This is a genomic window from Epilithonimonas pallida, assembly GCF_900182975.1.
Lineage (GTDB): Bacteria > Bacteroidota > Bacteroidia > Flavobacteriales > Weeksellaceae > Epilithonimonas > Epilithonimonas pallida.
The window spans coordinates 115,344-173,014 of record NZ_FXUO01000005.1 but is presented as its reverse complement, the minus strand read 5'-3'; the positions used below and the strand labels follow the sequence as shown (position 1 = coordinate 173,014).

Below are 57,671 nucleotides of genomic sequence, written 5' to 3'. Positions count from 1 at the left end.
AGGGATATTGAACAGCCTTAGCATACTCTACATAATAATCAATATTTGTAGTATTACCTTTTTCGATGCTAAGAACAGTATTTTCTGTCATTTCCGTCATATAAGCAATATCATTAATAGAGAAATTAAGTTCAATTCTTTTCTGTTTAAGTTTTTTGCCAATTTGTTCTCTATATTCAGAAGAAACCAATCTTGCTTTTCTGCTAAATTTACTCAATTTATATGTAATTTTATATTTAATTAATTATTATTTGCACATATTATTTATAATACTTACATTTGTCATACAACATACATAAAGTATAAGCGACCATATTAATTTGAGTCTTGTTATCGAAAACGGCTAATTTTTAGATGACGCAAGACCAATGGGGCTGTCGCAACCTCATATTTTGTACATTTGCATTTTATGGGGTGGACACCCTATCGGAAACTTCGTCATAGGTTCTTAGCCGTACCGCGATAAAAGTGGAAGATAGGGTTCCACCCTTTCCTTCATAGACTCGTTCCATACATCGAAACTAAATATTATGAGAACGACATTTTCAACCATTCTGCTTATTTGCCCACCGGAGTAACCCACAGGCATTGCAGCAAAAAATTTACGGTTCTACACCATACTTGCAATAAAATGCAAAATGGTTGTACCTAAAAATAACCGACACACTCCGAAATTCCTTTAAAAGTAAAAGGAAAGCCAGACTACGCTTTAAACTCACACCTTAAAAGTACTCGCTTTCTTTTAATATTCCAAATTATTTTCAGCACGAAAGGAATTTATTACTGAAGACACTTTACGATGAGTTTACTCATTGCGGCTTTATAGCTTTTGCAAGACGTTAATTTTCATTCATATTAATTTGACCTGTAGAGGCGGGGAGTTTTCTGCACTGGTAAGGCTTCCTCCGATACGGTCTTTAAAATCAAAAACTAATAAAAGAAAGCTATTGAAAAACAAAAAAATAGATTTTGAGTCACGCTTCTGGTCTGGCAGTAAAACGAATTCAAGGATAAAACTCATTGAGAAATTCTTTCAGTTCAACGACCTTGTTACCGCCAAAGAATTACTGAACCAGATTATGATTCATTCGGGCAAAAAAAAATCTGTAATTGCGGAAGATTCCTCGGCGATATTTCATTTTCATCAGGCTTTACGGTCTTTAGTTCGAGCCTGCTTTCTCATATTGCAGAAAGAAAAAAGACGGAAAAGCAATGAACCACTGGAGAATTATTCTCCATTATCGCAGGGTTCGCTTTCGGATGGAGAATTTGTTAACCCAATACTGGTATTTCAAAAGGCTTTTGGTGAGTACTCCATCAAAGATTTTGACTACTATATTTCGGTAGCGGTCTATTTTTCATTAGGAACTTACTCTCACGCTGCTGAAAGCAAAATCTTTGTACCATACCTGCATTTATGCAAAATGCTTGATGCATCGTACCTTATCTTAGAAAGAGGAATCCAAAAGAAGAATAACCATTAATCATTAAACAAAGAATGAGCAATACTACTTAAGAATTCCTCCAAACATAATAAAAATGCTCTTTCCGCAAAGTTGACGCTGGTTGGAAAGAGCAAAGTCTAATAAATTAAACCCTATCAAAGGTATGAAAAAAAACTTTTGCAGGCTGGGCCATCTTCAATGGATGGCTTTCAGCAGCCTGCTCGTCTCGGGAATGGCAATAGGACAAATAAGAACCATTTCGGGCACAGTCACACAAAACGGGCTTCCAATAGGCAATGTGTCCATTTTTCAGGAAGGGAAAAATGAAGTTACCATTACGAATTCATCCGGAAAATATCAGATACAAGTCGCAGGTGAAAACCCTGTCCTTATCTTCAGGCATCCTGATTACTCTGAACAAAGATCAAAAGTCGGTGTAGAATCGACTATAAATATTATTCTAAGTAACCGTGAAAAGGAAATCGAAGAAGTCGTTTTAAATGCTGGATATTACAAGGTCAGGGAAAGGGAAAGCACAGGAAGCATTTCCAAAGTTGCAGCGAAAGATATCGAAAACCAGCCTGTTAATAATGTGCTGTCAGCACTACAAGGCAGAATGACGGGCGTAAGTATCACACAAAATTCAGGCGTCGCCGGTGGTGGCTTTGATATTAAGATTCGGGGAAGAAACAGCCTGCGAAGCTATTCAACAACAGGTTATGACGGCAATAAGCCATTATACATTGTCGATGGCGTTCCTCTGCCATTGGTCAATGATTTCAATAGTGGAATGACGGCCAATATACTGCCATATAATGAAACCAACCCGTTGAATTCAATCAATCCCGATGATATTGAGTCGCTTGAGGTCCTTAAAGATGCCGATGCCACTGCCATTTATGGAAGCAAGGGAGCCAACGGCGTTATTTTAATCACCACAAAGAGGGGCAAAAAAGAAAAAACAGAGGTCAACTTAAGAACAAGTTTTGGATTGGGACAGATGACCAACCTGCCAAAAATGATGAATTTAGAACAATACACGGCAATGCGAAAGCTGGCTTTTGCTAATGACGGTGTAGCAGTGCCTTCCAATGCCTACGACATCAACGGCGTTTGGAACCCAACAAAAACAACGGATTGGCAAAAATATTTTGTAGGAAATACAGCGGAGATTTCAGATGTACAGATTGGTGTATCGGGCGGAAGCGGCAATACACAATTCTCGGTTTCCGGCGGTCACAATGAAGAAACAACAGTTTTTCCGGGGAGCTTCCGCTATAAGAGAAATAACCTGGGAGTCAGTATCAACCATACCAGCGCAGATCGAAAATTCAAGATCGGTTTTAATGGCACTGCCGCATTGCAGGATAATGTCCTTCCACCGACTGACTTTAATATTGTTTATCCGGTTTTAGCACCTAATGCCCCGGATCTGTACACTTCCAGCGGAATGATAAACTGGGAAAACAATACGTTTACCAATCCTATGGGACCTGCGACGCAGATTTTTTCAGTACAAACCAAGAGTTTAAATGCAAATATAACATCAAGCTATCAGTTTGGCAGCGGATTCAGTGCTAACCTGAATACAGGTTATAGTACTTACAACAGTTATGAACAGAAGATTTTTCCAAAGACAACCTATAACCCGTCCAGCAATATCGGCAGCAGCAGTTCTTCTCTCAGAAAAGCCCAGAAATTAAATGAGAGCTGGATTCTTGAGCCGCAGCTGAACTATGAGAAACGACTGGAGAAACATCAGTTCTCCGCATTGTTAGGGGCATCATTTCAAGAACAGAAATCCGATAATATCGTTATTCTCGGAAGAAATTTTCCTTCAGATGATCTATTGACCAATATGGCAGCCGCAGCTTCCATTACTATTCCCAGCGCAAGTGAATCATTATACCGCTACCAGGCCGTTTACGCCAGGCTCAATTACGGCTATAACAAAAGGTATTTTTTAAATCTAACAGGCCGCCGTGACGGATCCAGCAGATTTGGTTCAGAAAGAAGGTATGCTAATTTCGGAGCTGTTGGGGCTGCGTGGTTATTTTCAGAAGAGAAACTATTCAAAGAGCGATCGTGGTTAAGTTTCGGAAAACTGAGAACCAGCTATGGTATAGCAGGGAATGACCAGATTGGAGACTATCAGTATTACGATACGTATCAGTCCACCGGCGGATCGTATGGCGGTAATTCCGGCTTAATCCCACAACGGCTTTACAACAAAAACTTCGGATGGGAGCAGACCCGAAAGTTTGAGGCTGCTTTGGAAGTCGGACTATTTAAGGAGCGGCTTGATCTGAACATAGGCTATTATCACAACACCAGCTCCAACCAGCTTGTCGGTATCCCGATGCCTGCAACAGTAGGATTCAGCAGTATTCAGGCAAATCTGGACGCTACGGTAAGGAATCGTGGTCTGGAAGTGTCTTTGGAATCGGTCCCTATTAAAAAAGAACATTGGAAATGGACGACAAGTCTCAATTTTACTTTGCCTGAGAATAAACTCATGAAGTTCCCCAACCTTGACAAGTCGACCTACGCCAACAGATTTGAAATTGGAAAATCCATTTCTTTGGTAAAACTGTATCAATATACGGGCATCGATCCCGTCACAGGTCTATACACATTTTACGACAGCAATCAGGATGGTAAGATTAATACTGCCGACCGTACTGTGAGCAAAGAGATCAAAGAATACTGGTATGGCGGACTACAGAACAGTATTCAATATAAAAACTGGAGTTTCGATCTGCTTTTGCAGTTTATTAGTCAGAGTCAGTATAATGTGAAATCGATGTACGGCAATATCGGTTATATGTCGAATATGCCGGCAATATTCACCGATTACTGGACACCTGAAAACCCCGATGCCGAATTTCAAAAGCCTAGTGCAGGCTACAACACAGCTGCAGCAACATCGAGTTCCCTTTTTATCCTTAGTGATGCTACCGTTTCTGATTCGTTCACCGTAAGAGTAAAAAATGCAACCTTGAGCTACAGCATACCATCAACCGGCAATGGCAAACTGAAAGCTAAGCTTTTTATCAGCGGACAGAATCTCTTTGTTTTTTCCACATACAAAGCAGGCAATCCTGAGTTTATACTGGCAGGATACAGTAGCCCGCTTCGGGTAGTCAGTTTTGGTCTTTCATTAACCTATTAAAGTTTATAATTATGAAAAATACAATATTAAAACATATCATATTATTAAGTTTTTTCATCTTGTTCCTTCTGATCAATAACAGCTGTGACCGCTTTACGGAAGTAGGGTTACCGAAAAATCAGATAACAAGAGAGGTCGTCTTCAAAGATGATCAGTTAGCTAAATCTGCTATGGCAGGCGTTTACCGTTCACTAGACGATCAGGGATTCTTATCAGGGTCTTCGTCAGGTGCCCAGCTTGTGATGGCAGCCTATGTAGATGAGCTACAAGCCTATGGTGCAGCTACAACTGACGCTGCCATCTTTTACCAACTGAGCCATGTGGCTACTACTGATAAGATCAAGAATTTATGGACGATCACCTACACTCAAATTTATAACATCAATGCTGTTATTGAAGGGGTTGAAAATTCTGAAAGCCTTAGTTCAGAAGTTAAAAACCGATTAAAAGGGGAAGGTCTTTTTCTTAGGGCATTACTGCATCTTTACTTAACCCAGACATTCGGCTCAGTCCCTTACGTCACCTCTACAAACTACCAGGTCAACCAGAGCATTGGTAAGATCAGTACCAGTCAGGTCTATGCACAGTGTAAAACAGATCTTGAGACGGCAATACCGCTTTTACCAACAACTTTAGCCGCAGGAAACAGGGTATATCCGACAAAAATGGCAGCCTATACCGTATTGGCAAGAATAGCCTATTATGAAAAAAACTGGGATTCAGCGCTTCAGTATTCGAACAATGTCATTGGAGATGTCCAATATAAGATCGAATCTGATTTAAATAAAGTATTCCTAAAAGACAGCTCAGGAAGTATATGGCACCTGTTACCTTTTGGTGCCACGTACAATGCTTATCAGGGGAATGTATTTATCCTGAATACAGCGCCGCCGACAAATGTTGCGCTACGACAGGATTTTGTAGATGAATTTGAGAATGGTGATCAAAGAAAAACCGCTTGGATAGGGCAAAAAACTGATGCGCAAAATAAAATTTATTATTATCCATATAAATATAAACAGTATTATACCAGTCCGACGTCCTTAGAATATTCGGTCATTCTCAGAGTAGAAGAATTGTATTTAATCAGAGCAGAAGCTTACATTAAGAAAGGCCAATATGACCTGGGAATTGCAGATATTAATAAGATAAGAACCCGAGCGGGCTTAGCACCACTAGCAAACAGCAGTGATCAAAATACATTGATAGCTGCTTTAATCCAAGAAAGAAGGTCAGAATTATTTACTGAGTTTGGACACCGTCTTTATGACTTAAGGCATTATGATCTTGCAGATATCAGAATGCTATCAAAGAAAGGTGGATGGAAACCGCACTTTAAATTACTGCCTCTGCCTGCGACCGAACTGCTGCTAAATCCTAACTTAAATCCGCAAAATGAAGGTTACTAGGTTACATATGCTGGCATTCCTCTTAGTTCATGGACTTTGCTTATCTCAGGATATTGACAGTTTAAACGCGGTTTACAAGCAATATTATGAAACAGCATTGCGTGCGAACAGCCCTAATGGTCGTTTCGTAATTCTAAATCACAGCAACACCTATGGTAAGAATGATTACGAATTGTTGGATGTCAAAAACGACAAAGCTTCAATGCTTGGTAATTTTGATAAATTTCAATTTTTAAATGATAATCTACTGTTGATGCGAAATGATCTTCTTTGTCGATTCACAGATTTAAGAACCGGTCAATTCACGGAAGTTTCAGGAAACTATTTAATTGAACCTGCACAACAATCGGCTCAAGTGATCCTTTTTAATACAAGTTTAAAAGAATTGCTATTAGTTTCCTTAGAGGGAAAAATGTTGTGGAGAAAACAGGATGTAACGGTTTATCAACTTGATACAACCAACAATAACCTAATTTATATATCCGGCAATGACCTGGTTGTCATAAATCTAACAAACCGTCGCTCTAAAACCTTTAAGGTTGAGAGTGGTATCCAATGGATTTCTTCGAGTGGGCAGCGAATTTATGCCGCCAATATCCAATCCAAGCAAATTGAGCTGTACACTATTGATCTACGATCGGAAAATTTAGCCAGGCTGCTGTTAGCGATGCCTGAAGGATTTGAATCAACCACTCGCTTAACCACGTATTTGGAAGTTCGGGAAAATGAACATTTCATATTTCCATTGTATTTGAAAAGCAAGTTGGAGCGTAATGAAAATCCTGAATTGAAAATCACATATTCCAACAAGAACGGAGAGGATAAAATGCCCTATTACCATTTAGGCATTTACAATCTTAACAAAGAACAGTGGGATTATCTCCCTGATATGAATGATGATCTACCTGTTTATAAATTTTTAAACGACAGTGGCGACTTTATTGTGTATGATTTAGCGGATGATGTCGTCGAAGAGCAACAAAATAAAATTCTTGATTTGAAATTATTTTTAGATTATGGTAATCATTCCTATGTATTATCCCAAAAAAGAATAGAAGAAGGCAACTATCTTTGGGATCGAGACACAAAGCAATTTGTCTATTTTAATGATACGACATGGGTATCCCATAATATTAGTACGGGGAAGGAGGTTGATCTTATGCCTGCTAACACAAAGGGTTGGGCCAGCCTGGATCATAGCGGCTTGGCTAAAGCCCCTGCCACTAAACCTGTTAAAATTAAAGACAGATCTGCGATAATGATTTCCAACCAGTTTGATTATTTCATTGTCGACTTGAAAACCAGACAGACAAAACAGGTCACAATGGGGGAAGAAGCAAAATTGAAATATCAGCTCCAGTTATCAAAAGAGAACTACCCAAAATCATCTTGGAATATCAGAATGGGAGAAATAGATCTATCGAGGGGTTTAATATTTAAGACGTTCAATAAGCTCACTTATGATTCAGGTGTTGCCAGGTTGACATATAAAAACAATAAAACAACATTTTTCCGACAAGGTCATTACAGGGAGATAATACCTTATGACAACGGTTTTTTCTTAACATCGAATTTTGCTTTAGAGCCTTTTAAGCTGACAACCTTCGAGAAAGGGAAATATCACACTGTTTATGAATCTCTAAAAAAAGAAAAGAAAGATTTTGAAGGTGCGAGATGTGAAATATTTCAATATAAAACCGATTTCGGGACTTCCAATGCAGCACTCTTATTACCCGTCAACTATGATCCGAATAAGAAATACCCCATGATTGTTAATATTTATGAAGAACTTTCGCACGATGTATTGTTTTTCCTGCAGCCATACGTTAATATTAGGATTGGGTTCAATTATATGCATTATTTGATGAATGGTTATATAGTTCTACTGCCGGATCTCCAGTACGAATTGGCAAATATTAAAAATAGTGTTATAATGTCTTTAGAGAAAAGCATCGATTCCGCAAAGTCGCTGGCATCAATAGATGAAAAAAGTATGGGAGTGATAGGACTGTCATACGGGGGATATGAGACAGGTCTTGCACTGACCAATTCGAACTACTTTAAGACAGGCGTTGCAGGTGTTATGGTTTCGGATTTGGTTTCTAATGCTCTTAGTCAACCGGAATTTATTACAAAGCCTAATTATATGAGGGTTGAAAATCAGCAGATGAGGATGAACAATAATGTCCTGGATCATTGGAATCTTTATTTGGAAAATTCCCCCATTTATCATGTGAAAAATATTGAAGTTCCTGTATTGCTTTGGACTGGGTTGAAAGATAAAAACGTATCACCTGCTCAGGCAAGAATGTTTTTCCAAGGAATTAAAAGACAGAAGAAAAAAGCTGTGCTGCTGGAGTATATCAATGAATCCCACAATGTTTTCAAACCTTTGAACCAGATAGACCTTAATATTAAAATCTGGCAGTGGTTCGATTACTATCTGAAAAATAAAAAGCCAGCAGACTGGATTCGTCCACTAGTGCAATGAAAAACTCCTTTTTGGGAGTTTTTTAGTCCAGCTTATACAATTCAACATTAGCCGTTTCAGGATGATCAATTTCAGGTCCATCAGTCCCGAAAACCTGCTGTCCAGTTGGTAAACCATTAACAGTACAAATTATTCCATCTGTTCCACACATGACACTTCGATTCCATTGATTGGTGGCGTAATTAAAGATATAGCCTTGCCTAGCTGCAGTTCGGATATCACTTTTTTCAGTTTTAGTAATATATACAGTGCCGATTCCTATTAAAATGGGGATTAGAACTAATATGTAATTTTTCATTTTTATAAATTTAGTGTTACGCTATAATTGATTAACATATTTTATTAAAGCTTTTTCTGCTAATTAGAGTAAATACCATTTGGATAACCATCAATGGTATAAGATGATTCAAGTATATAATTAAACTGCAAACGGACAACTCATAAAATGGTTGTGAAATCTGCTAAAATAAGCTCCCTTTCGGGAGCTATATTTAATTGATCTTGTATAATTCGACATTGGCCGTTTCTGGATGATCAACTTCCGGTCCGGTTGTACCAAAAACCTGTTGTCCTGATGGCAGACCATTGACCGTACATGTTGGAGCAATCTCTTCTTGACACATGACACTTCTGTCCCATTGGTTGGTTGAGCTATTGAATATATAGCCCTGTTTAACTGCTAAACTCCCTTTGCTACTTTTTACATTTTGAGTAGCGAAAGCAGTTCCTGTTCCAATCAGAATTAGAACTGCGGGTAAAATGAAATTTTTCATTGTAATAAAATTTGATGTTATGCCTACTCTAAATCAACAGGTTTTCGGCGTTCCCTGTTCTGTTGGCCAACAGATATTATTTAAATGTATATCTGGTAATTGCATCACTTGACAATACATAAAAATAATTTTTCGTTGATAAGATCCCTCTGATCTTATTTCTATTTTGATTCTTAATATAAAAGCTATAGAGGTATTTCTTTGAGTGAACGTTATAAACATCAATGACATAATTATTTCTAAAATCTTTAAAGGATTCATTGATACCTCTCATTCTGGATACATTGAAGAATTTGTCATCGAACACGGCTTGGGTACTGTTAATTACACTCGGAGATCTCAACAATTTGGTCTGCCCGTTTTCAAGGGTCCTGGTTTCTATCTTTGTGTTAGACAGCGAATCAATAGTAGGACTTCTCTGGATGTTCTGGAGATCAAAATCTGTTGTAATGATCTCGTTTCTGTAAAAATGGGTATATATAATTTTTTTATTTTTTCTATCCACGGTAATATCTCCATCTGTGTCAAAAACTCCATCAACTTTTGTTTCTAAGACATTTGGGACGATAACGTATTTTTTAGATGCCGTGTTTAAAATGCCCAGTTCATTCGCTTTTGTTTTTACAAGCATAGTTTTAAAAATGTACCTTTTCGGTTCCAGCATATAAAATCTTGAAAAATACAGGCGATTTATTTCTGTATCATAAGCTGTTAATGAAGGAAGCTTCCCTTCAAAAATAACAGGTACATTGCCATCGGAAACACTAAAATAGGGGTATAATACATCGATCGTGACACTAACAAATTGATAATTATAATTATCCAATTTGATTTTGTCAATTTTTACGGAGTTAAAATCAGGTCGAATAGTTGAAAGTAATAATGGTGTTTTTCTATTTCCCAAAAATAATGTATCACCATAATTTCCTGCAATATAGTAGTTATTCATAGGAAATTCAAGCGTCTTGTATTTTGCGTCAAGAGGTTCAATTATCTTCCGAGTGAAAGTTCCTTGATTATCATAAATATGCGGATAAAATACAGCAGTTAATACTGCTAATGGAAGCAAAATAGCTATTCCCAAGTAACTTATTAATTTTCCTTTGTCTACTGAGGTTCTAATTATAATGGCAATAATCGCTAACAGAACACAAGTTAAATTAAAAAAGAGATGTTGATTCCAATCCATCTTTTCCAGGATTCCTCCACAAGAACAAGGTATAGAATCACTATAGTTAAGTATTATATAGATGTACAGGGTAAATGCAGTCATTATGCTCAAACAAACATAAAGACCGATCGTTCTTGCTCTCGGTATTATTAATAGCAAAACGATAATTACCTCAGATATAATGGTTGCGTACGAAACAGCTCCAGCATACGTGCCGAATAGAGGTGACTGCGCTATCTGAACCTGGAAATTCTCAAAATCTTTCAACTTACTTGCACCAGCATAACAGAATAGCAGGATGAAAAAGTAAGATACAGATATAGGGATAAAGGCATTGATCTTTTTCATGGTTTTTTAAATTATTGTTACAGTAAGACTCTTTTAAAGCTTCGCTGTACGGTCGACTTGCGATCTGTTTGAGGACCTATGGTTGGGAGCTCATTCGCCAGTTGTCCCGGTCTTTTGGCGGGTCCGTTTTTACAAATTCTTCCAACCTGGAGCTGTCGCCTTCTTTTTTGGAAGGGCTTCGCTCAAGTGCGGGCATTGTAGTGTCTTCGGTTAACGATTCATTTTCTCGACAAGAATTTAAAGAGGTAAGAATGATTCCTGTTGCTATAATTACAAAATGCTTTTTCATGATCTAGGGATTAATGAGTTAATAATCCCGGCCGGTATTTTTCTAAGAATTCTTTCGACGAATTTAGAAAAGCAAAGTGTTTTGAAAAAGCTAATGTTGATCCGATTTATAAATTGTATAGGGTACGATTTATAAATCGGATCATCTAATTTATTTTACAATTAACTTATTATCAATTACATATGCGCGAAACTATGCGAACATTGGAATTCCGAATATTTTTTTGCGCTGCGGTCAGATTTCTCTCTCAAACAAGCCAAAAAAGGATTGCCTTAAAACGAAAAAATGATAAATAAAGATATATTGTCTTGCTATCGACTGATATTTTCCAATTTAAATCATTGGAAATTAACAAACACTTGTTTAAATTTATAGCCAAATCGGATATAAAGTTTAAATGATTCCTAAACATTGGGCTTTACGATGATTGAACTAATAAATGATTACTCGTAAAATACTTAAATTAGTACTACCATAATTGCAGAGAATTTGAAAAAAATTTTATTGTTTTTAGCGTTATTCTATATTTTGCTAAATGGCCAGGAATTTACTGACTACAGAGAGCGGTATGACAATTTTGAAGAAAATGATATCAGGGCTTTTAAATTCCTAAATCCGTACATTGGAAAAGCCAAGGAGCAGAAAAATTATGCAGAATTAACTCAAGCTTATAAAGACGCGACAAGTTTTTCACCAGATAATAAATTACAATACGCAGACAGTATGGTCTGGGCTGCAGCCAAAAGCAAAAATCGAGACCTGATAGGAGCTTCTTACTTAACTAAAGGAACGATCTATTATTTTAACTACAAAAAATTCAAACTTGCTTTAGACGAATACCTAAAAGCCTGGACTTATTTGCAAGGATCTGAAGATGAATACCTTCATTATAAAAACCTGTACCATATCGCTGTTGTAAAAAGCTACCTCGGTTATTATCAGGAGGCATTGCATCTTTTTGAAAAATGCAGGATACACTACGGAAATGAAAATAGCCATTCTAATCCCCCCAATTTGTCTTATAACAATAAAAAGGGTTATTTAAATAGTCTGCATCAAAATATTGCCTGCCTTGTTGAAGTTGGCCGTTTGAAAGAAGCTTCGTCATTGCTTAATAAAGGATTTCGGGAAACAGCAGGTGATATAGACTTTTATATCGAAAGAAGTTATTTCTATAAGTTGCAGGGCATTATCGACTATAAAAATAAAAACTATGATCGTGCTATTTTAAATTTCAATAATGCTCTTGCCGGCATTGAGAAAAAGAATGATTTCACGAACGCTTCAACAATCTATTTCTACAAAGGCAAAAGCCTACTGAATAAAAATGAAACTCATAAAGCGGTTTCTTATTTTATGAAGGTTGATTCCATATTTACAAAACATCTGTTCATCCTACCGGAAGTGAGAGAAAACTATGAAATACTAATCAATAACTCCAAAAGAACAGGTGACAAAAAAATGGAACTTTATTACACAAGCCAGCTGCTTAAAGTGGATCATATGCTTTCAACTGATTTTAAATACCTGTCTGAAAAGATTCATAAGGAATATGATACTAAAGATTTACTCGAAGCTAAGAAAAGACTGGAGACTTCCAGCGCAAATGCAAATCGAACAGCGGCGATACTTTTTTGCCTACTGCTCCTTTTCGCTTTGATTTTATATCTCAACTGGCAAAAAGAAAAGCGAATTGAGGTAAAATATAAAGATCTACTGGTTAAGATAAATGATGAAGGTAAGCAAAAGCCAACAGATAAGCCTGACTACAAACCTAAAAGTTCTAAACTCAACGAGGAAAAAGCAAATGATATTTTATCCAAACTTTCACAGTTGGAAGAAGAGCATTTTTTCCTTGAAAAGAGTTTGACACTCAATAAGCTGGCGACAAGATTAAAAACAAATACATCCTATTTATCGGAAATCATTAATGACTATAAAGGCTGTCATTTCAATGCGTACTTAAATCAGTTACGAATAAAATATATTATGCATAAATTGTATCATAACAAATCTTGGCGTGGCTATTCTATAAAAGCACTAAGTGATGAGTGTGGATTCAGTAACAGATCTAAATTTTCCGAAGCATTCTATAAAAGCAGCGGTTTGTCTCCCGTAGAATTTATCAGAAAAAGAAATAAAGAATTAGACGAAGATCACTGATGAGCGTACTATTAAAGTATGCTTATAAAGCTTCTTGGCATATTGGAGATTTATCGCGTTTTAACCTTGGCATTCATACGCTTCTAGCCATTTCTGATAAAAATCCATCGTACCTCTTTACCGCAGTAATCTGGCATTATATCTCCCTTTGAAATATAGATGACAGTACTGATCGTACCTTGAACTTCCCATTCTCCGCTGAAAGTACATTTTCTACCTGTTACTAAAGAAGTTTTCAAATCTGGTTATTGTTTTTAAAATGATTTTAATCTGCTTTTTCAAGATTTATAATGCCGAATTTAGAAAAGCAATCATTAGGTTAATAATATTAGATGATCCGATTTATAAATTGTACAGGGTACGATTTATAAATCGGATCATAGAGACATTCATTATAAACCATTAACTATCAGCGCTTTGATTATAATAATACGACAGAGTAATGATATTCCCAACAATACAACTCGTCATAATAGCGGAGCCGCTTAAATACCATCACAATAACGGCTAAAAGGTCAATTCTTCACGATTATCCGACTTTTATATGTATTTAAAATAATTTATTTATGAATCGACAAGTTTTTAGAAAAAGAATTGATCAATTGTGGAAGAGTTTAACAATGTCAATAGACCAGATTAACCGGAGTGATCTTGATATCATCTCCAGGGCCGAGGAGATCCTGATGGAAACAGATGAAGCGATTACCAGTTTGAAAGCTTTAGTAAGACAATACAGGTTCCAGGACTGGAGTGATGAAATACAATTCTTTAAAATTACCAAACCTCAGTTTGTGGCTCTTTACATTTACTATTCAAAAGTCTTGTCTATAGAAGCCTCAAAACCCTATGCTAATGAAGCTACATTAAAATCCTATTTTGAAAACGAAAGATCTGGTCTGCTTTACTTCTACAATGAACAAAGGGAATTTATCAGTTACTATCGCAGAAGAGCCACCTTTCTCGATAAGAAATATTTTGTTCGTTTTAAATTTGATTTTAAACTGAGACTTAGTCCTGAATTATATAGCTACGACCAGGAGTTCTGTACATCGCACGATCACCTAGTTGCACAAATTATTGCAAATGATCTGTTGGATGAATATTTAGTGCATAGAATTGACCTTAAAGATTCTATTGAAAAACCAATCAGCGCCGTCGGGAAGCTTGAATGGACGGCTCCAAAAGTGGCGCTCATCGAGCTGCTATTTGCGCTGCATCAAACAAAGTGTTTTGATGGCGGCCGGGCTGATCTGGCAGAGGTATTCCGCTGGGCCGAGAATTCGCTGAATATTAATCTGGGTAATTATCATAAGACTTTAAGCGAAATACGTTTACGGAAAAGCGATCAGACCAAGTTTTTGTCGCTGCTTCAGAAGAATTTAAGCCAATTTCTCGAAGATCTGGATATTTAATATATCAAAATTATCCGGATTGTACCTTTTATAACAGCAAAATAACGATTGGACGTTTAAAAACATCTACTTTCTTCTTCCATCCCAAATTCTGTGATTGCATCTTAATGTAAAACCTTTCCATAGCGGTGAATACAAAGGATTCTTTCGGTAGTACCGACAAACTACCGAAAGATTTCTATTTCGATTTCCAAATTTTGTCAAGTGATAAATATTGAACCTATGGAAATATCAATTGTAACCAAAGAGGATCTTCAACAGCTGAAAAATGAACTGCTGGAAGAGATCAAACGTTTACTGGAAAAAGAGAACACAGCCCAGAAAGAATGGCTTCGAAGTTCAGAGGTCAGGAAATTACTGAACATTTCAGCCGGGACCTTGCAGACACTGCGGATCAACGGCTCGCTGTCTTACACGAAGGTTGGAGGAACGCTCTATTACAGCTACAAAGACATTCAGAAACTTCTTAGCGGCGCTAAAAAATGATAATTAATCGAAACAGCAGTCGTATGAAACAGTCTAAAAATATCATCCGCCTTTTTGAAAATGTGGTTTGGGATGAAACCATGCTTCCCTCCCACATCAGTATGTATGTCTCTCTTCTTCAATTGTGGTCAACCAACCAGTTCCGGAAGTCGTTTCGGATTCATCGTGATGAAGTGATGAAGCTGAGCAGGATCAGATCACTGGCCACCTATCACCGATGCATTCGCCAATTGCATAGTGCAGGCTTGATCGACTATGCACCAAGCTATGATCCGTACAAAGGTAGCCTTGTTGAAATTATTGAAGATCGGGATCAGTCGCTTCGAAAGACGAAAACTCCAGCCCCAAATGCACAAAAGTTTGTCATCCCCGATCTTTTTGAAGTCGAGTTATACTTTACTGAACGTGATCTTTCTTCTTCTGAAGCAAAGAAGTTCTTCAACTATTATGAGTTACAAAACTGGAACGTGCACCGCAATAAGCCAATGTCGAGCTGGCAGGCAGCCGCGAGGAACTGGATTTCAAAACAACAAAAACAAGTGCTTACGCACCAATAACAATGCAAAGCTTATCTATGAAAAATATAGACCCGAAAACACCGCTCTGGAAACTGACCGTCGAGGAATACCTTGAATTGATGAGAAGCATTTGCCCCGAGAACAATTATGAGTTTGGACTCAAAGGATTGGCCAATATCCTTGGATGCTCGATCTCGAAAGCCTCCGAAATAAAGTCTTCGGGAATACTGGATGGTGCGATTATCCAGAGGGGAAATATTATCATCATTGACAAGAAAAAAGCACTTAAGCTTTTTGCAACCAAATAGCAATGTATTACCTGGAGCTCATACAGAAGTTTTGGAACTTCAACCAGAAAGCAAAGCTTGACGCAACGGTTATTACAGTATATTTTTACCTGTTGAACCTTGCGAATGACCGCGGTTCATATACGGTCAGCATTTCCGACCGGAATTTCAGCAGAACCTTAGGTCTGTCCAGGAACAGCATAATGGCCGCAAGAAAGAAACTGCAAAGCCTGGGAATAGTTGATTACAACAAAGACACCGTAGGTGTTGCAACCTACCGTGTAGTATTAGACTACGATTTGGCGATATCCATATCCGAAACGGCTCAAATAGATTCTCTATTATCAACTGTTGTTATCCCCACGGACGAAGAACCCATTGCCTCCTCCTCTACTTCCCTGACGTCTCTTGTTTATTATGAAAATCAGGAAAAGATAAATGATAACCTGGGAGCAGGCGATAGCAGTCTGGAACCGGCTGTGAAAGGAACCAAGCAACCGTCGTTGGATATATTCCTGGAATATGCCCAAACGCTTGAGGGCTACGAACCGTCATTGGCCCACAAGATCACAGAAAAATACAATACCTGGCAAAAGAATGACTGGAAAAGTGTTTCAGGACGACCCATCACCGACTGGAAATCGTCGCTCAAAAGCCTGATGCCTTTTATGAAAAATACGGCTGACAAGGATCTCTCTGTAACATCAATTCCCAGGATCAAACGACCTCAATAAGAATAGGCTGAATTGGTCAGAATATAAAACGACACTTTAATATATCCAGTATCTAAATAGCATTACATATGGCAATCCCTGAAAAAGAGGTAAGACTGATACGCAAAAACTTTGAACGCAGAACGGATAAGGTGCAGGACAGAATCCGTATAGGCAACCGGTTTGTCGATGATTTTATCTTTGATGACCATCAGGCTGCCGATATTCCGATCAACGCGCTGCGGGTTATTTTCAACATTATTTCCCAGATCAGCAGCGAACAGTTTCGTCCTGAAGACCGCCCGAAACAGCTTTCATTATTCGATGATGAATTTGAAACGGATAACAATATTTTCGCAGCAATGAAGATCCGGAATAGTAAAATTTCTCCGAGCGGTTCAACAAAACAGGTGATTGAAGCTTATGAGTTTTTGGCTCAATTCAAAATGGGCTGGTACCGGTCAGTTAATGCCAAAGGAAAAGAAATAAGGACATTTGGCGGTTTGATCTCTACGCCAAGTTACGATCAGCGTGGTTATACGAGTTTTCTTATCAGCAGTTACTGGCTTAAAAAATTAATGGTCATCCCGGAATACAATTATGTGCTGTACAACCTTGTCTATAACATCCGGAATAATAAGCACATCATTTTTGCGATCTGGCTGTCTAAACTTCCTGATACCGGAACCGCTTTAAAGCTTGAAACGCTGAACAGCAAATTCGGGCTTCATTACAGATCTGCAAATGACTTTTGCTTTAAATTTCTGAAACCGGCCAAAGCAAGCCTCGACCAGTTCAATACGCTTTCGTTCCGCTACCATTACCGTGGTGATACCATTGATATTCAGCCTGTCCTCTTAAGTGAACGCCCGGATAATAAATCATTGCAACAAAGGGGAAATAATACGAGGATTACGAGGAGGCTCCGGTATTTTAAAAACAGGTACCGTCTTACCGACCGCCAGATGACCCAGCTCTCCTATCAGTACATCCACATTGTTCAGACCCGGGAGCTTATTGAAAAAGCGTTCGAAAGATTCATAAGGGATAACCGGCTTCAAAAAGTCAGGTCAACGGACTATACCGGTCTTAATTTTCTAAACAAATTCCAGGAATACCTTATCCTGGTGTACAGAGAAACCAAAATGGGCGAATTACTACCCAATGGTTATCCTGTCATCATATGATTTCGGAATTGCACTCATCCGTATTTCGGAATTGCGCTCATTCGAATTTCGGAATTGCGCTCATTCGAATTTCGGAATTGCACTCGTAAAAGTTAAAAAAATGTTAAAATTTAGATATTTTAGTTGCTCATTTCGGAATTGCACTCATTCTAGTGTTTGCATAATCGTAAAAATTGTGGATAACTCCCTGAAATTGTGGATAGTCTCAAATATTGACGAAAATCGAAATAATGAATTCGGAATTGCACTCATCCGATAATCGGCTCTTTTCCGGAATTGCACTCATCTCTATTTCGGAATTGCACTCATTCGGAATTCGGAATTGCACTCATCTCGAAAATGGCTGTATCTGCCTGCCATAAGGCGCCAGGGGGAATTACTAAAAGTATATTAAAAGTATTAAAAAGTTCTTTTTTTTATTAAAAGGGAAATGTGAATAAAAATTTGCTTTAAAAAAGAAAAAAAATGAATTGCGAAAAAATCAAACAAAAGGTCGGCATCCGGGCGGTCCTGGAATCTTTCGCGCTATTTCCTGCCAAGGAAAACCGAAGAACCGCTCTTTATTTTGCGCTCGACCGCGAAGAGAAAATCCCCAGTCTTTCCGTGGATTTTATCAAAAATAATGCGTTTGATTTTGGAACGGGAAAAAGTTACGATGTGATCTCCATCGTACAGCAAATCAAAAAATGCTCTGTTTCGGAAGCGTTGAAATACCTTTCAGCACTTGATCTTTCATTTGATCCAGGACAATTACCTGTCGAAATACAGTCAGAGGCTTCTTACAGGATCTTAAAAATCAAAGAGATCAGGCATCCTGCTTTGATTCAGTATTTAAAATCCCGAAAAGTTCTTGAACAGAAACATTTGCTGAAGGAAATTGAGTACGAATTCTACGGCAGGAACTATTTTGGAATCGGGTTCAAAAACAATTCCGGTGGTTTTGAGGTACGGAATAGCTACACTAAACTGTGCCTGGGCCCAAAAGATATTACCTTGGTTCAGGAAAGGTCAGAGCCGACTGCCGAAATTGCTGTTTTTGAAGGCTTCTTTGATTATCTAACTTTCCGGAACCTGGAAAATAGATTCAATTCATCGTGTGATTGTCTGATTTTAAATTCTACGGCAATGCTTTTCAAAGCAGAGCATTTGTTAAAAGAATACCGGAAGATCCTGCTTTTTCTTGACAATGATGAGAATGGAAAATCCGTCGCCTTGAAGATCCGGAATGAATATCACAACGTAGAGGATTGCTCGTTAATTTATCACGGCTATAAAGATTTGAACGAATGGCTAATAAACACGAAAGACCTTTAGTCAATAGTTTTCAGTTTGCATTACGGTTTTCCGTAAGAATAAAAGAAAGATAAAAATTTATCCCAATTATTCTCTGTAACCATAATACTAGTTTCTTGATTTCCAATAAATTGTTGTTTATAAGATGTTTATATATTGGATATTTCTCAATGTTTTTTATCTTTATATCAGCTATCTACTAACAAAAACACAGAGATATACCATTGCATTGAAGCTGCCTGCCGAATTAGAAGACCAGTATATCAAAGAAGTGATCTACAACCGTTCTTTATCAGATTTACAAGGTGAAGAATGGAAAGTCATTGATGGCTTTCCAAATTATGCCATATCAAACCTTGGAAGATTAAAGAGCTTAGAAAGGTGGACTTTTTTGCCTGGCAAAACAAAAGGGAAGAAAGAGCCTGAGATGATTATGAAGCTTATTGTGATCAAGCAATTTAATCAATATCTTCATAAAGACTTTTACCATTTCCACTGCACGTTGTCTTCTGACGGCAAAAAACACCGCAAATCGATGGCGCGGCTGGTTTATTATCATTTTGTCGAAGCGTTTGATTACAACGATCAATATATAAAGATCTCTTTTAAGGACGATAACGGTATGCATCTGCATTATACCAACCTTGAAAAGACGACACCAAGCGAAAGGCGTCTTAAAACCTATCAAAGCAACAGGGCGAGAAACCGAAACGCGATTTATTCCCAACCCGTTTCACAATATGATATTAGTGGCAGATTCATTGCTGATTTTGAAGATATGTACAGTGCCGAGAAGGCCGCCGGTGTCGGCTGCGAAAGCATAATGGATGCCGTACACGGTGTGTTCCTGACAGCCGGTGGTTTCCGGTGGTTTCTAAGCAGCCAGCCCATTACCGAAAAAGATTTTGAGATCGTTCCCAAGTCAAAAAACAATCGCAAGATCTTTAATAAAACGGTTTGGAAAAACCTCGGAAGACCTTTAGTGGATCAAAAGAATCCTCCTGCCTGTATGAATCTGTCTTTACAAGATCTGCCCGGCGAAGAGTGGAGGCCGATACCCGGCTTCGGAAACCGCTTTGTGATTTCAAACCAAGGACGCGTTAAGCGCTTAAGCGGCTGGATCACTGAAGGCCGGAAGGTTTTCCTGAGGGAGCAGATACTCTCACAATATGTTGATTTTTTCAATGGGAAGCCTTATGCGCTGCGCTGTATCCTCCGACATCAGAGGAAAAATGGCTATCTGTCGGTTCCCAAAGCAATGCTCTGCTGTTTCGTCCGTGAATTTGAGATGGAGGACAGGAAATTTGCGTTGGTTAATAACAACGAACCGTTCTGGAAATTTGACCTGTCAAAAATGTTTTTAACCTACGGCGGTTCAGTAATTACAGATTAGTAGATAGCATTCATTTAAAATCGTTAGCATTTAAAGCCATTCCGGAAACCGCATTTCCTACTTTGCCCTCTTTTATTTTCCCGATCAAAACGTTCAGTAACTGATCTCATCCCGAGGTCAGGCTTTTTACTGTTGCAAATGTAGGACAGCATCATTCACTCAAAAAAATCTTTTTGGGTTTCTAAAAAAATTCTCTCCGCTTCACTCCAACAATTTTCCCAGACTCTCCTGAATTCTACGAACAAAAAGATTTCAAGCCCGATCCGTTAGCAGTTTGATTGTAAGCTGAAACGAATCGGGTTTTGTGTGCCTGATCCCGTCCTATCGTCATCGGCAAAGAAAAAGCCGGAACCTCAGTTATACAAATCAATTCAACTTCAGACGTTCTTTGACATCAACGGAAAAATAAAACAGAATTAACGATACATAATGCTTTTCAACATTTGAAAAAGTAAAAAAAAGAAAGCCGAGTGTCCTCGATACCCAATCAGTTCAGTCGGAATTTCCCAACGAAAAACAAAAAGAAATCAAAACAATTAACATTTAAATCGAAATATTATGAACACCATCGTAGGTAGAGTAACCAAAAACGCAGAGATCAACATTGTAAAAGACGACAGACAGGTCGTTAATTTTTCAATCGCCATCAATGACAATTACAAAACAAAACAGGGCGAAATTAAAGAGCAGACCACTTTTTATAATTGCTCGTACTGGATTAACGCCAAAATCGCTCCGTATCTCATCAAAGGGACTTTGGTGGAATTATCGGGAAGAATCAGCAGTAATGCGTGGATAGGAAAAGACGGTGAAATCAAATCGGGTCTTAATTTCCACACCTCAAGAATTAAGCTTCACGGAAAAGCCAACAAAAATAATACTCAGCAACAGCAGAATTCAGAAGCACCTGAAGGCAATCCTTTTACAGAAGATGAAAATGATGATTTACCATTCTAACAGCACTACATTATGGATGCACAGTTTAATTTTTAGCTCAGGTCTGCTAAAGATAAAAAAGATTGGGATCAGATCACCGTCTCTTATCAGACCTACTGCGACAGAACAACGGCCATACGCTATGCCCGAAAGCTTTCACTGATTTTCAAATCAGAAATCAGAATGACAGAGGGTACAGACCCTTTTAAAACCAGTGGAACATACATTAATGAAAACAACAGTTAAACAAATTTTTAATAATAATATGAAAACATCACTTCAACCCACAGAATACCTGCTTATCAAAGCAATGACCGACAGCGAATGGGACGACTGCGGATTTGCCATCATCCGAATTTCAGAAGAATGGAAAATCACCCAAAGGAAAAGGCTCGAAGCCGTTAAAGCCGTGGAACACGACCACGATTTGAAATGGCTGAATTATAGTGATACGGATGTAGAATTTTTCAGATTTTCGGACGAAAAATATCCCGAAGTGGAGCAACTGCTAACCGAAAGCAACCGAATGCTTATCGAACTGGAAACGGATGATCTGAAAAAACTCCTGCAACCCGAAAATAACCTGAACTGCTACCAGATGCAGGTATTCAAAAACGGCAACGCCATTTACAATGCCTTCGGAAAGCATACAGGTGATGAATTTTATACGGAAGAATTTTCATTGTGGGAACTCACCCGATGATTGCTCTAAAATTGAATCTTCATCTTTTTAATCTCATACTACTAATCTCGAAACTACATCAATATGCAAACTAATTTTTTCAGGCAGATCGCCAAAATGAATCTCACGGGAGATTTACAGGTAACGATACGCCCCACACAGGATAACCGCTTTGTCATTTCCGTATTGCTCAATAATGAGCAATGCGGGGACGAAGCAAGAAAGCTGATTCCGCCCCTCAATCTGAGGGGAACGGCAGAAGACCTGGACAATGGTTTTTTTGAAAACGTTGCGACACCAATGCAGACCGCTTCGGGCTTGATGGTGGATATGGATGCCTATATGAAGCAGGTTGAGGAAGCCAAAATGAAATCGGCAATGGAAAAGGAGAAGGCTGACCGCGAGAAAAAGGAAAAGGAAGCCAAAGACAAAAAGTACAATGAAGCATTGCAGAAAGCCGAAGAACTTGAAAAAGAGGGCAAGTACAAAGAGGCGTGGTCTGCCCTTCCGAAAGTTTCGGATTTTCCCGAAAATGCAGAACATATCCGCAAAAAGCAGGACGAATACGAACGGCATTTTGCGCCGAGCCTTTTCTCTGGAACGAATAATGACAATGTTGAATCTTAAAAATTAGCCAATGTTACTTGCAACATTATTAGACCGGGTTTTTATACTCAAAGAAAACGGTCAGGATATAAGACTGCCTGACCCTGAACCAAAGTGGACGGTGGAAACAGTAATGAACTTTTACGCCAACACCTATCCTATTTTGACCACCTCGAAAATTTCTGCCCCTAAAATCAAAGATGATGCGGTAGAATACCGATTTGAAAGCGTGGTCGGAACTAAGGGCTGAAATGAATGAATCGTTTTCGGCTGATAAGAGAAATTATCTACCGTCAGCCGATAGCGGATCGCTTTTGTTACCATTAACTAACAACCGTAAACCAATAACAAAATCAATGAAAAATGCAACGAAAAAGCCTATCGGGTATCATCCGACCGCCCGAAGAAAAAAAACAAAAACAACTGCACCGGCAGTTAAGAGACTTCGCACAATGGATGCATCAGCCCAAAGACAGTTCGGAAATACAGAAAGACCAACGGAAATCAGTACCCGCTTCCCAACTTCCGATGCTTTTCTGAAAACCTGCTTTATGCCTTTGCTAAAGGGAAATGATATCACACCAAAACAGAGCCAACGCAGGATTGCCAAAACGGAAAGGGATTTTTATAAGTCCCTTTCTCAGTTGGCTGAGCATTATGAGATACAACCTATGCGAACAAAGCATTTCGGGTATCCGTATAATATCAGGCTTGCGCTGATGGACGTTCAGAAGAAGTTGAAAGCCAAGACCGAGAATTGGGCGGGTATTCAACTCATCGATAAGGAGAGCAACACCTGTTTTACCGTAGAAGAAAGATGCAACACAGGGGCGACTTTGTTCTATATTCCCGTTGTTCCGCTTTATCGATTGCTCCGTCAAAAGACAAACAGAAAAGCAGGCTGTCTGCTGCTTTCCGTGTGTTCTTATCTGTACAGAAATGCAGGGATTCCTTATTACAGGATAGAAGATTCTTATCTCTATTGGAATTACGAAATGCTAACCGATTGGTTGGAACAGGATGCGGAAATGGAGGATTATTTTCTCTGCAAAAAAGAGCTACAAAGAGCGGAATTGATAGGCGACCTGATGGGACAAAAGATCTCAGACCCAAGGAATCTGCAATTTTTTGAGCAACGTTTGAAAGGGTTCAACCCCAAAGACCAGTTCGACAAAGCGTGCTTTGCACTTGCCAAAGAGGTATTTACCCTTTACAGTCAATATCCCGATGAAAGCATCTTCAGAAATGCGCATCATAACAATGCTATCGACCCTGAAACTATGGCTGAAGATGGCTATAATGATTACAACGAGGAAAATGTGGTGACAATGGACAAGTACATTTCTTTCTTCGCAGAGAGTGAAGGTGTGCTTTACGACAACTTAGTCAGTATGATCAATAATGAATTCAACGAATATGCAGAAGCACAGGAACCGATTATCTTTAAAACTTTTGACGGAAATTCTCTTTTAAATAAAAGTCTGGACTTTGAAAATAATCTATTCAAGCTGCTGAATGAATTGTGCCGATTGCTGAATTAAACAAATTTCTATATCTCAAATACATCCAAAACAGAACGCTATGAAAAATAATACAAATACAAGCGAAACTATCGAAACTGATATTACCCATAATTTCGGTACGCTTTATTATCCAAAATCTGCATTGGTTTTTTATGAAACCGATGATTACAATCCCGACGGCTATGTTGAACATTTTGCTATTGACGGCAACGGACACCCTGTCAATGCACATCCCCTCACCATAAGGGAAGCCAACAGGCTGGCGAAGTCGCTGACGATTCACAGCAGGAAAGAAAAGGATTTTCTAAAACCCAATGGGGTAATGTCTGAAAATGTCCTTTATATTGATTCGGCAGAAAACGGAAAAGTGATCTGGTTGACAAAAGGACAGAAGCGACCAATGTTGTTTACCGAAAAGCTGTCTATTCCCAATGGATCAGCGGAAGTACCGCCTTTGGTATGGTGTGCCAACAGACACGGAATGAAAATATTTGCGTTGGATTCAAACCAACGCCCGAATGAGGAAACACCTCTTTTCCACGCTCCTTTTTTTAATGTGTACGAAAGCGGAAGCGTGTGTATGGGAACTGTTGATATCAGCATTAAAAAGTCGGCATCACTGGAAGCGTTTATGGCCCAATGGGAGCATTACTTTTTTCATTCTTATTTCAGCCATCTGGTCAATAGCCATAATCCCATCAAAGGCAATTGTGTAAACCTCTGGAAGGGTTTAATTGAGAATCAAGGCTCTTTTCCGAAAGAGGTACTGGTCAATTGCAATTTAACATTAAAAAATCTACTCTGATGATGAACAATGAAAAACCAAAAGTCCATTTTACGGACGACAGCCTTATTTATCCGACCAATCCTGTTTCTGTCAATCTTATTGGGGCAGGCGGAACAGGCTCTAAGGTACTCACCGCCCTTATGGAAATGAACCATTCGTTAATTGAACTCGGACACCCGGGATTGCAGGTAAGGCTTTGGGATGATGATACGGTGACCGAAGCCAATATCGGCAGGCAACGTTTCGCAGATTGTGAGGTTGGTCTTCCAAAGGCGGTTGCTCTTATCAATCGGGCGAACCGTTGGTCAGGAACCCACTGGAAAGCCGAAGTCAGCAGATTTGAAAGGGATGCCTTTGGCAGGATTCACGAGCCAATGCAATCCACGCTGTATATCTCCTGCGTTGATAATGTCAAATCACGTTTTGAAATTGCGGAGATTCTTGACGAATTGAAGCAAGACAGAAGATCATACCGAAATAATGTTAAATACTGGCTGGATGCAGGCGTGCGACACGAAAGTCGCATTTAATAAGTGAAGAACTGTAAGAAGTTCTTCCCAGTCAGTGTCCAAGACTGGTTCCCACTTCCCACGTGGGGGTTGAGTAATTGATCTTTGCGAAGCTGGGATGAAAGCCTAAGAAAGACCCTAACCATCAGGGACAATCGGGCAAGGGAAAGACTGGACGGGTGAACGCAAGTGAATCTCCGTAAGCTCCGTCACTAGCCAACATCGGTGGATGGAAATTACGATGTATCGGGTCATAGGGATATTTTATGCCGAGCAAAATATCTAAAGATATGGGAGATTCCATACTTCCATATTAGGACACCAAGACCCCGGGGTATAGGAGGCACCCACACCCAGTCGCATCTTATAAATGCGGAACGTGGAATCCCGATGAGGTCCCAAGCAATTGGGTAGGCAAACCGCAAGGAATGCTGAAATCTTCAGCGGGGACAGGAAATCTCAAGAAGCGAATGCCGTCAGCCGAAAGGCAAAGGGAATACATAACCTGACGGATAGGGCTGTCAAAGACAGAAATACCCAGCCTGAAAGGGTGCAGACGTGAGATTGGTGAATCTCTTGAAGAGCAATGTAATAGTTTTTTAATCAAAGGAAAGTTAGATGCAAGACAACTTAGCAAACGGAACAATGAGCCATACGGATTGGAATTCCATTGACTGGAATCAGGCAAATCGTGTGGTAAGAAACCTGAGACAGCGTATCTTCAAGGCAACTCAAGCTGGCGTCTTTATTAAAGTCCGCCAGTTACAAAAACTTATGTTACGAAACTATTCCAATACGCTTATTAGCGTAAGAAGAGTAACACAGGTGAATGCAGGTAAATATACTCATGGGGTGGATAAGGTGATTGTGAAGACGCCAGAAGCAAGGAGTATCCTTGTGGATGAAATCCAACAATTCCAACCTTGGAAAACACAACCCGCCCGAAGGGTGTATATACCGAAATCGAACGGCAAACAAAGACCTCTTGGCATCCCTACCGTTCTTGACCGTGTGCATCAGGCAAGGGTTAAGAATGCATTGGAACCCGAATGGGAAGCAAAGTTTGAAGGTATAAGCTACGGTTTCCGACCGGGGCGAGGATGTCATGATGCAATAATGGCAATCTACGGCTTCTCACGTCCCAACAAGAAAAAGAAATGGGTAGTTGATGCCGATATCAAAGGAGCATTTGACAATATTGACCACGAATTTCTATTGAATGCTATCGGAAATTTTCCTGCACGTCAACTTATAAAGAAATGGTTGAAATCAGGCTACGTTGATAAAAACGTATTCCATGATACGGAAGCAGGTACTCCACAAGGGGGAATAATCAGTCCCTTGTTAGCAAACATAGCACTTCATGGTATGGAAGATGCTCTGAAAATCAAGCGAGCAAATAGTTCGGGTGTCGTGGTAGGAACAAGAGGAGTCGTAAGATATGCCGATGACTTTGTAGTCTTTTGTGAGACTAAAGAAGATGCAGAAAAATCAATTTGTGAACTACAGACATGGTTAGCAGAACGTGGACTAACACTGTCGGAAGAAAAAACCAAAATCGTCCACCTTACAGAAGGATTTGACTTTCTCGGCTTTAACGTCCGATTATACAATAGACCATCAACCCCGACAGGTTACAAGCTCTTAATCAAACCGAGCAAGAAATCTTTACAGTCATTCAAAGACCGTTTAAAAACGGAATGGATGTCGCTACGGGGTGCTAACGCAACCGCTGTAATCCATAGGCTTAACCCTATCATACGGGGATGGGCAAACTATTACAGGATTGGCAACTCCGTTGATGCGTTTAAACACCTTGATATGTTTATGTTTCTACGAGCCGTCAGGTGGGCAAAAAGACAGCACCCAGGCAGGTCATGGAAATACATCACACAGAAATATTGGAGACAATGGAATAAATAAAGAAAAGATAATTGGGTCTTCGGTGATGAAGAAACAACGTTCCATCTTTGTAAATTCACATGGGTCAACATAAAACGCCATGTGATGGTCAAGGGAAAAGCTTCAATGGATGACCCTTCTCTGAATGGTTATTGGTTAAAAAGAGAGGCTAAAAAGGCTTCTTCATTAGCGAAGCATCTACGGATAATTGCTGCTTCTCAAGGTTATATATGCCCTGTATGCAAACAATCCATTTCTAACGGTGAGGAAATCCATGACCATCATCTTATCATGGATAGAAGTAACCGTGACCGTAATTTATGGAAAAACCGTAGAATCTTGCACCTTTATTGTCATCAGCAAGTGCATTCATCTAAAAATAGGAACAATGAGTTATTATCCTAAGTTGCTTTATGATTTGCTTGAGCCGTATGCGGTGAAAGTCGCACGTACGGTTCTGAGGGGGGAAGGGATTAGTAATAATCCTGACCTACCCGACAACGGAAAAAATACAGGGCAGGTTCTGCTCTCAACCATCGGGCATATTAAACAGCCTGATTCGGAAAAATATGAGACCGTGGCGAATCTTCCTTTTGTGACCGAAGAGTTTGGAGATTTGTTAAGACAGTCGGAAACCGAGGATGATACGCCAAGCTGTAGCTTAGCCGAAGCATTGGAAAAGCAGGACTTGTATATCAATTCGACATTGGCGCAAATGGGATGCTCGCTGTTATGGAATCTGTTCCGAAACGGATTGACGGAATACCGAGGGTTTTTCCTGAATCTTAAAAATTTCCATTCACAGCCCATTAGGGTTTAACAAACCGCCTGATGTAAAGGTCGGGCGGCAAAAATGCAATTCCTCCCTGCGGTCGGAAACGCATTTTTGCATCAATCGGAGCAACCCTATTTCTAAAACATTACCCCGGCTTCTGGCTTCAGAAATATTTGAAAAAAGGTTGCGGGCTTTTTTGTTGTACTTTGATTTGAATTCAAAAAGTAAATCGATGTATGATGATGTACAAGTCGGTTCTAATTCCAGTTTATTTTGAGGTCTCTGAATTCTAAATTCGCCCGTGATTTTTCAAACGTATTTCTTTCTAATTGTGAAATGGTTTTGAATCTGAACATTTTGATAAAACATCGGTTCTCCCTGCGCCTCCTTAAATGAAAAAGTAAGCTTCACAGGAACATTCTTCGACAGCTGAGGATAGGTTTTACTCGATTTATACAGATCAATTTTATACTCGTTTCCTTCAATATCTACTAATGATATGTCCTCGATCGTCATTTTTTTATTTTCATCCTTCGATTCAATAAGGAAGGAAACTTCGATAGTCTTTCCGGCCTTGTTGCCTTTTACTGCTGTTATTGTATAGGTGGAATTTTCCTGTTCACTTTCCAGAATGGGCTTATTAAGATCAAGAACTTTCTTCAGGTATTCGTTTTCGGAAGTCAGCACTTTGTTGGTCGACTGCAAGGTTTCATTGTCTTTCTTCAGGGCATCGCAATTCGTCTGGCCGTATCCGTATGCCGCCATTACTACAGCAGATAAAAATAAAAATCGTCTCATATTAATTGTTGTCATTCTTATGGTTATCGTAGTCCAAATATAAGGATAAAATGGCTTCTAATCAAGGTATTGCCGTAGAAAATGTGGCTTTTATGCTTGCCACCGACGGGCGTTCGTTTTCAGTATGCAAAAGTATAAATCCCGTTTCTGCTCAAAAAATCTTTTTGGGCATCTAAAAAAATTCGCTCCGGTTATCCACTAATTTTTCCAGACACTCCTGAATTCTGCGAACAAAAAGATTTCGGAGCCTTCATTCCATTGGTTCCATTACGGTTTTGGCTGAAACGGAATTTCTATCGTCAGAAAGCAATGAAAAACGACTGCCCCATCGGACACAAAGCAAAGCGCTCTTTACATTTTCAATGACAATCAAAAATCAATCTCAACCCTTTAAAATTTTTAACAATGAAAAATCCAGGTATTTCAGCCAATGAATTTTACAACCATTTTAGCGGTACTGAGCAGTATTTCGCCTATTTCTTCGGATACGTCTTTACGGATGGCGTCAAAATTATCGCAGAGGAAGAACAATGCTTCTGGTTCATCGACTGCATTGTATCGTACCAGCTTTCTGAAAAGTTCCGTCAGGAAGAATTCCAGGTCTGGAAACTCGAAAGAGTAAAAGAAACGCAGTTCAGGCTTACGGCAACAGATGGAAATAACAAGGTACTTGCCACGCAGGACATTCCGTTTTCGGATTTCTTCTTCAACGAGTTCACCATCTGGAAGGAAGGCAACGTGCTGCTGCTGCCAAGCGAACATTAATCTTAAAAACCTCACGATGTACAGGCAATCGTATTTATAACTTTAAAAATAATTACAATGGGAACCTATGCCATCATTTATTTGAAAAAGGCTGAGAAAGCCGCCGAAGTCAACGAGCTGTTAAAGACCAGCTATCAATTGGAATACGAAACGTTTAACGGCGTGGAGTATGGTGTGTTTTTCACAGAGGAAATGTTTGAAGAAGATTTGCGTTTTATGAATGAAGACGAAGAAGGAAAAAAGAACCTTCTGCACTACACACGCCCTATTTCAAGGGAAACTTACCATTCTCTTCTTTTTGGTGCGGGAAACTGTTTTGGTGACATCGGCACTGCCTGTTTTAAAATTTCCTGTGTCGATGAAAAGGAGATGTATTATATAAAAGCTTTGAAGGCGTTTATAAAAAATCCTGAGTATAAGCGCTATATCAATTTTAAAAAGTCAAAACATTTACAGGACTTTCTACGCCTGTAGTGATGATCTTTATTGAAACGCAATCTGAGCCTGGTCAGATTGCGTTTTTGATTTAGGTTTGAAATTTCTTTAAAGGCACAAATGCAATTCCTCCCTTCGGTCGGAAACGCATTTTCGCGCAAAGCGGTGCAACACTATTTCTAAAAAAGTTCTGTGCTCGATAGAGATTTTTTAAAAAAGTTATGCTTATATAGAAAAAATTCATAAATTTTTAACCACGGAATTTGTTCATTACATTTGTTTGCAACAAGAAAGGAAAATGATTTACACCATACCAACAAAGAAAGGTTTAGGAATTGAGATTTGGGGAACGCGCGATGATCTGGAATACCTATACGATATTGTCTCAAAATTTTGGAATGATCCGTCGCTCTCACCAATAAAAGGATACGAAGATAAAAATCATCTCATCAGCGGTTTTTCTTACGAAATACGAAAAGCATCGTACGGAAGCAGGCTGACCAGAACCCATAGTCATTATTCTTTCGAGGAGATTCCATATTGTGGCTTTCAGGTTTCCTGGGTTCATATCATATTCTCTATTGCCGCACTGAAATACAATATGAAATTAACGAAAAGCGATAAGGCGGACATCGCTATGTTTTTACATTTGGAATATTGGATAGAAAGGGCAATGAAAGATTATGAGCCTGTCGGAGCCGTTAATCTCTTACCCTATCTGGATGACGCAATTCACGCAGGTAATGAAAATCTGTATCTTTATATGCGGCATATCAATTCAACATTCTTTGGTTTGAAGGGCGGCAAGAAATCGTTTAGAAACTTAGCGCACCTGTTGCGGACTGCCGTCTTTTCAACGGATGAATACAATGATTTACAAAACTTTCTACAGTCGGAAGCTAAAAAGCACAACTGTAAAATTGAGGATTTGGAACTGAATGATGATGACAAGATATACGAAATAGAATGGTAATAACAGCTATTAATTGCTATTGAAAATGACTGATCAATCCCTGCAATCACTTATTGATAATTTAAATTCAGGTAATACCGGATCTTATCTTATCTTCCGCAGACCCCTAAGTCAATATGTCGATTTTGCTAAAATCTGGTTAGAAAAACCGACGGAAGATGATAGTGTAACCTCTTCTGACGGTCCTGATCATTTTTACCTTATTAAAAATAACGAGGGCTTCTTTGTCGCAATTGTATATGATATGCGCCGGGATTTACACTGGTTTGTATTACCTCAGTACCGCGGAAAAGGCCATCTGACAAAATCAATGAAAAGTACCATTATTCCGCATTTATTTTTGAGTAGAGATCAGCAAAGAATTACCATTGATGAAATGCAGATCGGATCCCTGAATTTTAAGGCTTCCCAAAAAGTCGCATTGGTGTTAGGGTTTATAAAAAGTGAAGAGGAAGACTATATCCTTTTGAAAGACCATTCTAGTAATGAAAATTCGAATGCAGGTGAAAATTCAGAAATTACTCCTGAAAGATTGGGTGAACTTAGAAAACAAATCAATTTCCTAGCCCGTTCATTGTGGGCCATAGAAACCGAAATAGAAATGGGATACGGAAAGACAGAATATTCTGAAGAGCTTCAACAATTAGTCTGGCAGATTAAAAATCACACCTGGAAAATTGAAGATTTTTGGTGGGGCAAAAACAAGAAGAATGAATGAGTTTTAGAACACTGTTTTATAGATAAAAGGCTATCTTTTACTTTAACGGGTTATTGAATCATAAGCTTATCAATAATTTTTTTGGATTATAGAATTTATTATCGTAATATTGCGATGATAAAAAAATAAATCTATGGGACTTACCAAAACAGAGATATTTTCGGATGAACAGAATAAACTTGCGACTTTATTTAAAGTTTTGGCACATCCTGCACGAATTGCAATCCTGCAATATATTATTGACCAAAAAGCCTGCATTTGTAATGATCTGGTGGATGAATTGGGATTGGCGCAGGCAACCATTTCACAACATTTAAAGGAATTGAAGACCATCGGAATTATTCAGGGTACTATCGAGGGTAAATCTGTTTGCTACTGTATTGAAGATAGGAAATGGAAAGAGGTACAAGGGTTGTTCAATCAATTTTTTGAACAGGAGGTAAATGTTGGAGGGTGCTGCTAAGTACATTTTTTTACATCATAACATCGTCATATTGCAATATAATAATTTGATAAAACTAAATTTAAGTATAATGAAACTATCAGAAATTAAAGAAATTTTACCGTCATTGAACAATGTCGAATTTCAATTAGAAAACGGAACTTTTGTACCGGAGCACTTCCACGTTACAGAAATCGGTGTTATAACAAAAAACTTTATTGATTGTGGAGGAACGATCCGAAAAGAGAAAGTTGTCAATTTCCAGCTATGGGATGCCAATGATTTTGAACACCGGTTGAAGCCATTCAAACTTTCAAATATCATTAAACTGTCCGAAGAAAAATTAGCCATTGAAGATGCCGAAATAGAAGTAGAATATCAAGGTGAAACCATCGGAAAGTATGACTTGGATTTTAATGGAAGTTCTTTTGTACTAAAGAACAAACAAATCGCTTGTCTGGCTGGTGATGCCTGCGGTATTCCTGAATCAAAAGAAAATGTGAAGTTATCTGATTTGAGTAGTTCTTGCTGTACTCCCGATTCAGGGTGTTGTTAAATCCTGATGCTATGGAAATAAGATCAATAACAAAGGACAACTTTTCCGAGGTCGTAGAAATCTATAATCAGGGCTTAGCTACCAATATTGCCACTTTTCAGAATGATGCACCACAGTGGGAGGAATGGGACAGAGTACATCTGGACTTTTGCAGAATTAGTGTATATAAAAAAGAAAAGATGCTTGGCTGGACCTCATTAACAACTGTTTCAAGTCGTTGTGTTTATGCAGGTGTCGCAGAAGTTAGTGTATATGTTGCGCAGGAACAAAGGGGAAAAGGTATTGGTAAGCACTTATTAGACGAATTGATAAAACAAAGTGAAGCTAATGGCATTTGGACTTTACAGTCCGGTATTTTTGCTGAAAATGAAGCGAGCATCAGACTACACGAAAAATGTGGATTTAGGCTAGTGGGCTACAGGGAGAAAATAGGAAAGAAAAACGGTGTCTGGAAAGACAATGTGCTTATGGAGCGCAGAAGTAAGATCACAGGCCTGGATTAAAAGATCTATATTAAAAGTTAAAATTATGTACGCAACACTTTCAGAAACAATTCAACAATTACAATTACGACACATTAGTGAAGATCGTAGAACGATATTGCAACCGCTGATCGATTTTGTACAGCAAAAAACTGATAAAAATGAGGAGATAAACCTAAATTTCATTTGCACTCATAATTCCCGTAGAAGCCATTTGTCACATATTTGGGCACAGGTAGCAGGTGCATATTTCAATATCCCGAATGTACATTGCTACTCAGGCGGTACAGAAGAAACGGCACTATTTCAGAAAGTGGCAGAAACATTGACTAATCAGGGTTTCAAAATATTCAAAATTGCCGATAGCCATAATCCTGTATATGCCATCAAGTACTGCGATAATGGTCTGCCCATCATCGGATTTTCTAAAAAGTATGATCACCCGTTTAATCCTGTATCCGGATTTGCAGCTATTATGACCTGTTCGCAGGCAGACGGTGGGTGTCCTTTTATTGCAGGGGCGGAAAAAAGAATACCAATCACATTTGAAGACCCTAAAATTTCAGATAATACACCGGACCAATCAAAAGTGTATGCAGATAGAAGTTTACATATTGCAAGCGAAATGTTTTACGTCTTTTCAAAATCAGCCGTTAACCGATGCAACCAAAACTAAAATTTCTTGACCGTTACCTGACCTTATGGATATTCCTTGCAATGGCATTGGGTGTGGGCTTAGGCTATTTCTTTCCCGAAATTTCTAATCTTACAGACGGCTTGTCCGTTGGCACTACAAATATTCCGTTGGCAATAGGTTTAATATTGATGATGTACCCTCCGTTGGCTAAAGTTGATTATTCATTATTACCCCAGGCCCTCAAGGATAAAAAAGTGATTGGTATATCCTTATTCCTGAATTGGATAATCGGTACGGTTCTTATGTTTGGATTGGCCGTTTTGTTTTTGCGGAATGAGCCCTATTATATGACCGGACTGATAATGATAGGATTGGCCAGATGCATCGCAATGGTCATCGTATGGAGTGATTTAGCAAAAGCTAACAGAGAATACACGGCATTGTTGGTCGCACTCAACAGTATATTTCAGATATTGAGTTATAGTTTTTTAGTATGGCTGTTTATCAATGTACTACCGAAAAAATTAGGATTGGCTAATTTCAATGTGAGCGTATCTGCCCAAGACGTAACGGAAAGTGTATTGATGTATCTGGGTATTCCTTTCTTGGCCGGTTTTGTAACCCGTTATACATTGGTTAAGTCAAAGGGAATAGAATGGTATAACAGAACATTCGTATCCAAAATATCTCCAATTACTTTATATGCTCTATTGTTTACCATCGTACTGATGTTTAGCCTGAAAGGCAACAAGATAGTAGAGTTGCCAATGGATGTCATAAAAGTAGCTATCCCTTTAGTCATCTATTTTGTATTGATGTTTTTCGTGAGCTTCTTTATTGGAAAATATTTAAAAGTTCCTTACGATAAAAACGCGTCAATTGCTTTTACCGCCACCGGCAACAACTTTGAATTGGCTATAGCTGTTTCAATAGCTGTTTTTGGAATACATTCTCCGCAGGCATTTGTAGGGGTTATCGGTCCATTGGTGGAAGTACCCGTCCTGATATTATTAGTGAAGGCAAGTTTATATTTGAAAAGAAAATACTGATTCACATATCAGTATTTAAATTATCAACTCATCTTCCTCCTCGGCAGTCCAATCTCGTGCTCCTGCGGATAAGGCTTTCTGAATGTCATACTCACATCTTCGCGCATATTGTTATAAGCTTCGTAGGCTTTATCTTTATCCAAAGAATATCTTGGATCAGGAATAAAGGGCATTTTTGCCATCTTTATTATGGTAATGGTAGGAAAGTGAAAATCAACTTCTACAGTTCCTAATAACAGGTAGCATCCGCCACCCTGAAAAGGATATTGTGAAAGATTATCCGGAAAGTGGGCGGTATCAAAATATTCACCTTCCGCGTCTATCCACGTTCCGAAAAACATTGTCCCTCTTTTGGTGGGAACGTGTTTTCGGGATATCAGATAGGCCAGCATTTTGACTTGTTTCTTATGGTATTTCGTCAGGTCTTTTGCCATTACACTGCCTCTGTATTTGGTTTGCAATAAGTCGAACGGACTCACCGAAACTGGGAATCCCAAAATCTCAATTTCGTCAAACGCATCTTCCAAAGGATGCCTTTGCACCTTTGGGAGGGTATATTCTTTTTGGGATTCGTCCAGTAATGTCAGGTGTTTGAAAGTTGGTCTGTTTCCTGCTAAAAGAAATCGGGCTTCAATTAACAGTTCGTGCTTTTGCTTTCCGGTGAACCGGAATGCTCCTATGAATATTAAAGTTTGTAAGGTCTCAATACCAATAGGGATTCTTTTGACAAAGTTTTCCAGGGAGGTATAATCACCATTATTTTTCCGTTCTTCAGGAATTAAAACCGCGATTTTGCTTTCGAGCTTTTCGATGTGCATCAATCCTAAATAGACGTCTTTTTCGTAAACCGTAGTCTGGTATTCGCTTAGATTGACACAGGGATTTAATATGGCTGCACCTGACATTTTAGCTTCGTGGACATATACCTCTGTTCTGTAGAAGCCGCCGCCATTATTGATCGCTGAAACCATAAACTCGATAGGGTAGTACACCTTCAGATAAAGGCTTTGGTAGCTTTCTACCGCATAGGATGCCGAGTGGGCCTTGCAGAATGAATAGCCTGCAAAGGATTCTATCTGGCGATAGACCTCTTTGGAGAGCTGCTCCGGATGACCCAGGGTCTTGCAGGATTCAAAGAAGTGATCTTTGACTTTCTGGAGTGCAGATAGGGAACGCCCTTTGCCGCTCATCGCCCGGCGTAGCACATCGCCGTCAGCAGGGGACAGGCCTCCGAAATGAAGGGCGATTTTGATAACATCTTCCTGGTACACCATAATGCCATAAGTCTCCCCCAGTTCTTTTTCAAAAACCGTATGAAAATATTCAAATTGATCAGGATTGTTGTGACGGAAAATATATTCCTTCATCATTCCGCTTTGTGCTACGCCCGGACGTATGATGGATGATGCTGCCACCAATACTTTATAATTGTTGCATTTTAATCTTCTGAGCAGTCCCCGCATTGCCGGACTTTCAATATAGAAGCAGCCGATTGTTTTCCCCCTACTCAAAAATTCATTGCATCTCTGTTCATCTTTTGACAAGCTCACATCCCGGATATCAACTTTGATACCTCGTTTTTCTTCGATGAGTTTTACGGTATCTTTAATCGTACCCAATCCCCGCTGGGAAAGAATGTCGAATTTTTCCAGACCGATCTCCTCGGCCACGTGCATATCGAACTGGACGATCGGAAATCCTTTCGGCGGCATTTCTAATGCCGAATAATTGGTGATGGGTTCTTCAGAAATTAAAATTCCGCAAGAGTGCATACTTCGCTGGTTTGGAAATTTCTCTAAAAGCTTTCCATATTTGTGAACCATTGCTGACACCGAATTAATATCGTGCTGTTCAATAGATTTGGAGGCCAGTTCATCCAGTTCCTCTTTTGGCAAGCCGAATGCTTTACCCACCTCTCGGAAAATCGATTTGTACTTAAACTCGACATTGGTTCCGCAAAAGGCCACGTGGTCTTTTCCGTATTTATCAAAGATGTACTGTAAAATGGCATCCCGGTTCTGCCAGCTCCAGTCGATATCGAAATCCGGTGGCGTTTTCCGGTTCAGATTTAGGAAGCGCTCAAAGTACAGGTCCAACTCCAATGGGCAGATGTCTGTAATGCCAAGACAGTAAGCAACGATACTATTGGCACCACTTCCACGCCCGACGTGCATAAAGCCCATCCGGTTGCTATACTGAATGATGTCCCAGGTGATCAAAAAGTAGGCACAGAAGTTCAGTTGGTCAATGACATTAAGCTCCTTGTCCATCCGTGCTTTAGCCTTCCCGCCATCATCAGGATATCTCTTGTTAAACCCTTTATAGGCAAGTTGCTTCAAAAGCTTTATATCGCTGTCTTTACTTTCTGTAAAGTTCTTTTTGTTTTTAGGGGTCTTATAGTCAAAATGGAAATGGCATTGTTCCAATAATTGTTTGGTGTTTTCAATGATCTGTGGATAATGCTGGTAATTCTTTAAAAGCTCATCCTTTGAGATCAGTTTTTCGTTTTGCCCGCATATATCATTTTCTTCAAGTTTAGTAACCAATGTGTTTCGGTCAATGGCCCGCAGAATTTTATGCAGTTTATATTCTCTCTTTGTTGTAAAAGTCACCGGCTGTAAAATGACCATTCTTGGCAGATACTTTCTCAGGCTGGGATTAATCAAAAGATTGATCTCTTCGGGACGTATGCCGATGTATTCATTTCGGTGAAGTTTCATAGGGTAATTGCTCAGAGGATATACGACAAACACATTTGACAGGTCAGGGTGATGAAGTGGGAGATCAATTCCTTCGCAATTGTGTCTTGTCAAAAGCCTGTTGATTTCCCCTATACCTGATTGATTTTTTGCCAGGCAGATGTAATGCTGTTTATTGTCAGTTCTTACATCCACACCTACGACCGGTCTGATATTATTCTTCTCACATAATCTGTGAAAGTCATAAATGCCGGAGATACAATTGATATCGGTCAAAGCGGCCACACCAATTTCCAGGTCGACACATTGCTGAACCAATTCTTTTATGGAAATGGTACCGTAACGTAAGCTGTGGAAAGAATGACAATTGATGAACATAACAAGGTAAATTATTGGTTTAAAAATCCGGATGCCCGGCCAACGCTGTCTGAACCGAACCTCATTTTAATTTTGTCCAACGTTTGATAAAGACTGATAAGCTCTTCCGTATCTTCAAACAGGTTCATCTGGTGACATCCGTGAACTAATCCCGTAAATTTTATCCCTATCAGCCTGATTCGCATTCTGCGGTTATAGACCTTTTCAAATAATTCTAATGCATACTTGAGCAGCGTATGGTCGGATGAAGTGTAAGGGATTCTGTATTGCTTGGTCTCTGTATCGAAGTTAGAGTACCGAATTTTTACAACCACCGTGGAAGTCAGCCACTTCTCCTGACGGAGCTGGAAGCATAACTGTTCCACCATTCCCGACAGTATGCTCTTTATAGCGGTGATATCGATGGTATCCTGTGAAAATGTATTTTCCTTTGAAATAGATTTTCTTTCCGAATAGGGAACAACTGGCGTTTCATCAATGCCATTGGCTTTCTTCCAGAGTTCCTGCCCGTTTTTTCCGATAAGCTGGTGCAAAACTTCAATCGGTGTTTCCGATAAGGTTTCAATGGTTCTGACTCCTAATCTGGATAAGAGTTGAAAAGTGACATTCCCAACCATTGGAATCTTCTTTATGGAAAGCGGATTTAGAAAGGGTTTGATGCTCTGCTCAGGAATTTCAAGTTTACCGATGGGCTTCGATTCCCCGGTCCCGATTTTGGAAACGGTCTTATTCGTGGACAAGGCAAAGCTGATGGGCAGACCGGTATTTTTTCTGACTGCCTCTGCAATTTCAGTTGTCCATTGATAGCAACCGAAAAATTTATCCATCCCGGAAAGATCAAGGTAGAATTCATCAATGCTTGCCTTTTCAAGAATCGGAACTTTTTCCTGTATGACTTCAGTGACCGTATGCGACATATTGGAGTACATTTCCATATCGCCCCGGATTACCTTCGCTTCCGGGCAAAGCCGAAGCGCCATCTTTATTGGCATTGCACTTCGCACCCCAAAATATCGTGTCTCATAAGAGCAGGATGCTACCACGCCTCTGTCTCCGCCACCAATGATAAGCGGCTTTCCAACGAGGTCGGAGTTCTTCAGTCTCTCACAGGAAACAAAGAATGTGTCCAGATCCATATGCGCAATTGCTCGATTCATAACGACAAAATTAGATTCATTTTGTATCATTTTTATTATATTTGCTGATACAATTTGTATCAATGTCAGTTTTTTCAGATAATATCAGGTTTCTAAGGCATAAAAAAAGTTTGTCCCAGCAAAGTATTGCAGATAATTTGGGAATAAGCAGGGTCCGTTATGCCAAATATGAAGACGGCCGTTCCGAACCGCCATTCGATGTTCTTCTCAACATCTCCAAATATTTTAGCATCAGCATCGACCTGATGCTGACTTTGGATCTGAGAAAATATCCTTTGGAAGATATTATCAAACTGCCGGATAACAGGATTGTTCTTCCAATACTGGTCGATGAATCCGGTGAAAATAAAATTGAAATTATCCCCCACAAAGCTTCAATGGGTTATCTCGAAGGATATAGTGATCCGGAATACATTGAAAGTTTACAGCATATGTCTTTGCCTTTTCTGAGAAACGGAAAGTACAGGGCTTTTCCCGTGGGAGGGGATTCAATGCCCCCATACAATGACCGGACTTTTATCATTGGAAAATATGTGGAGAGTAAAGATGACCTGAAAGTTGGAAAAACATATCTCTTCATCACCCGAGAAGGAATGACCTATAAAAGATATGTGGGAAAAGATGAAAATGGAACACTCGTGAGTGCAGATAACAGCTTTTACAGTCCTTACGAAATCGAATGGTCATCCGTTATGGAAATCTGGGAATATGAATGTTCTGTAAACCGCGATGAGCTGGGACTTTGGAATTTTGGGCAACCCGACATCCAGGGAATGTTTTTATCGTTAAAGAAGGATATCCAAATCCTTAAAGATCAACTCAACAGCAATGACAAAAAATGAGATCTGTTGTTTTCTCAAACTCCGGTTAATATAGCAAAAACGATAACCTGACGGTGCCATACAAATATCCAGAACAAAATATAACCTAAAGGCTTCGCTTGTAATAAGTTTGACCCACTTTTTAGAAAACCGGCTCAAAATTATTACCACAAAACGCTGCACTGGCTCAAATAATAAGCCGACTATCTCCTACCCGGTCAAGAATTTCAGCCGAATGTTATTGATGCAGCTCAGGATTAAAACCGTTCTATTTTGTGACGTGTATCAATAAACTACAGGAGCTGATAACCTTGCTTAAAAATTGCACCACTTATTGGGAAACCGGTTCAAATTTGTTACCATCAAACGCTCCACTGGCTCAAAAAATAAGCCGCTTATCTCAAAAACGGCTCAGAATGTGCACCAGATAATGCCAGTGCGGTTCAAGAGTTAAACCACCCTATTTCTAAAGTGTATTCAATAAACTGCAGGAGCTGATAACCGCACTTAAAAATTGCACAATTTTTTAGGAAACCAGCTCAAAATTGGTACCACCAAACGCTGCACTGGCTCAAAAAATAAGCCGCTTATCTCAAAACCGGCTCAGAATTTGAGCCAGGTATTGGCAATGCGGCTCAAAAATTGAGCAGCCCTGATGTCATTTACTTTTCTGCTTTTTTTCTTTTCGAAAGCAACAAATCCAACTTACTAATAATCAATTAAATGAAGTCTTTTTTCAGAGCTCTGAAAAATCAGCGGTATAAGTAAGCAAGATGTGTCTTTGTATATACAACTTTTCAAGTTCCATATCCCAAGACGCTCTTGCCTTTTTGCAAAAGGGGAAAAGACTTCGGAACTCGTCTTTTTTCTTTTTAAACCTTCAGTTAGATTCCAATTTATTCTTTTTTAATCTCCCCTGCTTACAGATGAATCCAGATTGTTCTTATTTAGCCCAAGCCCCTCTAACACTATTGTTTTCAAGGTTTTAATGCTACAACTTTGCAGCAGAAATCTTAATCAGATGAAAACAATTCTTTACTTTTTCTTTAGCTTATTGACGGTATCAGTCTCGGGACAGGTCGGCATCAATACCCCAAACCCAGAAGCTACTCTGCACGTAGTAGGTAAACCTGACGATCCGAATCATTACGATGGGATTATTCCTCCAAGTATTACCGGTGACCAGTTATCAAAAAAGATCTATTCCTCCTCGAAAAAGGGCGCGTTGGTATTCGTGACACTTCCGCCGTACATACTGTCCGGCCAGGTTATCAACATTTCAAAGGCTGGGCTCTACTATTTTGACGGCAATCTATGGCAACCATTAATGCAGGATGATAAGGTAGAATATCAGACTATTCTGGTTCTCGACCGCAATACCGATAGTCCGCTTACAGTAACTTCCCAATGGAGTGAGCCTATTAACCTTTGGGGACATAAGGACACCTACCCTACCTCTACGAAATTCTACAATTTGGGTACAAAAAAACTTGGAGCTTTAGAGGGAGCCGTGTCGTTTACAAAAATTGAGGGGATCATCAATATTAAATTCCTTGTATCTCGAAAAGCAGATTCCGAGCCTGTGTCAGATGATGTCGTAATGGATATTTCTGATATCTGTAATGAAATAGGATACTTCCCGACCGATGTCGCCTGGCTCCATCCTGAAAATTCGACAGCCCTGATGACTGTTTTTCTGCAAAACAATTCAATTCATATCCCCGCAACAACTTTAAATGCAATCGGTTCCAATACAGTGGGCGAAGCCAAAGGATATTCAACCTGGACGAAACCTCATTTAAAATAAGCCAATACAAAATGCTATTCAACAGCATTTCGAAATGATAAACGATTCTAAAAACGCAATAAACCTTAAACAAAAAACAAACAATGAAAAACAATTTTCTAACCTTACTTTTTGCATTGGCATTTGTTAACCTGTTCTCGCAGGTCGGTATTAATACCCAGTCGCCTAAAGCTACTTTTGAAGTGGTCGGAAAACCAAATGATGCGAATCATTTTGACGGGATCATCCCGCCACGCATTACCGGTGATGAATTAGCAGCAAAAACTTACTCCACCGCACAAAAAGGAGCTATTGTATTTGTGATCGCTCCTGCAACCAATCTAACCGGACAGGCAGTTCACCTGACAAGATCGGGACTGTATTACTTTGATGGACAGCAGTGGGTTGAGATCTCTAAAGATGATCCCTTGGAAGCGGTTGCTCTTAGAGGCAATACCTCTACGGTAGAGCTTGTCGTAAAGAACAGCCTAAAACTTGATTTTGACCTCAAGGAAAATTATATCCTGGGAAAATCCAGAAGTCCGATCACCGGTGAATACAATACCATCGTGGCGACAGATTCCAACATCACTTCCGGAAAAGGAAATTCAGCATTTGCCTACGCAATGTCACAGGGAAAGGTGACCGGTAAGTTAAATTACGGAATGGGTGTTTCGGCATTAAATGGTATTGCTAACGGAACTATATCCGGTAACAGGAATATCGGTATAGGCCCCGGCGCCATGTCATACATCACATCAGGAAATGACAATATATCGATCGGTTACCTGTCAGGAACCGGAAACCGGACAGGATCTAATAATATATTCATTGGCGTGGGGGCCGGAAGCCCGGTAGTCGGAGACCGAAGTGTCAGTAATAAGCTGGCTATTCATTCGACCCCGGTCAATACAAATGCAAACGCTTTTTGGGATAGTATCACAAACAATTACACCGACTATAAGTTTGCGCTGATCTCAGGAGACTTTTCTGAAAGATGGCTGAATATCAATGGCAAGTTAAGCGTAACGCCTTCACAAATGCCCAACGCAGACGGCGATTCTTCCTATACTAAAAAAGTAGTTGCAAAGGCTGATGGTTCATTTGGTTTTGCCACCGAGGTCATTCCCACACCACCAGCTGTCGGAACCTACGTCCTGAAAAGTGTGAATGGTATTCCAAGTTGGAGCTCTCCGTGAAAAAAGAAGGAAGTACGAATTCTGAAGTGATCTTTTTCCGGATCCAACAGGAAAGAAAAGAGAACTGGAAGAAAACATGCCAGGAAAGAAATATCTCTTTGACCAGACTGATCATCGATTCTGTGGAGAACAGGATTATGGATGATGAAAGAAGAAAGGTTCTTAAATTCATTGAAAAGCAGGACAATATCTTTGCAAAGATCGAAACCAATGTCAATCAGTTGGCAAAAGTGGTTAACGGACAGAAGTTCATCTCGGAAAAGCAATTGGAATTATTTTCCGCACAGCTCACAGAAATAGCAACACTGAAAGCCAGGCAGAATACAATTTTTGAAAACATCTACACATTGCTTTCAAAATGATCGTTAAGCTTATGAAGCCGGCTGGAGCTAACTTTCCCGGAGTAGATTACAACGATAAGAAGATTGATAAGGGAAAGGGAGAATTGACGCTGATGAAGAATTTTCCGTCATTCATTAATGAAAACAGCAATAAGCAGCAGGTCAGGAACTATCTGAAAGCGATATCCAAAAGCAATAAGGTGCAAAAACCACAATTCCACGCGGTGATCTCCACCAAATTCCAAGAGCACAGCAAAGAAGAGCTTGCAAGGATCAGCGCAGATTTTATGGCTCAAATGGGATACGGACAACAGCCTTACCTAGCAGTTTTTCACAAGGATACCGAGAATAATCATATTCATATTGTTTCCACTAGGGTCAATAAACAAACTGGAAAAAAAATCGATGACAGCTACGAAAAGCTAAAAGCCCAAAAAGCTTTCGCCCAAGTGATGGAAAAACGGTACGGAATCAATGAGGAGGAAAAATTAAATCAACTTTTAAACTACAAAATTGGCTCTTTTCAGCAGCTGAAAACTTTGCTCAACCGAAATGATTACCAACTTACCGAAAACACAAATGATGGAAAATCCATTACCATTTCAAAAAACGGCATTGTACAGCGAAGAATCTCAGCAGATCAGATTGTTTTCACCAATAAGGAAAGCGAGAAACGGATCAGGCAGATCAGGGCCATTTTTTTTAAATACAGGCAGCTTTACTCCAACAAAGTGTTTAGAGTGGATGATTACCGGAAACAGGAAGCAATGCTTCCCATAGAAAAACTGAAAGATCATTGGAAACCGGAAATCGAATTTGAAAATGAGCTTCAGAAGAAACTGAGAGACGCTTTCGGTATTGACATCGTATTTCATCACAAGAATGATCAACTACCTTTCGGCTACACGTTGATCGATCACAAGACCGCAACAGTTCATAAAGGCAGTGAGATCATGAAGATGGGAGATTTGTTTGAGTTCACTCCTGCAGTAATGGACAAAAGGCTTTTTGAGCAGCTGAAAGATTATGGCATTCCCAATGCGGAAACCAAAACGGTACTGCTAAAATATCTGAAAGAACAATATACGGAAAATGAGCTGAGCGATTATATGCTGTTTGAAAATAAAAAACTGAAGAACAAAGATATATTCAATGCCATCAGAAATGATGTAAAGGATTATCTCAAAAATCAAAGTGGAGATCAAGTCAGCCTTGTAAAATCCGATGAAGGAAAATATTATGCGATCCATTCCAGGCTTCACTTCGTTGGTGAGCTGCAAACCTTGATCGGCGAGAAGCAATATCAGCAGTTTCTGAATCCTCAATTGTTTGGTGAAAAACAGAATGAAAACAATTCCGGAAACGAGTTGAAGCAAGCCGTCAACGAGATGCTGTTTGAATGGATGAAATCGTCCGGAACAGTAAAAGACCCGGCGGAGAACGAGTTGAAAAAGCGAAGAAAAAAGAGATAAAAACAAAAAAAATGATTATCACATTCGGAACTCAAAAAGGAGGAACAGGCAAAACCACTCTTGCGATTGCTTTTGCCAATTATATTTCTGGCGTATCTGAAAGAAAGGTCAACGTGTTCGATTTTGATTTTCAGAAATCTTTTTACCACAAATGGATAGAAGATGAAGAATCAGAACTGCCTAAACTATATGAGGTCAAGATTATTGATGAGGACAATGAACAGCCTTTCTCCGATTTTGAACATCTGATCGAAATGAAGGAAAGTGAAGAGGTCAACGTTTTTGACCTTGCCGGAACGCTGGATGCGCGGTACAGTGACCTGCTGATTTACAGTGATTTTATCGTGATCCCCTTTGAATATTCCAATGTCTCCGCAAAATCTACGCTGGTTTTTATCAACTTTTTGGGACTATTGGAAAGTCAGGCGGAGCGAATATTCATCCGGTCCAAATACGATAAAGGCTACAAATACCAAAACCAGGAAGGAATGGATGCTGAGATCAGCAAATACGGCATCCTGCTGAAAAATCCGGTATTCAAACGGAACTGTCTTCAGACCATTGATACCAGAAGACTGACCTATGAACAGAAATATGCAGTCAAACATCCATTCAATGAACTGATCGATCACATCAACCATACGCTTGAAATTAATATATAACGATTCTAAAAACACTTACAATGATCAAAATATTTCTTACCATCCTTGTTGTTTATCTGCTGTATTATGCAGGAAATATTATCTATGACCTCTTTCTCAAAAAAGATACTGCATCAAAAGAAGAAGAGGCGCAAGAATATGCCCTTGCAGCACTTACCGAGCAGGACAAAGCTGAAATAGAAGCAGTCAGCATCGATGATGTAGAGCATCTTAATACACCCAATTCATTTAATGCAAAGGAGCTGTTTTCTTCAAATGACAAAGAACCGGATGAGCCGCACGATTTAGAACACTGGCGTGAGAAATTTGAATCCGAGCAGGATATTGATGCGTTTGAGATAGCACCGCAGATTGATGAACAATTAACGGAGTCGAAAGAAGTTCCGCAAGACGATTGGGTTGAGGAGGAGATTGTTCAGGGCACTGAAAACGGAATCTCTACGAATCCAACATCTGTCATCGCTGATAACGCTGATTCACGGCCGGAGAACGAAAGTCCTTCCTTGAAACTGAAACAGCAGTTCAACCAATTTCTCAGCCTTGCCGAAACCCAGGTCCAGGTCCTTTCAGACCGTGATGGCTTCAAGGTCTACCATTCAATGATCTAGAGGAAAACCGAAACTTTTAAATCTTCAAATGATCCGCTCAGTAGAGCCGGATAGCACACCTCCTATGCCTTTTTCTTAACAAAAAAACACAATTCAAATATAAATCTTACCTATTATGAAACACAAATGTAAACGTTACCTAACGACGAAAAAATTATTGACTGCGGCACTACTTCTTATGGCGGTCACGCCCATGCTGGCACAGGGTGGGGCTACGGCCATCTCCAATGCAGCCAATGACATTAAAGACTATTGGGATCCGATTAAACTGATCCTAAAAGCCGTTGGCGGATTGGTCGGTTTCATTGGCGGTCTTCGGGTCTATAACAAATGGACCAACGGCGACCAGGATGTCAATAAAGAGATCCTGGGGTATGGTGGTGCGATGATCTTCCTCATCGTTGTTCCTGAATTTGTAACCTCCTTTTTCGCATAAGATGGGATTCTACCTCTACAAGGGGCTTAAAAAGCCTCTTGTTTTCTTCGGGCTAAAAGGAAAGTATATCATCTATGCAGTAGGCGTAATCGGTGCCGGCGTTGTGGCGGCTCTGATCCTATCCAAGTTCGGATTGCTGGGTTCACTGCTGGGACTGGCCGCTACGGCAGGAGGTGTTTACCTGATCTTCAGAAGGCAGGACAAATATGGACTCTACGACAAGACCAAAAACTTTGATCAGATCTTCATTTTTCCAAAAAGAATGAACAACAATAAAATTTTTAAAAATGGCAGCAGCAAAAAAACAAACCTTTAATATTCCGTTTATCGGCTACGATTACGGAAAGTATTTCAATTGGGATTTTGATGTGCTGTTCGGACAGTACGGCAATCCCATCATTGGAATCAGAATTAAAAACATTGTTGAGCAGTATTCTGCCGATCCGGATAATTACCTGAACTTCCACACCGTACTTAATCAGGTCGTGTCGATCATCGGAGAAGGAAGGATTGTTCAGAAACTGGACATCTTCACGAAGAAGAAATACACCGCTGAGCCATCCCCACAATTCCTGCAGCACAAATATTCAGAGCATTTTGACGGAAGATTGTTCAGAACTATTGAAACTATTTTGCTCTTTACCGATATTATCGATGACAAGCTGAAAAAGAAAAGCAAGCATTACAGCTTTTCCGAAAAAGGTTTTAAGGAGCTTCGTGATAAGTCGCAGAAGGTGTTTATGTTGTTGAAGCAGAGTGGTTGCGAACCTGAATTTCTCTTTGAGAAAGATTTTGAATATTACATCTCAGGGGTTTTGTCAATGCAGTTTTCAGATGTCCCGGTATTTGACAATATCAAAAGTACCAGTGAATATCTGAAAATAGGTAATCGGTATGTCAAGAATATCGCCTATGTCGATGTCGAAAATATCGATCTGCCCTCAGAAATAGAACCCTACTCCATTCTCGGCGGAAATGGAGCCGCTTCGGAAACAGCGGTTGACAATTTTACCTTCATCAATGAGTTGGAAAACTACGAAACTATTGTTTATAACCAGGTGATTACCATTCCACTTCAGGCACAACAGCAACGGGAACTGGACAAAAAAAAGAAAAAGCACGAAGGTGCCGCCAACAATTCACCATCCAATGCCATTATTGCAGAAGAGATCCAAACCCTACTGCATAATATCGCTATTGATGGCCAGCTGGTGGTCAATGCTCATTTTTCGCTGCTGTTTTCAGCAAATACGCTGGAAGAAATGGAAGGGGTCCAGTCCATGATTGAGAACAAGCTGTTTACCAAAGGGATCATCGTTTCCAAGAGTGCCTACAACCAGCTGGAGCTATTCCGGGCAGCCATTCCGGGCAATGCAACAGAACTCAGGGAGTATGATCTTTTTATGACGACAAGCGAAGCGGCCTTGTGTTTTTTTTTTAAAGAAAGCTATCCCGTGAATGAAGAATCCAATTTCTACCTAAGATTTACGGACCGGCAGGGCGTACCCTTAAAGGTTGACCCTGCTGACCTTCCGATGAAAACCGGACGGATCAACAACCGGAACAAATTTGTTTTGGGTCCGTCAGGTTCGGGAAAATCATTCCTGATGAACAACATTATCGAGCAGTACCTGACCTACAATTACGATGTCGTAATCGTGGATACCGGTGATTCCTATTCAGGAACCTGCAAATACAAAGGCGGAAGATACATCCAGTACACTGAAGAAAAACCAATTACGATGAATCCTTTTCTGATGGATAAAAGAGAGTTTAATATTGAAAAAATAGAGTTTCTGACCAACCTGATCTTCCTGATCTGGCAGGGACCGGATGCAACGGTGTCATCTGCTCAGAAATCAATTCTTGATAATGTGCTTATGTCCTATTACCATCAGTATTTCAATTCAGGAATCGACTGGTTTGAAAGTAAAACATCAGAAGAACTGATCCTTTACCTTGCAAAATATAATATTCACGAAGAAGATATTGTTACTGACAGATCAGCAAGCGGAGGCGGTTTCGAGAATAGCTATTATGATATCCTGGGGCTACCATTCGATGCATCTGCAGATCAGATCAAAGAGACAGGACGAAAATTGTTGAAATCGTACCATCCTGATAAAAATTTGAATAATCCCGATTATGACAGCGAAAGGTTTTATAAAGTATATGAGGCCTATGAAACCCTGAGTGATGAGCAGCGCAGAAAGATTTACAATGAGACGCAGCTGATACTAATTAAATCAAAAGATATTATAGAGCGTCCGGAGTCTGTAGCAGACTGGGATCAAAGCTTCCGAAGGGCTATTATCAAAAAGATCAAAGAGCTCGAAGAAAAGCTGGAAGCCAAAGAGCTTTCGTTCAACGGATTTTATGATTACTGCGACAAATTCCTGCCGCTTTATCTCAATAACAAGAAGCACAGCATCACGGAAAAAGAGTTTAACCTCAGGACCTTTCTGTTCGTGTTAAGGGATTTTTACAAAGGCGGAAGGTATGCTACCACGCTGAATGAATCTGCTGATAATACGCTGTTTGATGAATCCTTCATAGTTTTTGAAATTGATAACGTGAAAGATAACCCGAAACTGTTTCCGATCGTAACGCTGATCATTATGGACACGTTCATTCAGAAGATGAGGCTCAGAAAAGACCGACGAAAAGCCCTCATCATTGAAGAAGCCTGGAAAGCAATTGCGAGTAAGCTGATGGGCGGTTACATTTTGTACCTCTATAAAACCGTCCGAAAATTCTGGGGCGAAGCGGTGGTTGTAACTCAGGAGCTCGATGACATCATCGGAAATGCTGTAGTCAAAGATTCGATAATCAACAATTCCGACACCTTTATCCTGTTAGACCAGACCAAGTTCAAGGACAATTTTGATCGCATAGCGTCCTTGTTATCGCTGAATAAAGTGGAGCAAAACAAGATTTTCACCATCAATAATCTCAACAACAAATTCGGACGAAGCCGGTTCAAGGAATTTTATCTGAAGAGAGGTTCCAAGGGTGAGGTCTATGGCAATGAGGTTTCTCTTGAACAATACCTGACCTATACCACTGAAAAGCCTGAGAAATCAGCCGTGGAGTATTATGTACAAAAGTATGGCAACTATGACGAGGCTTTGATAAAGATTGTATCGGATTTAAAAGCTTTCGATGACAGTCTTGAAAACCTTGTGTCCTTAGTGAACCTGTACCAGCATCCTCTGGATCAGAAAGTAGTTTCCTACTACCATAATATGAAGAATAACCATCCCGGGAAAAATACGTTCAAGGTTATCGCCCAGGAACTGGAAGAACGAAATATCAATTTCCCTGAATTAATCAATAAAAACGAATATCAGCATGAAAAAGCTTAGCCTGTTATGTTTAGGATTCTGCGGACTGCTATCTGCTCAGAACACCTACATCGACCCGACGGTAACCGCGGCAATGATCCTCTATTCGGAAAATCTGAAAGCCAAACAAAACGAGGTTATCGATGAAACGTCCAGATTAAAGGATGCCCAGACCTGGGTGGGAACCCAGATGGTTGCTGCCAATGACATTCAGAATAAAATACTGAAGGGATTGAAGGAGGTTTCCGGAACCTTACAAAATGGGATACAGGTACAGGAAATTTATTCTGAGCTGAACAAATGCTATACCTATTCCTCACAAATCATTCAGTTAGCGTCACAGCATCCGCAGTACGCGATTTTCGGCACCAGGGCTTCGCAGAAAACCTATGAGCAAAGCCTGAAGATCGTCACGGATGTAACGGATATCCTGGCATCGGGAGAATTGAATCTGGCTACTGCAGGAGACCGTTACAAGATCCTGCACAATATTTCGGGAAATGTGAAAAGCTTAAAGCTCTGGCTTCTGGCCATTAAGCTGAGACTGGAAAAAGCCAACAGGCTCGGATTCTGGAATTCCATCAATCCTTTTGCAGGATATATCAATACCGATAAAGCCATTGTGGATGATATTATGAACCGCTACAAACGGAATTTTTAATGCAAAAACCGATGAAAAAGAAACTAATCACTTTTCTGTTCCTTGCGGCAAGCTATTTCCTGCTGACATCATCTGGAGGTGGATCAACCCCTGCCTGGCAACAGGAGAATGTTTCGTTCCCGATGATGGATATTGAGATTAATGCCACGATGAAGGAACACGACCGGCAAAAAGAGATGCGGCAAAAGCAAACGCTCAATGCCTCTGTGGAAACGGCCAACCAATCCCAATGGAAGAATCTCAAAGACAAAGTGACGAAGATTCAGGACAGACTGCGTATTGTCTCATTTGCCATACAGGCTATTCCGGCAGGTGTTGCCGTGAGCAGGGAAATAACCAAAATCACAGATAATCAAACTGCCATTATCAATGAAATTAACACGGCACCTTATTCCATCATTGCTGTTCTTCCGGCACAAGTACAGTTTGTGGACGACCTGCAAATGACCTTACGATTATTGACAGGAATTATTTTGTCATATAGTGCCATTAACCAGATGGAACAATCGGAACGCAAAGTCTTACTCGACTACGCCTTGGGTGAGGTCAAAACACTCAGCAGGAATTCCACGCATATGCTCATGAAAATAAGGGATATCAAAGCTAAGGTCTTGCGAAACAAAAGAGCCTTCCAGTATTATGTCAACAGGGACCGGCAGGTTGTAGAAAACATTATGAACCACATCAAATCCTTTTAGCGATGAAGAAAATAATAATCTTTGGAACATTCCTCTTTGGAGTAACTCGTGTTACAAGCCAGCAGATCGTGATCAATGATAAACTGCTCTCACAGATCACCGTCAATCACGGCGTACGTTTGGGCAGCGAGCAGGCATTCCTGGATTCTTACAAAAAGCAGAAAGAACTCTACGACGAGATCAACAATAAAACAATGCAGGTGATCGCCATTCAGGAATATATCTACCAGCAGCTGAAGAATGTCAATTCAGCACTGACCCAAAGCAAAAAGCTGATCTATCTCTACCAGTACCTGGGAAAGATCGTCAGCAATTCTAACAAGATGCTGGATCTGTCTGCGCAGCATCCCGAATACACCGTCCTGGTTTCAAAATATTATGTTGAGATCGGAAAGCAGGTGGTAAAGCTCCAGCAGGAGGTGACGCAGGACATTCTTAACGAGGATAAGGATTTCCTGATGGATTCAATGGATCGTGAGATGCTGATTGAAAAAGTGTTTACACGCGTTAGGAATATCCACGGAAATATTCTCTATATCATTCTAAAACTGGAAAACGCCAAAAAGATCCCATACCTGTACCAGGTACCGATTCTGAGGAATTACATCAACATCGACAAGACCATCGTCGGAGATATCATGACTAAATACAAATACATCTTCAATTAAGAATTATGGAAATACTATTTAAAAAAGGGACATTCTTGGTTTTTGTATGTGTTGCCATTGCAGGGTCAGCACAAATAAGTGTCAAAAGACTGAATGATCCCGCGATTGTTGCCCAACACAAACGGATGACTTTTGAAAGCTGGGGCGACTGGCGGCCTTACCCCAAATATTTCCTGGGTATCCAGACCAATTTTGCCTATGCGACGGTTTGGGGGATGTGGGCTCCCAAGATCAACAGGGATTACAAAGACGGTGATGATATCCGTCCATTAAAACCTACGGGGGAACAAAATCTCCGGTTCGCACAGCTCAAATTCCAGGAAGAGGAAGCTAAGAAGATCAAGGCTGCATCTGATACGATCTACAAAAGAAGTGTTCAGGATCTGGCACACTGGACTTCGGCCACAGTCGATGCAGACCCACTTTGGCTGCTTTACTACAAACGGATGCTCAAGCCTATTACTGAATTTCCGGATACCCCGCAGAATTTTATCGAATGGCGGCTTAAAGATGAGTCCACTTACGAAGCACTCAATACCACGGGCACCTTAAAAAGATTACAGGAAGAGCTGGACCTGATTAAGGAAAAATATTCCATGTCAAGGTCAATGGATATGCCAAGGGGAAAACGCTTTATCATGTATCACGAAACCCTACTCCGGTGGCGAAAATTTGTGCAGGAACTCAGAAAGCACAATAACCGTACAACCTTGCTTCTGGATTATAAAACCATCCTGAACAGCCATTTGCCAACCGCATTGCCAACACAATGGACACCGGCCTCAGACAGGGGAATTGTTCAAAATGTCATGCAGCACTATAAACACAGATATTAAAAATGAATAAGAAAAGAACACTAACGTTTTGCCTTTTGGCAATAGTACTGCCGGTCCTCGCCTTTGCGCAGACCGATGGCGATTACAGCAACCTGCTTCAGTTTCTGAAGGGTGACGGCGCTTTTGAAAAGTGGTTTATGGAGGTGTTTACCAAACTGGACACCAGTATTCAGGACAGTGCGCAAGGTTCCGCATTGGTCGGAAGAGCCATCGGAGGATTGGGTGCATTGATGTATCTCGGCTATATGGGCTGGCAGATGGCGGCCGGAGACCGGGAATGGGAAATTACCCCGATGCTTAAACCGATCCTGATTGGATTTACCCTGGTGTATTGGACGGGATTTGTCAATCTGATACAGGCACCGTTCGAGGCCATCGCAGAACCTGGCATTGCTATTTTCAGCGAAATCGAATCCGAGGTCAATGACCTGAGGGTTCAGCGGTTTAAGAAGCAACAGCAATTGCTGGATGCCGTCATTAAGCTCAATGCCGAAGAAGATGCTAAACAGGAGGTTATTAACAATACTTCAAAAGATGCAGATGATTCGTGGTTTGATATCAGCGACGGGATTGATAAGTTGCTACAGCCCATCAAGGAATGGCAGATCAGGATGCAGTTCCAGATGCAAAAGCTTGTGGCTGAAGTGATCGAGTTTGTCTGTCTTTCCATTCTCAGGATTTGTGTTTACCTCATATTCTTTATCCAGAAAATCTGGGCATACATTCTAATCATTTTAGGTCCTATTGCAGTCGGAATGGCATTGGTGCCGGGATTTGAAAACTCGCTGTACAGCTGGGTATCCAAGTTCATCAATATCAACCTTTACACATTTGTAGCCTACACCATCATCAATATTGGCCAGCAGCTTATTGCTTCCGGCTACACGATGGAAATAGAGCGTTACGACACTTTACTGACCAATGGAACAGTGACCAACCTGGATGCCTTAATGGTCTATGTCAGTAATTCCGGAATGATCTACAATCAGCTTTTTACCTGTGTCGCTTATATCGTGACCGGTATCGGTGTTCTGATGACCCCGACCATTGCTGATACAATTGTGACCGCAGGCGGAGCGGGTGCCATGACGAAAATGAAACAAGCCGCGGGAAAAGTGGCAAGCAGTGCTAAAACAGCGGTACTGACTGTGAAAACAGGCGGAGCTGCGGCAGCGGCATCGGCAGCAAAATCAGCTGCAGCAGGTAGTGCATCCGGAAGAGTTCAGGACGCAATGAAAAACACAAAATAAGTCTCATCACAAAATTGAAATGATGGGTTACTACCAACCAACAACAATCACCAACAACTACAATAAGATGCTTATCAAAAATATAGAACAGCGAATCAAAATCAATAAGATCGTTTCATTATCAGCCATTGTCTTTGCCATATTCATTGTCATTGCCGGGTTTTTCTTTTCCTATCGGATGATCCAGGATTCCCGCAAATCTATTTATGTTCTGGATAATGGGGTTCCGGTATTGGCTAAGCAAACAGATGTGCTGTTGAACCGGCCGGTTGAATACAAAGCCCAGATCGAATTGTTCCACCGCCTTTTTTTCACATTGGCACCCGATGATGCCTATATCAAGGAGAATATTCAGAAGTCATTGTATCTCATTGACGACAGCGGAAAGAAGGAATACACCAATCTCCGGGAAAAAGGATTTTACAACCAGATTGTAGCTTCAAGCTCAATGGTCAGCATCCACGCGGATTCGATCAGCCTCAATACGGAGGAGAATAAATTTCAATTCTTTGGAAAACAAATGATCACCCGAAAATCTTCGGTCATTACCCGGAAACTTATTACTGAAGGATTTTTTGAGGATATCATCCGAAGCCCCAATAATCCTCACGGGGTATTGCTGAAGAACTGGCGCATCATCGATAACGAAGAACTCTCCAATCAAACCAAAAATTCTTATTAAGATGAAAGCTTTTATAAAACAAAACGGACAGAAATTGCTGGAGTGCGTGGCTAAAAATCCTAAAAAGTTCTTCGTTTATTCGATGATTTTTCTTTCGGTCTCATTGATAGGCTCGCTGATACAGGGAATTTTCTTTCCTTCCCAAAAGACCTTTACCATCAAAGCTCCGGTTCTCTATTCCAATAATGGGATCAGTCAGAATACGGCTTCTGTTCAGGATAAGGAAATGGAAAAGATCGTTAATGAGCTGAAATTGCTGAAAGAAAAAAGAGACCGGAATGCTTTACAAAAAGAGGACAGCTTAAGAATAGAGTTTCTATTTAACCAATACCAGCAGTTAAAAAATAGCCGGTAGCACCGGAGGCAATTTATTTAAAAATCAAAACGCGATGAAGAAAATTAATTTCAAACAGAAAAAATATGTGCTGCCGCTCTTGGCTTTGCCGTTCCTGCTTCTTTTCGGCTATGTCGGTGCAGAGTTCACCAAAGAGGACAAACCTAAAGAGAAACCCAAAGAGCTTTCTCTCTCCTTAGGTGAAACCAAGGATTCGATTATGAATAAGAATGATGCCTATGATGCATTTTTCAAAAAAGATGACAACCGGACGATGTTGGGAGGACTGGATAAGGAACAGGACAGCTTACTAAGCTATGATGATCAGTTGTCATTAGCACAAAAGAGAAAGATTGATTCCCTGAAAGCGGTATCCTCAAGACAGAATCAATACCAGGCCAAAGGCAATCCTTCATCCTACTATGACCGAAAGCAGCATGGTGAGGATAAGGATTACAAGAGGTCGGCAGAAATCATCCGGATGCTCAATGATAAATCGTATGGAAATCAGGAAAATAAATACGCTGATACACCAAAAGAAAAAAATCAATCTGTCCAGCCAGATCCCGTCAAATACCTGAAAGAGCAAATGCTCGTGATGGATTCCCTGGAAAAAGCCAGAGACCCGGAATACCAAAGCAAACTGGCGGCAGAACAACGGCTCAAAGCCAATAAGGAAAAGATGGAAGAATTTCTTAATTCGACCTTCAATGTCAGCAAATCAGGAATCAACAATGTGTTCAATGCCTTTTATAGAGAACACGAAAACAGCTTTATCAAAGCGGTTATTGACGAAAACAATAAAGGCTTTCTCGGCAGCAGGATAAGGTTCAGACTATTGGAAGACATTTTTGTGGGCAACCGTAAAATTAGTAAAGGCTCCATTCTCTATGGGCAGATCTCCGGATTCTCCATGCAAAGGGTTGATCTCAAGATCGTATCGGTGTTCACCCAGGGAGAGATTTTTCCGGTCAACTTATCGATTTATGATTTAGATGGAATGAAGGGGCTCTATGTTCCCCAAAGTGTGTTCCGCGATATGATCCGGGAAATGGGTAGCAACTCGGTTCAGGGTACGCAGATGGATATGGGCGGACAGGGATTTTTTACAAGCATCGGTTCCAAGTTGTTTACTTCCACCTCGAAATCCATCGCTAACCTGATCAAAACCAATAAAGCCAAACTGAAATACAACTCCTATGTATTCCTGATTGATGAAAAACAGCTTAAAGAATCACAAAACCAGCAAAATAAATAAAATGATGAAAACATTATTATACAGCATTCTGCTGTTCACCGCAACATTGTTCACTGCACAAACTGCCACCCCTGAGCAGATCATTTCTGATCTGCCGGAACTTGAGATCACGGAAGGAATCAACCTGCATATGATCTCACCGGAGCCTATTCAATATGTCGACCTTTCCACCGATAGACTGACCGGCGATCTCCCTGCCAGCAATATTGCAAGAATAAAAATTACCGATAATGCCACCTCTGATAAGGACAAGAAGAAACAATCCATCTCTTTTTTCAGCGGAAATCCAGTGGGCATTATCACCGTTGTCGGGCAATCATTCATCGCGCAGTATAAAGCGATCTACAGAAGCCCCAATAACCTTAATACTATTACCAACATCCATATTCAGCCTGAAGCAATGCAGCCCATCGAGTTTGATAAAATGACCTTCTCAAATCGTGAACTCAGACAATTTGCCTTGGACATCATTCAAAATAAAGCTGACAAAAAGCCTGTCAGAACAGAAAACAACCTGAATCTCCGTATGCAGCTTAACAATGTATATGTGATGGCTGATTACATCTTTCTGGATATGACGTTTAAAAATACTTCCAATCTAAGCTACGACCTTGAAGCCCTCAAGTTTTCCATAGAGGATAAAAAGATCCATAAGGCGACCAACAATCAGAGTATTGAGATGACACCGGTGTTTCAGCTAAATCCTCAAAAGCATTTCAGACAAAACCTGAGGAATATTTATGTATTCAAAAAATTTACCTATCCGAACTCCAAGGTGATGATGATCCGGTTGATTGAAGAACAGCTATCCGGGAGGACCATTGAGATGAAGATCAACTATTCCGATATCCTAAAAGCAGACACCTTCTAAAAGGCAAGGCCTGTCCTAATTTTTAATTAAAAAAAATGCAAGAACAACAACATCAGATCAAAATCTACGGATTCCTGCAAAAGGCAGTTTATGCTGTGGTTGCATTGGATTGTGCTGCTCTTTTTTACCTGAATGCTGAAGTTCCGGTAATCTCCAATTTACTGAAGAACTTCTCGAAGATGAACTTTATTTATCCGCCGGTTAATGCCAAGTTTACAACACTCCTTTTGATCGGATTGGTTGCTATCGGAACGAAAGCTAAGAAAAAGCAAGATCTTAATGTCGCAAAGGAAATCATTGTTCCAATGGTCTTGGGACTTGCCATGATGTTTTGCTCGCTATTTTGGCAGAATGAAGCAGGAAATACAGAACTTCCTAAAATATT

General features: G+C 39.9%; 57 protein-coding genes and 2 pseudogenes (2 of these 59 cut by a window edge). 51 read left to right on the top strand and 8 right to left on the bottom strand.

The window, feature by feature from the left end; genetic code table 11:
* Positions 1-217: the 5' end (the start) of a helix-turn-helix domain-containing protein gene (locus QOL71_RS11240; RefSeq protein ID WP_283417018.1), read on the bottom strand. The gene continues 293 nt to the left of window position 1, outside the view; the window shows 217 of its 510 coding nt (coding positions 1-217); its start codon is at positions 215-217; the stop codon falls past the left edge of the window.
* A 730-nt stretch (positions 218-947) separates the two neighbouring features.
* On the opposite strand from QOL71_RS11240, the gene QOL71_RS11235 reads away from it, so the two are divergent.
* The 4 genes from QOL71_RS11235 to QOL71_RS11220 all read left to right on the top strand — a co-directional run bounded on the left by QOL71_RS11235 (position 948) and on the right by QOL71_RS11220 (position 8,517).
* Positions 948-1,484: a hypothetical protein gene (locus QOL71_RS11235; RefSeq protein WP_283417017.1), complete on the top strand. Its 537-nt coding sequence runs from the start codon at positions 948-950 to the stop codon at positions 1,482-1,484.
* 124 nt (positions 1,485-1,608) lie between these two features.
* Entirely contained in the window at positions 1,609-4,617 is a 3,009-nt protein-coding gene (locus QOL71_RS11230) for a SusC/RagA family TonB-linked outer membrane protein (protein WP_283417016.1), read from the top strand.
* Between the two features lie 11 nt (positions 4,618-4,628).
* Entirely contained in the window at positions 4,629-6,026 is a 1,398-nt protein-coding gene (locus QOL71_RS11225) for a RagB/SusD family nutrient uptake outer membrane protein (protein ID WP_283417015.1), read from the top strand.
* A complete protein-coding gene (locus QOL71_RS11220) occupies positions 6,013-8,517 on the top strand; it encodes an alpha/beta hydrolase family protein (RefSeq protein WP_283417014.1) in 2,505 nt (834 codons plus the stop codon). The genes QOL71_RS11225 and QOL71_RS11220 overlap by 14 nt, the downstream gene beginning before the upstream one ends.
* Before the next feature lie 22 nt (positions 8,518-8,539).
* Here QOL71_RS11220 and QOL71_RS11215 read toward each other — a convergent pair whose 3' ends face one another.
* The 4 genes from QOL71_RS11215 to QOL71_RS11200 form a co-directional block, all read right to left on the bottom strand.
* On the bottom strand, positions 8,540-8,815 hold the full coding sequence (locus QOL71_RS11215; RefSeq protein WP_283417013.1) for a hypothetical protein: 276 nt from the start codon (positions 8,813-8,815) through the stop codon (positions 8,540-8,542).
* A gap of 193 nt (positions 8,816-9,008) precedes the next feature.
* Positions 9,009-9,290, bottom strand: coding sequence for a DUF6520 family protein (locus QOL71_RS11210; RefSeq protein ID WP_283417012.1), 282 nt, complete (start codon positions 9,288-9,290; stop codon positions 9,009-9,011).
* 76 nt (positions 9,291-9,366) lie between these two features.
* Positions 9,367-10,809: a MauE/DoxX family redox-associated membrane protein gene (locus QOL71_RS11205; RefSeq protein WP_283417011.1), complete on the bottom strand. Its 1,443-nt coding sequence runs from the start codon at positions 10,807-10,809 to the stop codon at positions 9,367-9,369.
* A 76-nt stretch (positions 10,810-10,885) separates the two neighbouring features.
* A complete protein-coding gene (locus tag QOL71_RS11200; protein ID WP_283417010.1) occupies positions 10,886-11,098 on the bottom strand; it encodes a hypothetical protein in 213 nt (70 codons plus the stop codon).
* A gap of 489 nt (positions 11,099-11,587) precedes the next feature.
* Between QOL71_RS11200 and QOL71_RS11195 the strand changes: the two genes are divergently transcribed.
* From QOL71_RS11195 to QOL71_RS11110, 18 genes and pseudogenes are all read left to right on the top strand, one after another.
* The gene (locus QOL71_RS11195; RefSeq protein WP_283417009.1) at positions 11,588-13,261 is read left to right on the top strand and encodes a helix-turn-helix domain-containing protein; all 1,674 of its coding nucleotides are present in this window, start codon (positions 11,588-11,590) and stop codon (positions 13,259-13,261) included.
* A 566-nt stretch (positions 13,262-13,827) separates the two neighbouring features.
* Positions 13,828-14,673 (top strand): RteC domain-containing protein, encoded by an 846-nt coding sequence (locus QOL71_RS11190; protein ID WP_283417008.1) that lies wholly within the window; start codon positions 13,828-13,830, stop codon positions 14,671-14,673.
* Between the two features lie 222 nt (positions 14,674-14,895).
* The gene (locus tag QOL71_RS11185; protein WP_283417007.1) at positions 14,896-15,159 is read left to right on the top strand and encodes a helix-turn-helix domain-containing protein; all 264 of its coding nucleotides are present in this window, start codon (positions 14,896-14,898) and stop codon (positions 15,157-15,159) included.
* A gap of 23 nt (positions 15,160-15,182) precedes the next feature.
* Entirely contained in the window at positions 15,183-15,716 is a 534-nt protein-coding gene (locus QOL71_RS11180) for a hypothetical protein (RefSeq protein WP_283417006.1), read from the top strand.
* 17 nt (positions 15,717-15,733) lie between these two features.
* Positions 15,734-15,985: a DUF3853 family protein gene (locus tag QOL71_RS11175; RefSeq protein WP_283417005.1), complete on the top strand. Its 252-nt coding sequence runs from the start codon at positions 15,734-15,736 to the stop codon at positions 15,983-15,985.
* A 2-nt stretch (positions 15,986-15,987) separates the two neighbouring features.
* Positions 15,988-16,698 (top strand): helix-turn-helix domain-containing protein, encoded by a 711-nt coding sequence (locus QOL71_RS11170; protein ID WP_283417004.1) that lies wholly within the window; start codon positions 15,988-15,990, stop codon positions 16,696-16,698.
* Positions 16,699-16,766: 68 nt separating this feature from the next.
* Entirely contained in the window at positions 16,767-17,864 is a 1,098-nt protein-coding gene (locus tag QOL71_RS11165) for a hypothetical protein (RefSeq protein ID WP_283417003.1), read from the top strand.
* A gap of 465 nt (positions 17,865-18,329) precedes the next feature.
* Entirely contained in the window at positions 18,330-19,178 is an 849-nt protein-coding gene (locus tag QOL71_RS11160) for a toprim domain-containing protein (RefSeq protein WP_283417002.1), read from the top strand.
* Between the two features lie 124 nt (positions 19,179-19,302).
* Entirely contained in the window at positions 19,303-20,550 is a 1,248-nt protein-coding gene (locus QOL71_RS11155) for an NUMOD4 domain-containing protein (RefSeq protein WP_283417001.1), read from the top strand.
* Between the two features lie 558 nt (positions 20,551-21,108).
* Complete coding sequence (locus QOL71_RS11150; protein WP_283417000.1) at positions 21,109-21,507, top strand: single-stranded DNA-binding protein; 399 nt, start codon at positions 21,109-21,111, stop codon at positions 21,505-21,507.
* Positions 21,508-21,715: 208 nt separating this feature from the next.
* On the top strand, positions 21,716-22,189 hold the full coding sequence (locus QOL71_RS11145) for a hypothetical protein (RefSeq protein WP_283416999.1): 474 nt from the start codon (positions 21,716-21,718) through the stop codon (positions 22,187-22,189).
* 63 nt (positions 22,190-22,252) lie between these two features.
* Entirely contained in the window at positions 22,253-22,795 is a 543-nt protein-coding gene (locus QOL71_RS11140) for a PRTRC system protein E (RefSeq protein ID WP_283416998.1), read from the top strand.
* A 10-nt stretch (positions 22,796-22,805) separates the two neighbouring features.
* On the top strand, positions 22,806-23,024 hold the full coding sequence (locus tag QOL71_RS11135; protein ID WP_283416997.1) for a PRTRC system protein C: 219 nt from the start codon (positions 22,806-22,808) through the stop codon (positions 23,022-23,024).
* 106 nt (positions 23,025-23,130) lie between these two features.
* Positions 23,131-24,315: a hypothetical protein gene (locus tag QOL71_RS11130; RefSeq protein ID WP_283416996.1), complete on the top strand. Its 1,185-nt coding sequence runs from the start codon at positions 23,131-23,133 to the stop codon at positions 24,313-24,315.
* Positions 24,316-24,355: 40 nt separating this feature from the next.
* A complete protein-coding gene (locus QOL71_RS11125) occupies positions 24,356-25,102 on the top strand; it encodes a PRTRC system protein B (RefSeq protein ID WP_283416995.1) in 747 nt (248 codons plus the stop codon).
* Positions 25,103-25,104: 2 nt separating this feature from the next.
* A pseudogene (locus QOL71_RS11120) lies at positions 25,105-25,590 on the top strand (ThiF family adenylyltransferase); the annotation flags it as partial.
* A 621-nt stretch (positions 25,591-26,211) separates the two neighbouring features.
* Positions 26,212-27,516 (top strand): group II intron reverse transcriptase/maturase, encoded by a 1,305-nt coding sequence (ltrA, locus tag QOL71_RS11115; RefSeq protein ID WP_283416994.1) that lies wholly within the window; start codon positions 26,212-26,214, stop codon positions 27,514-27,516.
* A gap of 478 nt (positions 27,517-27,994) precedes the next feature.
* Positions 27,995-28,315 (top strand): annotated as a pseudogene (locus tag QOL71_RS11110) (ubiquitin-activating E1 family protein); the annotation flags it as partial.
* Positions 28,316-28,579: 264 nt separating this feature from the next.
* Here the strand turns inward: QOL71_RS11110 and QOL71_RS11105 are convergent.
* Entirely contained in the window at positions 28,580-29,083 is a 504-nt protein-coding gene (locus QOL71_RS11105; protein ID WP_283416993.1) for a transposase, read from the bottom strand.
* 390 nt (positions 29,084-29,473) lie between these two features.
* Here QOL71_RS11105 and QOL71_RS11100 point away from each other — a divergent pair, with 390 nt between their 5' ends.
* From QOL71_RS11100 to arsB, 9 genes are all read left to right on the top strand, one after another.
* Positions 29,474-29,833: a DUF6876 family protein gene (locus QOL71_RS11100; RefSeq protein ID WP_283416992.1), complete on the top strand. Its 360-nt coding sequence runs from the start codon at positions 29,474-29,476 to the stop codon at positions 29,831-29,833.
* Between the two features lie 57 nt (positions 29,834-29,890).
* Positions 29,891-30,307 carry a hypothetical protein gene (locus tag QOL71_RS11095; protein ID WP_283416991.1) on the top strand — a complete coding sequence of 139 codons (417 nt, stop codon included), beginning with the start codon at positions 29,891-29,893 and terminating at the stop codon, positions 30,305-30,307.
* A gap of 259 nt (positions 30,308-30,566) precedes the next feature.
* Positions 30,567-31,241 carry a DUF6904 family protein gene (locus QOL71_RS11090; RefSeq protein ID WP_283416990.1) on the top strand — a complete coding sequence of 225 codons (675 nt, stop codon included), beginning with the start codon at positions 30,567-30,569 and terminating at the stop codon, positions 31,239-31,241.
* A gap of 25 nt (positions 31,242-31,266) precedes the next feature.
* Positions 31,267-31,959, top strand: coding sequence for a hypothetical protein (locus QOL71_RS11085; RefSeq protein ID WP_283416989.1), 693 nt, complete (start codon positions 31,267-31,269; stop codon positions 31,957-31,959).
* A gap of 133 nt (positions 31,960-32,092) precedes the next feature.
* Positions 32,093-32,422 carry an ArsR/SmtB family transcription factor gene (locus tag QOL71_RS11080; RefSeq protein WP_283416988.1) on the top strand — a complete coding sequence of 110 codons (330 nt, stop codon included), beginning with the start codon at positions 32,093-32,095 and terminating at the stop codon, positions 32,420-32,422.
* A 70-nt stretch (positions 32,423-32,492) separates the two neighbouring features.
* On the top strand, positions 32,493-32,957 hold the full coding sequence (locus QOL71_RS11075; protein WP_283416987.1) for a DUF6428 family protein: 465 nt from the start codon (positions 32,493-32,495) through the stop codon (positions 32,955-32,957).
* 11 nt (positions 32,958-32,968) lie between these two features.
* Positions 32,969-33,460, top strand: a complete 492-nt coding sequence (locus QOL71_RS11070; protein WP_283416986.1) for a GNAT family N-acetyltransferase — start codon at positions 32,969-32,971, stop codon at positions 33,458-33,460.
* Positions 33,461-33,485: 25 nt separating this feature from the next.
* Complete coding sequence (locus QOL71_RS11065; RefSeq protein ID WP_283416985.1) at positions 33,486-34,115, top strand: low molecular weight phosphatase family protein; 630 nt, start codon at positions 33,486-33,488, stop codon at positions 34,113-34,115.
* The gene (gene arsB, locus QOL71_RS11060; protein WP_283416984.1) at positions 34,100-35,125 is read left to right on the top strand and encodes an ACR3 family arsenite efflux transporter; all 1,026 of its coding nucleotides are present in this window, start codon (positions 34,100-34,102) and stop codon (positions 35,123-35,125) included. The genes QOL71_RS11065 and arsB overlap by 16 nt, the downstream gene beginning before the upstream one ends.
* Before the next feature lie 23 nt (positions 35,126-35,148).
* Here the strand turns inward: arsB and QOL71_RS11055 are convergent, their stop codons facing one another.
* Together QOL71_RS11055 and dinB are read right to left on the bottom strand one after the other, a co-directional pair.
* Positions 35,149-38,202: a DNA polymerase III subunit alpha gene (locus QOL71_RS11055; RefSeq protein ID WP_283416983.1), complete on the bottom strand. Its 3,054-nt coding sequence runs from the start codon at positions 38,200-38,202 to the stop codon at positions 35,149-35,151.
* 11 nt (positions 38,203-38,213) lie between these two features.
* Complete coding sequence (gene dinB, locus QOL71_RS11050) at positions 38,214-39,359, bottom strand: DNA polymerase IV (protein ID WP_283416982.1); 1,146 nt, start codon at positions 39,357-39,359, stop codon at positions 38,214-38,216.
* Positions 39,360-39,421: 62 nt separating this feature from the next.
* Between dinB and QOL71_RS11045 the strand changes: the two genes are divergently transcribed.
* The 20 genes from QOL71_RS11045 to QOL71_RS10950 all read left to right on the top strand — a co-directional run.
* A complete protein-coding gene (locus QOL71_RS11045; RefSeq protein WP_283416981.1) occupies positions 39,422-40,201 on the top strand; it encodes an XRE family transcriptional regulator in 780 nt (259 codons plus the stop codon).
* A gap of 967 nt (positions 40,202-41,168) precedes the next feature.
* A complete protein-coding gene (locus QOL71_RS11040) occupies positions 41,169-41,987 on the top strand; it encodes a hypothetical protein (RefSeq protein ID WP_488167832.1) in 819 nt (272 codons plus the stop codon).
* Between the two features lie 83 nt (positions 41,988-42,070).
* Entirely contained in the window at positions 42,071-43,165 is a 1,095-nt protein-coding gene (locus QOL71_RS11035) for a hypothetical protein (RefSeq protein ID WP_283416979.1), read from the top strand.
* The gene (locus QOL71_RS11030) at positions 43,162-43,527 is read left to right on the top strand and encodes a hypothetical protein (RefSeq protein WP_283416978.1); all 366 of its coding nucleotides are present in this window, start codon (positions 43,162-43,164) and stop codon (positions 43,525-43,527) included. The genes QOL71_RS11035 and QOL71_RS11030 overlap by 4 nt, the downstream gene beginning before the upstream one ends.
* Positions 43,524-44,978 carry a relaxase/mobilization nuclease domain-containing protein gene (locus QOL71_RS11025; RefSeq protein WP_283416977.1) on the top strand — a complete coding sequence of 485 codons (1,455 nt, stop codon included), beginning with the start codon at positions 43,524-43,526 and terminating at the stop codon, positions 44,976-44,978. Before QOL71_RS11030 ends, QOL71_RS11025 begins: the two co-directional genes overlap by 4 nt.
* A gap of 11 nt (positions 44,979-44,989) precedes the next feature.
* Positions 44,990-45,640, top strand: a complete 651-nt coding sequence (locus QOL71_RS11020; protein ID WP_283416976.1) for a ParA family protein — start codon at positions 44,990-44,992, stop codon at positions 45,638-45,640.
* Between the two features lie 20 nt (positions 45,641-45,660).
* A complete protein-coding gene (locus QOL71_RS11015) occupies positions 45,661-46,248 on the top strand; it encodes a hypothetical protein (RefSeq protein WP_283416975.1) in 588 nt (195 codons plus the stop codon).
* 115 nt (positions 46,249-46,363) lie between these two features.
* Positions 46,364-46,684, top strand: a complete 321-nt coding sequence (locus QOL71_RS11010; RefSeq protein WP_078797569.1) for a DUF4134 domain-containing protein — start codon at positions 46,364-46,366, stop codon at positions 46,682-46,684.
* 1 nt (position 46,685) lies between these two features.
* The gene (locus QOL71_RS11005; RefSeq protein ID WP_283416974.1) at positions 46,686-47,000 is read left to right on the top strand and encodes a DUF4133 domain-containing protein; all 315 of its coding nucleotides are present in this window, start codon (positions 46,686-46,688) and stop codon (positions 46,998-47,000) included.
* Positions 46,972-50,049: a TraG family conjugative transposon ATPase gene (locus tag QOL71_RS11000; RefSeq protein ID WP_283416973.1), complete on the top strand. Its 3,078-nt coding sequence runs from the start codon at positions 46,972-46,974 to the stop codon at positions 50,047-50,049. The genes QOL71_RS11005 and QOL71_RS11000 overlap by 29 nt, the downstream gene beginning before the upstream one ends.
* Positions 50,036-50,689 carry a hypothetical protein gene (locus QOL71_RS10995; RefSeq protein ID WP_283416972.1) on the top strand — a complete coding sequence of 218 codons (654 nt, stop codon included), beginning with the start codon at positions 50,036-50,038 and terminating at the stop codon, positions 50,687-50,689. The genes QOL71_RS11000 and QOL71_RS10995 overlap by 14 nt, the downstream gene beginning before the upstream one ends.
* Before the next feature lie 11 nt (positions 50,690-50,700).
* Positions 50,701-51,387, top strand: a complete 687-nt coding sequence (locus tag QOL71_RS10990) for a hypothetical protein (RefSeq protein ID WP_283416971.1) — start codon at positions 50,701-50,703, stop codon at positions 51,385-51,387.
* A gap of 2 nt (positions 51,388-51,389) precedes the next feature.
* Entirely contained in the window at positions 51,390-52,055 is a 666-nt protein-coding gene (locus QOL71_RS10985; protein ID WP_283416970.1) for a hypothetical protein, read from the top strand.
* A gap of 215 nt (positions 52,056-52,270) precedes the next feature.
* Positions 52,271-52,891: a hypothetical protein gene (locus QOL71_RS10980; protein WP_283416969.1), complete on the top strand. Its 621-nt coding sequence runs from the start codon at positions 52,271-52,273 to the stop codon at positions 52,889-52,891.
* A 2-nt stretch (positions 52,892-52,893) separates the two neighbouring features.
* On the top strand, positions 52,894-54,141 hold the full coding sequence (locus QOL71_RS10975) for a TraJ family protein (RefSeq protein ID WP_488167831.1): 1,248 nt from the start codon (positions 52,894-52,896) through the stop codon (positions 54,139-54,141).
* A gap of 67 nt (positions 54,142-54,208) precedes the next feature.
* Positions 54,209-54,823, top strand: coding sequence for a conjugative transposon protein TraK (traK, locus tag QOL71_RS10970; protein ID WP_283417192.1), 615 nt, complete (start codon positions 54,209-54,211; stop codon positions 54,821-54,823).
* A 1-nt stretch (position 54,824) separates the two neighbouring features.
* Positions 54,825-55,178 carry a hypothetical protein gene (locus QOL71_RS10965; RefSeq protein WP_283416967.1) on the top strand — a complete coding sequence of 118 codons (354 nt, stop codon included), beginning with the start codon at positions 54,825-54,827 and terminating at the stop codon, positions 55,176-55,178.
* 34 nt (positions 55,179-55,212) lie between these two features.
* On the top strand, positions 55,213-56,415 hold the full coding sequence (locus QOL71_RS10960; protein WP_283416966.1) for a conjugative transposon protein TraM: 1,203 nt from the start codon (positions 55,213-55,215) through the stop codon (positions 56,413-56,415).
* 4 nt (positions 56,416-56,419) lie between these two features.
* A complete protein-coding gene (gene traN / locus QOL71_RS10955) occupies positions 56,420-57,286 on the top strand; it encodes a conjugative transposon protein TraN (RefSeq protein WP_379953593.1) in 867 nt (288 codons plus the stop codon).
* A 35-nt stretch (positions 57,287-57,321) separates the two neighbouring features.
* On the top strand, positions 57,322-57,671 hold the 5' portion of the coding sequence (locus QOL71_RS10950) for a type IV secretory system conjugative DNA transfer family protein (protein ID WP_283416964.1). It continues 1,645 nt past the right edge of the window; only the first 350 of its 1,995 coding nucleotides appear in the window; it begins with the start codon at positions 57,322-57,324; its stop codon lies off the right edge, out of view.

Excerpts from the sequence above, each read along its gene's own strand:
- QOL71_RS11230 (WP_283417016.1), top strand. The coding sequence starts at position 1,609 with ATGAAAAAAAACTTTTGCAGGCTGGGCCATCTTCAATGGATGGCTTTC.
- QOL71_RS11225 (WP_283417015.1), top strand. The coding sequence starts at position 4,629 with ATGAAAAATACAATATTAAAACATATCATATTATTAAGTTTTTTCATC.
- QOL71_RS11220 (WP_283417014.1), top strand. The coding sequence starts at position 6,013 with ATGAAGGTTACTAGGTTACATATGCTGGCATTCCTCTTAGTTCATGGA.
- QOL71_RS11215 (WP_283417013.1), bottom strand. The coding sequence starts at position 8,815 with ATGAAAAATTACATATTAGTTCTAATCCCCATTTTAATAGGAATCGGC.
- QOL71_RS11210 (WP_283417012.1), bottom strand. The coding sequence starts at position 9,290 with ATGAAAAATTTCATTTTACCCGCAGTTCTAATTCTGATTGGAACAGGA.
- QOL71_RS11205 (WP_283417011.1), bottom strand. The coding sequence starts at position 10,809 with ATGAAAAAGATCAATGCCTTTATCCCTATATCTGTATCTTACTTTTTC.
- QOL71_RS11200 (WP_283417010.1), bottom strand. The coding sequence starts at position 11,098 with ATGAAAAAGCATTTTGTAATTATAGCAACAGGAATCATTCTTACCTCT.
- QOL71_RS11190 (WP_283417008.1), top strand. The coding sequence starts at position 13,828 with ATGAATCGACAAGTTTTTAGAAAAAGAATTGATCAATTGTGGAAGAGT.
- QOL71_RS11185 (WP_283417007.1), top strand. The coding sequence starts at position 14,896 with ATGGAAATATCAATTGTAACCAAAGAGGATCTTCAACAGCTGAAAAAT.
- QOL71_RS11180 (WP_283417006.1), top strand. The coding sequence starts at position 15,183 with ATGAAACAGTCTAAAAATATCATCCGCCTTTTTGAAAATGTGGTTTGG.
- QOL71_RS11175 (WP_283417005.1), top strand. The coding sequence starts at position 15,734 with ATGAAAAATATAGACCCGAAAACACCGCTCTGGAAACTGACCGTCGAG.
- QOL71_RS11170 (WP_283417004.1), top strand. The coding sequence starts at position 15,988 with ATGTATTACCTGGAGCTCATACAGAAGTTTTGGAACTTCAACCAGAAA.
- QOL71_RS11165 (WP_283417003.1), top strand. The coding sequence starts at position 16,767 with ATGGCAATCCCTGAAAAAGAGGTAAGACTGATACGCAAAAACTTTGAA.
- QOL71_RS11160 (WP_283417002.1), top strand. The coding sequence starts at position 18,330 with ATGAATTGCGAAAAAATCAAACAAAAGGTCGGCATCCGGGCGGTCCTG.
- QOL71_RS11155 (WP_283417001.1), top strand. The coding sequence starts at position 19,303 with ATGTTTATATATTGGATATTTCTCAATGTTTTTTATCTTTATATCAGC.
- QOL71_RS11150 (WP_283417000.1), top strand. The coding sequence starts at position 21,109 with ATGAACACCATCGTAGGTAGAGTAACCAAAAACGCAGAGATCAACATT.
- QOL71_RS11145 (WP_283416999.1), top strand. The coding sequence starts at position 21,716 with ATGAAAACAACAGTTAAACAAATTTTTAATAATAATATGAAAACATCA.
- QOL71_RS11140 (WP_283416998.1), top strand. The coding sequence starts at position 22,253 with ATGCAAACTAATTTTTTCAGGCAGATCGCCAAAATGAATCTCACGGGA.
- QOL71_RS11135 (WP_283416997.1), top strand. The coding sequence starts at position 22,806 with ATGTTACTTGCAACATTATTAGACCGGGTTTTTATACTCAAAGAAAAC.
- QOL71_RS11130 (WP_283416996.1), top strand. The coding sequence starts at position 23,131 with ATGAAAAATGCAACGAAAAAGCCTATCGGGTATCATCCGACCGCCCGA.
- QOL71_RS11125 (WP_283416995.1), top strand. The coding sequence starts at position 24,356 with ATGAAAAATAATACAAATACAAGCGAAACTATCGAAACTGATATTACC.
- ltrA (WP_283416994.1), top strand. The coding sequence starts at position 26,212 with ATGCAAGACAACTTAGCAAACGGAACAATGAGCCATACGGATTGGAAT.
- QOL71_RS11105 (WP_283416993.1), bottom strand. The coding sequence starts at position 29,083 with ATGACAACAATTAATATGAGACGATTTTTATTTTTATCTGCTGTAGTA.
- QOL71_RS11100 (WP_283416992.1), top strand. The coding sequence starts at position 29,474 with ATGAAAAATCCAGGTATTTCAGCCAATGAATTTTACAACCATTTTAGC.
- QOL71_RS11095 (WP_283416991.1), top strand. The coding sequence starts at position 29,891 with ATGGGAACCTATGCCATCATTTATTTGAAAAAGGCTGAGAAAGCCGCC.
- QOL71_RS11090 (WP_283416990.1), top strand. The coding sequence starts at position 30,567 with ATGATTTACACCATACCAACAAAGAAAGGTTTAGGAATTGAGATTTGG.
- QOL71_RS11085 (WP_283416989.1), top strand. The coding sequence starts at position 31,267 with ATGACTGATCAATCCCTGCAATCACTTATTGATAATTTAAATTCAGGT.
- QOL71_RS11080 (WP_283416988.1), top strand. The coding sequence starts at position 32,093 with ATGGGACTTACCAAAACAGAGATATTTTCGGATGAACAGAATAAACTT.
- QOL71_RS11075 (WP_283416987.1), top strand. The coding sequence starts at position 32,493 with ATGAAACTATCAGAAATTAAAGAAATTTTACCGTCATTGAACAATGTC.
- QOL71_RS11070 (WP_283416986.1), top strand. The coding sequence starts at position 32,969 with ATGGAAATAAGATCAATAACAAAGGACAACTTTTCCGAGGTCGTAGAA.
- QOL71_RS11065 (WP_283416985.1), top strand. The coding sequence starts at position 33,486 with ATGTACGCAACACTTTCAGAAACAATTCAACAATTACAATTACGACAC.
- arsB (WP_283416984.1), top strand. The coding sequence starts at position 34,100 with ATGCAACCAAAACTAAAATTTCTTGACCGTTACCTGACCTTATGGATA.
- QOL71_RS11055 (WP_283416983.1), bottom strand. The coding sequence starts at position 38,202 with ATGTTCATCAATTGTCATTCTTTCCACAGCTTACGTTACGGTACCATT.
- dinB (WP_283416982.1), bottom strand. The coding sequence starts at position 39,359 with ATGAATCGAGCAATTGCGCATATGGATCTGGACACATTCTTTGTTTCC.
- QOL71_RS11045 (WP_283416981.1), top strand. The coding sequence starts at position 39,422 with ATGTCAGTTTTTTCAGATAATATCAGGTTTCTAAGGCATAAAAAAAGT.
- QOL71_RS11040 (WP_488167832.1), top strand. The coding sequence starts at position 41,169 with ATGCTACAACTTTGCAGCAGAAATCTTAATCAGATGAAAACAATTCTT.
- QOL71_RS11035 (WP_283416979.1), top strand. The coding sequence starts at position 42,071 with ATGAAAAACAATTTTCTAACCTTACTTTTTGCATTGGCATTTGTTAAC.
- QOL71_RS11025 (WP_283416977.1), top strand. The coding sequence starts at position 43,524 with ATGATCGTTAAGCTTATGAAGCCGGCTGGAGCTAACTTTCCCGGAGTA.
- QOL71_RS11020 (WP_283416976.1), top strand. The coding sequence starts at position 44,990 with ATGATTATCACATTCGGAACTCAAAAAGGAGGAACAGGCAAAACCACT.
- QOL71_RS11015 (WP_283416975.1), top strand. The coding sequence starts at position 45,661 with ATGATCAAAATATTTCTTACCATCCTTGTTGTTTATCTGCTGTATTAT.
- QOL71_RS11010 (WP_078797569.1), top strand. The coding sequence starts at position 46,364 with ATGAAACACAAATGTAAACGTTACCTAACGACGAAAAAATTATTGACT.
- QOL71_RS11005 (WP_283416974.1), top strand. The coding sequence starts at position 46,686 with ATGGGATTCTACCTCTACAAGGGGCTTAAAAAGCCTCTTGTTTTCTTC.
- QOL71_RS11000 (WP_283416973.1), top strand. The coding sequence starts at position 46,972 with ATGGCAGCAGCAAAAAAACAAACCTTTAATATTCCGTTTATCGGCTAC.
- QOL71_RS10995 (WP_283416972.1), top strand. The coding sequence starts at position 50,036 with ATGAAAAAGCTTAGCCTGTTATGTTTAGGATTCTGCGGACTGCTATCT.
- QOL71_RS10990 (WP_283416971.1), top strand. The coding sequence starts at position 50,701 with ATGAAAAAGAAACTAATCACTTTTCTGTTCCTTGCGGCAAGCTATTTC.
- QOL71_RS10985 (WP_283416970.1), top strand. The coding sequence starts at position 51,390 with ATGAAGAAAATAATAATCTTTGGAACATTCCTCTTTGGAGTAACTCGT.
- QOL71_RS10980 (WP_283416969.1), top strand. The coding sequence starts at position 52,271 with ATGTGGGCTCCCAAGATCAACAGGGATTACAAAGACGGTGATGATATC.
- QOL71_RS10975 (WP_488167831.1), top strand. The coding sequence starts at position 52,894 with ATGAATAAGAAAAGAACACTAACGTTTTGCCTTTTGGCAATAGTACTG.
- traK (WP_283417192.1), top strand. The coding sequence starts at position 54,209 with ATGCTTATCAAAAATATAGAACAGCGAATCAAAATCAATAAGATCGTT.
- QOL71_RS10965 (WP_283416967.1), top strand. The coding sequence starts at position 54,825 with ATGAAAGCTTTTATAAAACAAAACGGACAGAAATTGCTGGAGTGCGTG.
- QOL71_RS10960 (WP_283416966.1), top strand. The coding sequence starts at position 55,213 with ATGAAGAAAATTAATTTCAAACAGAAAAAATATGTGCTGCCGCTCTTG.
- traN (WP_379953593.1), top strand. The coding sequence starts at position 56,420 with ATGAAAACATTATTATACAGCATTCTGCTGTTCACCGCAACATTGTTC.